Source organism: Micromonospora sp. NBC_00421 (assembly GCF_036017915.1).
GTDB lineage: Bacteria > Actinomycetota > Actinomycetes > Mycobacteriales > Micromonosporaceae > Micromonospora.
In genome coordinates, this window is record NZ_CP107929.1 from 684,700 (window position 1) to 735,477 (window position 50,778).

Here is a 50,778-nt window from a genome sequence, read left to right on the forward strand (position 1 = left end):
GCCGTAGATCGGGTTGTCGGTGGCTTCCCGACGCCGCAGGTTCGCGATGATCGGGTCAGACATGAGCAGCGCGTACTTGCTGGTGGACATGAGCAGCAGGTCCGGGTTGTAGCCCATGTTCAGGTCGGTGATCTTCGCCGCCGCGACCTCGACGTCACGGAAGATCGACGCCGAGGCGTTGTCCCACGTGGCGGTCGCGGCCTGGGTGGCGGTGATCGCCGACGACACTGCCGCCGTCGACAGTCCCTCGATCTTGTTGGCGACGGTGTTGACGGCCTTCGTCAGCTGCCGGTCCACCTCGTCACCGGCGTACACGGATCGCTTGATCCGTTCGTCGCTGATGAAGAACGCCTCACCCCACTTGGTGACCGCAGCCAGTGCGGCGACACCCTGCGCGGGGGTGTCACGCGGGTACTCGGAGCCGGGGGCGACGGCCTTCACCGGCCGGGTGTTCAGGAACGGCTCCGACACCTCGTACATGACGGCCCCACCGGACGAGCGGAACCGCTGGGTGAGGATCTGGTCGGAGATGAACCGCAGGTCGGTGAGGTCCCGCAGCCGCCGGCCGATGAGGGTCGGGGACTGGAGGAACCGGGAGATGGTGACGAGTTCACCGGAGATGGTGGGGGCGGCCGGCGGGTAGCTCGGTCCGGGCATGGGGGGTGTGTCCCTTCTGGGGGTGCCCGGTTTCCGGGCATGCAGTTCAGGCCCGCCACCGGGGGGTGGTCGGGCCTGCGAAGTTCGAGCGGGTTGGGTGACACCCGCCCAGCGGGGGCGGGTGTCTACCGGTGGAGGGTCAGATTTCCATCCACGTCACGGACGCACCGTCCGCAGCGGTGGTCAGCGCCACGCCGATGTTGGTGACCCCGGCCGTCGCCGATGCGACCGTGCCGGCGGCACCAGCGTCAACGCGGGCAGCGGCGGTGATCGCACCCGACGCGGTGGAGATGTGAGTGATGCCCCGAGCGAACACCGTGACCGAGCCGTTGGTGGCAGCATCGAAGGCTGCCACCCCGACGACCGCCGGGCTTGCGGCACCGGCGGGGGCGACGGTGCCGGAGCCGGAGACGGCAACGACCTGCCCACCGGTGATCGTCGCGGACGCTTGGAGGGTGATCTCGTGACCGGGAACGTAATCCGGGGTGTAGTCGCCCATGGTTACGCCTCCTTGCTGAACGGGGTGGAGAACAGGCCGGCGATGTCGTCGGGCACGTCCACGGGGTTGGTGGTGTCGTCGCCGCCGGTGTAGCCGGACGCGGCCACCGGAACAGCGGTGTTGGGGGCGATCGACGCCAGGATCTCCGTGATGACCTCGGGGGCCCGGTCGTAGCGGGCCTCCCAGCCCTCACGGTCGGCCGGCTTCAGCTTCCCGGCCGCGACGGCACCGTCGAACAGGTTCTTCTTGGTGTCGGCGGCAGCGGAGGCGTTGATGCGGGCCAGCTCACCGGACAGGCGGGCGATCTCGGCCTTCATCTCGTCGTCGCGGGCCGCCGACGCGGCGACCTGCTCCGGGTTGGGCTGCTCGTCGGCCTTCGTCTTGAGGGCGTCGAGCGCCGCCAGGATGGCGGTGTCGTCGGCGTCCTCGGTGAGGCCGAGCCGCGAGCGCACGTCGGTGCTCAGAGTGGACACAGGGTCCTCTCCCTTCGGGTCGGTGGATGGTGCGGTTTCCGGCTCGGCGGCCGGGGGTTCGGGGGCCGGTGCAGCGGCCGGTTCCGGGGGCGGTACCGGGTTCGGTTCACCGGCGGTCACCTCCGGGGTGTTGTCTCGCCCGGCGGGCAGGCTGTGCAGCGGCGTTACCGGCGGCGGGGCGGGGCGGGACTCGTCCCGGGACGCGTACACCGCCACCGACGCGGCGACCTGCTCTGCCGGCACGTAGTCGAGGGCCACCTTGCGGGGCTCCCCGAACGTCACCGTGTCCCCGTCGACCGTGACGGGCACTGCGAGGGTGGTCCGGTCGGTGTCGTCCATAACGATCACGTCGGAGGCGCGCACCTGCACGATGTACTGCTGCACGGGTGCGGTTGCGTTCCAGGCGGCCTTGATCCGGTCCGCCGCGTCGGGCTGCGGGTTGGGCATGTCGGCTCCTTGTCCGGCGGAGGCGGTCTTCTTCTGGTTCGGCATGTGACCGAACACGTCGCGGTACCAAGCGGAGGTGACCCGCTTCGCCTTGACCGGGTCCATGAACTTCTTGAGGTAGGAGAAGAGGGCTCGCCACGGGTGCGGCTTGTCGCGCCACTTGGCCAGCCCTTCCGGGTCTTTCGTCCAGTACCGCTTGAGCCGGTTCTCGTCGCTGCCGTCTGCCGCCGCCACCATGCCGTCGTCGCGGGCGAAGGGGATGGAGTCGTACTGGTAGCTGTCATCGGTCGACGTGAGGGGAATGTCGGTGCGGTCACCGCCGAACACCACCCGCACCCGGTCGAATCGGATCGGCCCCACCCGGTCGGTAAGGGCTGCCAGCTTGGTGAGGTCATCGGTGTAGGCGAGCGTCAGATGCGCCACCCACGGCTCGTGCTGCGCCGGTAGTTCCAGCAGGGTCTCGGCCTGCACATCACGGACGGTGGTCCGACACAGGTACTGCGCGTCGGCGACATATTCACCCGACACGCCCAGGACAACGCAGGTGTCCCGGTCGGCGCGGCCAGGGTTGAACACGCTCAACGCGAACCCGTCCGCGTCCACCGGAGGGAAACCGGTGGTGGCGCGGCTGATGGCGTCGACCAGCCGGTTGCGTGCCTTGTCGGGAATCTGGGATGCCTCACCCAGGTACATGAGGGTGACGTGCAGTTCGTCGGCTGCTTCGCCGCCGTCAACGGCCAGCCGCGCGGCGTCGGCTTCGGTGGGAATGAGCGCCACCATCGCGCCCGTGTGCTGCGCGGGTTCGGCGGCGGTGATCCGGATGGAGATACGCACCTCCCCTTCCGGCGCGTCAGCGGAGGCGGCCAGCCCGTACAGGGCGCGCACGTCGGCGAGGGATTGCAGGCTGGTGAGGGTGCCGACACCGGGTCGGGTCACCCCGAGTAGGGCGACACCGTCCAGCACGAATGGGTGGGTGTGCCCGAGCTGGCAGCGCCGGTTGTACGCGCCCTCCACGGACCGGTCCGGGTAGGCGGACGCCATCACCTGATCCAGCCAGGCAGGCACCCCAACGTAGTCGCCGATGAGGGTGTGACCGCCGTCGACCAGACGCAGGTTCTCCACCCAGCCGATCGCAGGCTCACCGTCCCCGCCGTCGGTGGAGGCGCGGGGGGTGAACCGGCTGTCGGTGTGCCCGATCCACAGCACAGGCCGGCGGATCGCCGGGCACTGCTGGGCGGCAACAGCGGCGGCCAGGTCGGCGGGGGAGGCATCCCACCGCCCGGATGACAGCGCCCACGATCCAGCGCGCACCAGTTCCACACCGTCGCGGCGCACCAGTTTCACGGTGTCGGACATCAGCCCTCCCGCCTGCTGGTCGGTAAGTGCAGTCAGGAGCGCCACGCCCCGCGCTCGCGGAGGATGGCGCGGGCCTGCGGTGCCCAGTCCTGCGGGCGCGTGGCGATTGGCGAGTTGAGCGCAGGCCGGCGGAACAGGCTGAGGTCCAACGGCGCGGGCTGTCGGATGGTGGGTAGCGGCGGAAGGCATCCGCTGCACGATCCGAGGCAGGCCGGGTAGTGCAGGCTGTTGCCGTACTGCTGCGGTTCCATGTCGATGGGGTCGTCCATCAGACCCGCTCCGGCCAGTGCCAGGAACCGCCAGCCTGCTCGTTTTCCTGGTTGTGGCAGCCACCAGCGGCCAGCGAGTGGAAGAACATGCCGGTCGGGTTCAGGACGCACAGGCCGACGATGTTGTTCTCCCCGACCTCGGTGACGATGGCGGACCGGCACTCCGAGGTGAACGCCTGGCTGCCGTCGCTGCGCGGCGGGGTGCCGTGGCTGACGTAGTGCACGATGCGGCCAACGGTCGGCTTCATTCCGCCACCGTCCTTTCAGTCAGTCGATGGGGTGGAAGAAACCCCGGCACCTGTCGCGCCCGAGGCATGCCCGGTAGCGGCCGGTGGGGTAGTCGGCGAGGGCGTCGGCGATGCTGTCGTATTCGGTGCCGTCCACGGCGGTGCACGGTTCGCAGCGGTGCCGGTCGTTGACCTCCGTCGCCCGGAACCGGGTGCCCGCTGGTAGTTGGTAGAACACGACCTCGCGGCCGATGCCCTGCGCCGTGGTGGCCGCAGCAGCCAGGTTGCCGGCGACCAGGCCCGACGGTTTCGCCTGTGCAAGGTCGGTGAGCGCCGCGCGTACCGCACCTGCCACCTGCTCCGGGTTGGCATCGGCCCCTGTCTGCCCGAGAGCAGTACGGGCGGCAGCCGACGCGAACCCGGCCACGATCAGATCGGTGACGGCCTGCGCCTGCTGGCCGATCCGCTCCCGCGCCTCATCGGGCAGGTTCGCCGACAAACCGGGGCGGCCCGCCTCCCGAACCGCACCCGCCGCAGCAGACTCGGCCAGGGCGAGCATTCCCGCCGTCACCACCCCGGCTAGGGCGGCAGCCACAGCAGGCGGCACCACCAAAGCACCAAGGCCAACAATCATCCCCGCAGCCAGCTCAGCGGACACCGCGTCGGCCATCGCGTCCACCAGCGGCGGGGATTCCTGCTCCCACCCTGCGGTCATGTCCTGCACCGCCTGCGCGTGCGCCGCATCCAGACCGGCAGCATCAGGTGCGGCGGCGGCAACCGTCGCCGGGCGCGGCGTGCCACCCCGTGCCGTCGGAGCCGGGGTCGGTGCACCCGTGCGCTCCGGCAGCCGGTACTCCCGCCGCACCCACGCCTCAAGCCCCGGATCAGCCGACAGGGCACCCGAGTTGAGCAGTAGTTGCAGTGATTCGGCGGTCACCTCACGGCGCGACCCGATCCCCGACACCACCACGCGGGGGACCGGTTCGTCCTCACCCCAGTTCCAGTCGACGATCCGCGCGGCAGCCTGCCGGGTGGCGGTGTCGGCGATGAACTCGCCTTCCGCCTCCAACGCCAGCGTCCACGAGTCGATGAACGCGGTGCCCAGCGCCCGCGATCCGGTCTCGCTGGTACCCAAGTCGAGGTGCCCCATCAGCACACTGGTGGCGATTTCCTGGTTGAGGAACCGGATGAAACCGAGGGTGTCCGGAACCGACCCCGACAGGCCGACGATCTTCACCGTGAACCCGGGGGGTGCGGCAACACCAGCTTGGTCACCGGCGCGCGCCGCCGACATCATCTGCTGCGCCGCCTGCAACTGCGCCTGCGTCGGGTTCGTGCCCGGGGCGGCCTCCGCTACCGGAACCCCTGCACCCCACCGGCGGTTGGAGATCGCGGCAACCCGCATCATTTCCCGCTTCAACAGCCACGGGGCGTACGCCGGTCGGATCAGGGACGTGCCCTGCCAGGACGCACCCTCCCGGTTTCGGGAGTAGAAGACGAGCCGGTCGGCGGGGATCTGCGGCGACCGCTGCCGGGTCGTCAACTGCTGATCAATGCCGAGCAGGGCACCCGTCTTCGGGTCGGCGTGAATCGCGGAGATCGTGGCCGGGATCCGCTCGGCTAGGGCCGTCAACCGGGCGCGACCATCCGCGCCGATCTCCGCCTGCATCTCGAACACGTAATGCCCGAACACCTCACTGAGCAGCGCCGACCGCAGGTGGTCGTTCCACGACACACCCCGACGGCGGGCACCCGACGGTCGGTCCACCCCGACGACGTTGAGGCCGAGGCAGTCGGCAACCAGTTGGGTGACCTCCGGCCGGCACCCCGAGCCGTCCAACTGCCACTGGGCACGCCGCAGTTGCAGCCCATACCCGTCGATGATCGCCGCCAGGCGCGAGTCCCGGCGCATCTCCGAGAACACTTGAACAGACGTCGGGTACCAAAGATCCGGAATATGCTCATAGACGTCGTTGACGATCGTCCCGTACTGGGTGTCATCGACCATGCCGAGCATGCGGGTGGGGGCAGTCACGACTCACCCCCGGCGTCTGCTATTTCTCGTTCGCAGTTGCAGGGGAGCGCCAATCAAACGGACTGCTCAGGTAAGCCGATGCTCTACTCAGCCATCCCGGGCGTTCTATATGCCCTAGCCCGGTGTTGCAGGGTATGCAGAGCCAGCCACGAACCTTCCCAGACTCGTGGCAATGATCGATGCATTGACCTTGATTCGTCCGGCAAACCCAGCACAGGCCACCATAGCGACCGACCATCTGCCGGAACTGGGGCTCGGTAATTCCGTATACGTCATACCGGACCCCGGCCCGCCGATCGGGAACACAAGTGTCGCAACGCTTCTGAACCCTGCTGCGCGGGGTGAAGGCGGCGCTACAATGCGTGCATGTCCAGGTCTTCGGCTTCGGGCGGCATTCAGCGCAGAGGCGCTGATTCCCGGACGCCGGAGTGTAGCCAACGCCGCACTTCTTGCAAGACCTGCGGCGGTACTGCCCAGCCGAGCAGCCATGCACCTTCACGCTGCATGCCCTTGAGCAGGTGCCTTGGTTCGGATTCTTCCGGCTCGGGCGGAACATCCGCCCGCAGGCCGGACACTCGCGCTCCGGCGGGAGGCACGCCGATGAGCAGTAAGCGGCGGTGTGATGCTCGGCGATGAATGACCTACCGCACTGCCGGCACGTCCGGTCGTAGGTGAACCCGGTCGACAAACGCCGCTGGCGGGGCGTGCCTCGTCGGGTAAGGTCTTCCATGTTGGCGCTCCCTGAAGCGTCGGCCGCAGCCCGGGGGTGTTCCAGCACCCGCCGGGCCTTTTCTTTATTGTCGCACTCACGCCAAGTCAACGCGAATGCAATATTCGCCTACAGTGGCACGGTTTCCAGGTTTATACCTTCGGAGTAAGAGGCGGTCGGATTGGGCAACGCCGGGGCGGGCTTAGTTATAGCTACCCGCACCGCATATGCGAGCGTATCCACTTGGTCATCGTGTGCACCGTTCGGGAAAGCCGCCGCTTCGTCCACGAAGACCTTCGTCCACCACGCCCCAGCTGGCAGCCACACCCGCCCGTTCGACGCCCACGCCGACGCCGGCAAAGCCCGCGACAACTTGTCCGTGTCCGCCGTCAACGGGCTGATGGGGATACCGGCGTTCGCAGCCTCCCGCACCAGCGTCATGCCGTGCTGGGTTGCCTCCACGAACACGGTGTCCAGCTTCCACCGCTCCACCAGGGGGCGGGCGTGCGTGAAGTGGTCCTGTTCGCCGATGCGCGCCCGCACCCGCTCCAATAGCACCAGGTCGCCGGAGATGGTGCGCGCCCACGCCGAGATGACCGTGTAGTCGGCGCTCGTCTTCGTGGACGCGGCGAGGTCGACGGTGGCGAACCGCCAGCAGTCCCGCAGGTCGTAGGCGTGCGGGCCGAGGGCGATCCGTTCCCCACCGGAAGGCGTCCAGTACCGCCACCAGATGCGTTTGAACAGGTTTCCCTCGGCGGGGGCGGGACGCTGCTGGTACATGGCGGCGAACACGTACTCGCCGACGTCCTTGCGGACTTGGCCCCAGTCCCGGTCACCCCGGGCGGAGATCATGCCTTCGCCGCGCTGCCGGCCGAGGATGTCGTTGTCTTCTTCGGCGACGGCGGGGATGCGTAGCACCCGCCACCGGCCACCACTGTTCTGGTCGCCTTCGTTGGCGATGATCCGTTGGATGGGCTCCGACTCGTGCCACAGGGTTTGAATCCACGCCATGCGCGCTTTGGGGCTACCCATGCGGGGCACTAGCACCGACTGGTAGACGCTCATCGCCTTGTCGCGGATCTTCTCCGACTGGGCTTCGCTCATGTTCTTGAGGGGGTCATCCACCAGGATCACATCACCCGGCTTACCGGTGATCGATCCGTTGATGCCGGCGCAGTACACCTGCCCCCTGTGCCCGGCAATGTTCCACCGGCCGGCGGCCCGGGAGTCCTTGCGGAGCCGGATGCCGAGGTCGATGCCGCCTTCTTCACCCGACCACCGGTCGATGGCGTTCTTCAGTTCGCTGCCCCACCGGCGGGCCATCTCATCGCTGTAGGAGACGATCAGAATCCGCAGGTCCGGGTTGACGCAGGCGATCAGCCACAGCGGAAACCAGTAGGAGACGGTCGTCGACTTGCCTTCCTGGGGGCTGACGAACGCGGCGAGTTTCTTCTGCCGGCCGTCGGCCATGTCCACCAGGGCGGCGTTGATCAGGTCGAGGGCGGGGGTGCGCCACACCCCCATGCGTTCCCCGTCGTCACCGACGCGTGGCGGGTCCAGTTCGGCACCCATGTCCAACGGCGACGGCCACCGCTCCCGGTTCCGGGTGATCTTCCGCCGGGCCTCGGCGTGCTGCCGGTGCTCCTTCTCGGCCCGCAACGCCCGCAGGGTCCGCAGCCGATCCAGTTTGAGTTGTTTCAGGCTGGGCGGGTTCGCCGTGATCGTCACCGGCACCCCCGCAGGTTCTACTCGACGGGCACCGGGCTGTCCGCTTCGGCATCCAGCTCGGCGGACAGCTTGGCGATCTCCGCATCCAGCGCGTCGGTGGTGATTGCCTCCACCCGAGTCGGTGCGTCGAGCCCGAGGAACTTGGCACGCCGCTCCTGAATCTTCAACACCCGGTCGATCGCCGCCAACACCGGCCCGTCGTCGAGCAGCGGCTGATCGGTTTCCTCGTCGCGGATGATCCGACCGTGTGAGACGGTGACGTGCTGCCGGCGGAGCACCCGCCACGCTTCGGCCATGAGCAGGTCGAGTCTTTGCAACTCTTCCTCGCGGTACACCTCGACGGCCCGGTTCTGTTCGGCGATGTTCGCCTCAAGTGCCCGGGTGACGTCTTGGCATGCGGCACCACGCGAGTTGTAGTCAAGCTTGTCGGCGATGTCTTGGTAGCTGGCTCCGGCCATGCGCATGGCGACGGCTTCGGCACGGCGTTTGGCGACGTCGGCTCGTTTGGCGCGGGATGCGGGCACGTTCACACATCCTTCTTGATCACGGGTGACGGGTTGGCGACAGTTGCTTGGCCCGCTCCGGGGATGCGCGGTCCGGGGCGGCTGGGCAGTCTGTGCGGATGCGTTTACTTACCGCCACAGTTGCTGTCGTTGTTGTGCTGGCTGGGCTGGCCGCGTGTTCGTCGGGGTCGGAGCCTGCGGCACCGCCGTCGTCTGCGCCGCCTGCTGGTTCTTCGGGGGATGCCGTTGAGCCGCCGTCGTCGCCTGCCGCGTTGGAGGGTCCGGTATCGGCGGGTGCCCGCTGGCCGGACGGCCTGTCGGCGCGGTTGAGGACGGTGGAGCGGGTGCCGTCGTCGTGGGGTGTGGATGTGCCGAAGTCGCTGGTGATCGTCCGCATGACGTTGGAGGTGTCGAACGGAACCTCGGCGGTGTTGCCGGTGGAGCCGATGTCGCGGGAGATGGATCTGCTGTACGGCCCGAACCGCGAGGAGGCGTCCCCGGTGACCGGGTATTCCTACCCTGATCCGGCGGAGGGTCGACGGAAGGGCTTGTCGCGGGATGGTGGCACCCGCATTCCGGTGGATGGGAGGGCCACGTTTGTGGAGTCGGCGTTGGTGCCGGCCGGGTCGGTATCGGATTTGACGGTGGTGGTGTCGCTGCCGTCGGCGGACGGTATCCGCGATCCGTTCACCCTGACCGGTGTGGGGGTGGTGGTGAAGACGGTGAAGTGAGGGCGGGGGCTGCCCGGCCGACCCGTGGGTGTGGCCGGGCAGCCGCCCTCACCGGAGGAGGCAGGTCAGCGGAAGGTGTCGGTGCTCGGGTCGGTGGGCTCGGTGGGGGTGTCGGAGCCGTCGGCGTCGCCGATCCGGTCGTCGGCGCTGGCGACGGCAGCCTTGAGGTCGTCGAACACGGCCTGGGCGTCCGGGTCGAGGTTCTTCTGCGCGGCGAGAAGCTGGTCGAGCTTGGCGTCCACGTCGGCGGTGAAGTCGGTGAACGCGGTCTTGAGGTCGTTGAGCTGTTCGGCGGCGGTGGCCATCTGGCTCTCCATTCGTTCGTGCTGTTGGTAGAGGGTGTCGTCTCGCAGGTTGGAGCGCACCCAGTCCCAGAGGGTGAGGCGTTCGGGGGCTGCCATGGGGGTCTCCCGACGTGGGCGGGCCGGGGGCGACTGTCCCGGGAATGCCGAAAGCCCGCCGAGAGCGGGGCTCTGGCGGGCTGCGGAGACAGTGGTCCTGGCTGGAATTATGCACGAAGCACGAATCGGCGCAAGATCCGGGCTCAGGTGTGTCGTGCCCGTTGTACGGCGACAGCTGCTTCGAGGACTTTGCCGGCGATGAAGGTGCGTTCCCTGCCGCGTTTCCCGAAGCGGGGTAGGAGGGGCTGGTCGGGGTGGTCGGGGTGGTTCATGGCCGCCCATTTGTGGAGGGTGTTGGGGGGGACGTTGATGAGGGCGGCGGCTTCGGCGGCGGTGAGTTCTTGGTCGGGGTTGATGGTGTCTGCCTGTTCGAGCATCCATGTTTCGCCGAACTGTCGGGCGGTGGTGTCGGCTTGGTCGCAGAGGTCGGGGCGGGCAGTGTGGAGGAGTGCCCGGTACATGCGGGCGACGGCCCGGGATCGGTCGGTGGGCCCGTCGGTCCAGTTTGGCCAGCGGGGGTTGGTTTGTTTGTCGTAGTCGGGGTTCATGCTGCGGCTCCGGCGCGGGTGGGCCACACGAGTTGGGTGACGTATTGCTGGTAGTCGGTGTGGGGCCAGGTGGTGTGGCATGCGGCGCACCACACGTCGCAGGGGTCGTCGGGGTGGCGGGGGTCGTCGCGGCGGAGTTCGTTGAGGCCGCAGCCGGAGCAGGTGCCGGGGAGTTGGGTGGTGCGGTGGGTGCGGCCGAGCATGCCCCGGGCGCGTTGGTGGAGGTGTTGCATGTGGTGGATGGCTTCCCATCCGGCGAGGGTGGCGGGGGTGTCTTCGCAGCCGGTGGGGTAGACGTCGGCGGCTTCGATGCCGGCCAACTGGCGCAGGCGGGGCAGCAGGATGCGGATGGCATCGTCGAGTTGCCGGCCGGGCCTGCGGGGTGACGTGTCGCGGGGGCTGAGCCGCGCGTGGTCGCGGATGACGTCTTCCCACGTGACGGCGACGTGCGCGATCTCAGCTTGCAACGCTTCGGCGTGGCCGTTGAGCGGCATGGGGGGTGCGGCTTTGCCGGCCGGCTGCATGTTGAGGGCCTGCGACAGGGTCGGGGCCTGTAGCTGTTCCAGGTCGACGAAGTCGTAGATGAGGCTGCGCACGTCGCGTTCGGCGGCGGCCAAGCACTCTTCGCAGAGGGGACAGGTGGTGACGGGGGCGGCGGCCGGCGGTTTGGCCAGCCGGTTGTATGCGCGGCAGCGGGTGTCGGAGACGCAAAGCCGTCCGGTGTCGGTGGTGTGGTGCATGGTGGGGGTCTCCGATCTTGGCGCGGGTACGCTGTCGGGGACTCCACGGGGCGTGTGGGGGTGGCTGGTGGGCGGCGGTTCGGATGGCAGTCCGGGCCGCCGTTGTTTATCTGCGCCGTCGGCCGTCCAACCTCGGCGGCGGCGGACCGGCGTTACGGCGCTTCTTTGCCTCGATTGCCCTCAACATCGAATCAGCCAGCGGTTCGTCCTGCTCCAGCGCGTCGGGGTAGGTCAGGAAATCCACTCCTTCCGTAAGCCCAGACTGCGCGAGGATGGTTGCGTTGCGAGCGTTGACCAATGGCCGGAAGCCGATGGTGTTGTCGATGAGGTCGAGGATGGTCATCGCGGCTCCGTTCGGTTGTGCTGGGTAGGGTGCGTGGTGGCGGCGGTCCGACCTGGGGAGGGCGGGCCGTCGTCGTCGTCGTGTCAGGGCCGGGTTGCCGGCTTGTGTGGGCGGTCGCCGCCGCAGGTGGCCCAGAGTTGCGGGTCGACCCAGCGACCCCACAGGTCCGTGTGAATGCGTCTCTCGCAGCGGGTGCAGGTGGTCATGACGCCTCCATGATCCGTCGGTAGGTGGTGTGCCCGGCTGCGGTCAGTTGGTCGGGGGTGGGTGGGGTGACGGCGTGCGGGTGGTCGCCGGGCGGCCATTCGGTGGCGAGTACCGCGATCGGTTCGGCCGCTTCGGGGGTGCAGAGTTCGGCGGTTTCGGTGGGCTTCACGCCGCACTGCCAGCAGCGAAGGTCGGTCATGGCGTGGCCTTCCGATCCTGCATCCTGACCACGCCCGGTTTGCCGCACAGGTCACAGGAGTCGTCGTCGGGGTTGTAGTCGGGGGTTGGGGCGGAGCAGATGACACCCATTGCCTCCCCGCAACTGCACGTCAGGGTTCCGGCCCGAGCGTGCGTGTGATGTCCGTAATGCGGGTTTAGTGGTCCGGCGACGCCGCGCATGCCGCAGAGTTCACATGCCCGCTGGCTCAGATCCTCGTCGGGGTCGATGACCACACAGGTGACCCCCTGGTATTCGCCGCAGCTGCACACGGTGGAGGTGCCGATCAGGTGGGTGTGGTGGGTTCGGTGCGGATCGGCAGCGGCCTTTTCGGCGAGGCGTGCCGCTTCCCGCCGTTCGGCCCGTTGGCGGGCGCGGGCGGCCATGCGGGCTTCCCAACCGTCGTCGGTCACTGCTTCCCCCACAACTCGTGATAGCCGGGACGGTTGTCGTACACGGCGGCGAGGGCACGCCGCTCCGGGCAGTCTTTGACATGCTCCACGACCGGGTCGTCGCAGATGCCTTCGTAGCCGCATCCGTCGCAGCAGTCGTCGAACATGCTGCCCATCTCCCCGTTGACGTCGGCGCGTCGGCGGTGGATGGCGAGGATGCGCCGCTTGAATGCGACCTCACGCAGTTCTCGGTACGGGTCGTGGCGAATGATGTGACCGGCGGCGGACGAGTCCATCTCCACGATCTCGGTGGAGTAGACGCGCGGCATCTGCCGGCCTTTCGACGGCCACTGTTCGACGGTGGCGAGGTTGCACGGCTGGCCGGGTTCCGCCACGAACTCGTTGACGACCGGGTTGGGGGTGGTGGTTTCCCAGTTCGGGCCGTGCACCCACCGCCAGTGGACGCCTGCCGTCGGCGGGGTTGCACCGTCGTCGGCGTACTCGTATGGGCGGTTGCAGGCGAGCGCCCACCGTTCGTCGTCGTCGATCTGCTTGTGGAGCCAGGCTGCCTGTTCGTCGGTCAAGGTCGCCACCCTTTCTGCCAGTTGCGTAGGGCGTATGCGAGCAGCATGCGGATCATCTCGGACCGGTTGGGTTCGCCGTCCTCATCGACGATGCCTTCGTCTCTGGCGCGCTGTTCGATGGCGTCGACTGCGGCCCATGAGGCGAGGAAGTGCACGGAGCGTCGGCCTTGTTTGCGGGCACTGGACACACGTCACCTCCGGTTGCCATTCTACCTGTTCAGGCCATGCGGCGCACGATCATTCACGTCCGCATTCCGATCGGTTTCCGTCGTCGTCTTCACTGTGCAGGGCGGGCGAAAACTCGGCGGAAACTCCGGCGGCGTCGAACAGGTCCGGCCCTTCCTGCCCGTCGTTGCGCGGGTGTGGTGCGGCCGGCGGGATGAGGCCGAGCCGCCGGGCGCACGTCTCCCCGTACCCTGCCCCGTACACCCGACCCGTGGGGATCGGGTGGTGGCAGCAGATGCAACGGCGTGCGGGTGCGCCCGGCAGCAGCGGCAGTGTCATCGGCTCGGCTGGTTGGGTCCGCGCTGCATGAGATGCCAAACGAGCCGCCCGTCAGCGGTGATGGTGCTTCCCCGGTGGTGGATGTCGGATGCGGCCGGGTAGGGCTGGCCGGTGCCGTAGACGCGCAGGTCGGCGTGGTAGGGGCCGAAGCTGTCGGTGGTCGCCCACACTTCGACCGTGCCCGGGTTGCGGGAGGCGATGTGAACGATTGGGCCGGGCAGGTGGGTGAGGTTCCAGCGGTCGTTGACGGGCACCTCGTAGCGGAGGATGCGGGCGGTGTCGGTGGGGGCGGTCATCGGTTCTCCTCGGTGGCGTGTTGTTCCGTCGTGGTGGCTTCTGCGGGGTTGGGGGTGGACGCGGATACCGCCGCGCCACGTTCGGCCGCTGTGGTGGCGCTCAGCGGGCCTGTGGCGTCTTCGAAACCGGCGTCTCGCCGCCAAGGTTGCGGCCAGCGGCACGCGTGTTGGGCGATGAACCGAAGATGCTCGGCCACCCAGTGCGCGGACACCATGCCGCCGGACTGTTCGAGGGCGTCAGCCTCGGCGGTGAGCGCCGCCCGCATGCCGGCGATGTTGTTGTGGTCGGCGGCGATCCGCTCGGCGACCTCCCAGGACCACACCATGTCGGCGGGCATCGGACCCCCGTTGAGCGGACCCATGCCGTTGTGCGAGACGGTCCAGCCGCCGATCTCGTTGTTGGGAACGGCAGTCCAGGGGGCGGCCAGCATGGCGGTGGTGCGGTCGTCTCCGGTCTGAGCGTCGGCGCTGGGCTGCCCGGTCACAGCTTCACCTCCACGTCCGCCCACGCCCCCACCAGTTGCGACCCGTCCGAAAACCAGGTGGTCGCGCGGCGGCGTATCCGTATCGGCAGCCGATGGAACCGCTCGGCGGCCCGCAGTTCGGTAGCTAGGTTGATGTCGGCTTTGCCGGCAGGCCACCGGTAGCCCATGGAGGCGACGGTTCGGCCGTCCGTGCACCGGTCGTCGGTCCATTCGACGTCATACTCGATGATCGTTTCAGCTCCGTCGAGCAGGCAGCTGTCCCCGTTGAGGGGCAGGCAGATGGCGTGCGAGCACGGGACGGACGGGGTGTCGGTCACGGCGTCTCCTCGGTGGTCTGCTGGCCTTCCCGATGCGCCCGGTCGTAGGCGGTGGTCAGGCAGGCGTAGTAGTCGCACAGGTACGCGCCGACGATGCCGTCAGAGGTCGTCGCGTCCCGCCCGCACACGTCGCACAGGCGAACCACCTCAACCCGGGTGGCGGTGCCGTTGCGACGCCCGTGGGGGTTGGTCTGCCACAGCATCGTGTGGCGAAGATTGCCGATGTACACGAAGTGGTCGACGCCCGGCTCGTGGTGGGCTACCAGTCCTTCGGCGGTGATGCTGGTGCCGTCGGCGTAGGTTTCGGTGATGCGGACCCGCGCGCCGACGGGCGGCTTCCGGGTGGTCGTGTCGGTCATGTGCGTCTCCTCAGGGTCGGGTTTGGTCAGGGTTTGGGGCAGGTGACAGCCGGTCGGACACCCCAAAGGCGGGGTCACCGTGCACGGGGCACGCCACCTGCGCGGCCCTCACAGGGCCACCAATGGCGGCAACCATCACGCACACCCCGCAGTCGTCGAGCGCGTCCCACGGGGCAATGAACCGGCCGGACGGGGCGGTGTCGGGGATGGGGTGCGAGTCCCAACCGCAGCGGGGGCATGCACCGCCGTCGGCTCCGTGCCATTCGTGTCCGCAGTCGGGGTGCGGGTCGGTGGGGTCGGGGTGGGTGCCCCACGGCGGGGCGGTCACAGCACCCCACCACCCTGCCGCCTGCGTTCCTCCCACAGCAGGTCACCGGCGATCGGGGAGATGGACGTGCCGCCACCCGACAGGTCACCGCCGAGACAGCCACCCCCACGACCCCGGTAGCCGCAGTCGAAGCTGGGTCGGGCGTAGGCACCCTCGTTGCCAGCCAAGTCCACCCGGTCCCAGCACGGCGCGTCCTGCCGATAGCCGGCGGGACCATGCAGGCCAGTGCAGAACGGGCCAGCAGTGCACTCGATGCGCTGCTCGGTGGGCATGCCGTGCCGCTCGTGGATGAACCGGATGCCGGGGCACGAGGCGAGACGGGCAACATCCGGGTTGTCGGACAGCCGACCGCCGCGCTCGTACTTCTCGGCCGCACCCCAGCATTCGGCCCGCCCGGCATGAAACGTGGGACCGGGCGCACCCGGAACCAGCCGCGACTCCTCGGGGAACGTCACCGCCTTCTGCCGGGTGCTGATCGGCTCCAAGCAGTTGGCGCACACCCCCGGCTGCGCGGTCGCCATCAGCCGGTCCATCTTCCGCAACTGGTGCTGGGTGAGCACCTGCCGGTCCCGTTCCTGGCACGGCCACGGATGCCCGTGACACGAGCACGTCTGGTACGGGTCGGGCAGCCGGTGCCACTTGTAGCGGCCCGGCCATGACGTGAAGCTGACCTCGCGGGTCCCGTCGTGGAGCCGCTTGAACCCTTTCTCCTCGCCCGGCTTGATGATCACCGGTCCGGCCTGGTGCCGCAGCACGATGTGGAAGGGCCGGTTTCGGATGAGGGCGATCGACCGTTGCTCGCCGGACAGGCGGGCGACGGAGGCGTCGAGTTTCGCCTGCTGCTTGTCGGTCATGTCGACGTCGAGGTAGGGGCGGATTTCGTGGACCAGCCACGCCCCGTACCGCCATGCCACGAGGTCGCCAGCTTCGGGGTGGGCGCAGCCGAGCGATTCGCGGCGGTTGCCGTTCGACGGCTTCCACTGGTCGGGGTCTTGTGCGCCGTTGTTGTACAGGGACGGCAGGGGCAGTTCCTCCATCACGGCGTTACCTCCATCTGGTGCAGGTCCAGGGCCAGTCGGGCAGCCTCACCACGGCGGGCAGCCGCCAGCAGTTGCGTCTTCACCAACGCCAGCAGTTCGGCGAACTCCTCGGGGGCGGTGTCATCGGTGGGCACCCTCAGCGACCCGTGCGGCCACTCCGTGCCGGGCCAGCCCATGCGCACGTAGCCGCGCCCTTGGCCCGCAGTCGTGAACCCGGCAGCGGTCAGAGCAGCCACCATGCGGGTGCCGTCGTTCTCCCGGCCGGTCACGCTGCCACCCCCAACGGTCGGGCCGGCACCAGCGGCGGGCAGTCCACCAGGTCATGCCCGCACACCCCCGGCAGCAGACACGTCACACCATCCCGGGACGCAGTCACCCGACCATCCGGGCGGACCGTCACCAGCCATCCGTTGCGGGCCAGGAAGTCAGCCGACAACCACACCTCACACACCATCATCAAGACCACCTCGAAGGACCAGTCGGTTTGATTACTCCCGGCGTCACAGGCTCAGCAGACGGACCCAACGCCACCTTCCACGGCCAGTCACCCGGATCACCCCACGTCAGATAGCCGGGCCAGTTCCGCTGATCCCGCATCCCACGCCAATGCCGGATCTCCACATCCATCACCGGCTGACCAGGCTTCGGATCCTTCGACGGAGCGATACCGAAACCGAACTCCGGCCACCGCATCAGCAGACTCGACCCCACCGGACGCACCGACCTGCTCTTGCCTGCCTCCCCGTGGCCGGCGTGCGCCTCAATGAACAGGGCACAGTCGGCGGCGGTCCGAACCTTGTCGAGCACGGCGACGGTCTTCCGGGCCGCCATCTCGTCCTTGATGTCCGCGTTATGAAGCCGGTAGAACGGGCCAACGAAGAGCATGTCTGGCCTATGAGCGGTCACCCGCTCCATCAGCCACTCCTCGGAGTCAGCCCGAGTCAGGTCGATGCCTTCCGGCTTGTGAATGAGCCGCAACATGCCCGGAGCCGGCCGGCAGTTCTGCTTGATCGTCACCTCGGCGATCTGCCGGTACTTGCGTCGCCCCTGCCGCTCGGAGTTCTCGCAGTCGATGACCAGCACCCGCACCGGGTCGATGCGACGGTGGTGCAGGAACGGATGAACACCGGCGGCCATCGCCACAGCCATCTGCCGGGCGACCATGCTCTTTCCCAGACCCTCAAAGCCGGTGAACAGCACGCGGTCGCCGCGTTCCAGAAGCTCCGGGATCAGCCACTTGTACGGTTCGTCCTCAACAGCCAGGAACTCCCACAGGTCCGGAGCCAGGTCGGGCTTGGGGGGTTGCGCTGACCGCCAGGTGACTTCCATGTCGGCGAGGCTGTGTCCGCTGTTGACGTGGTCGGTGGCGTCCTTGCCCTCTTTCGCCTCCCAGATTTCGATCTCTGCGGCGATACCGATCAGGCTGTCGCGCACCTGCCGGGCATGGGCCTGTCCGGGTTCATCACGGTCCGCGATGATCATGACTACGGCATCACGGAAGAACTCGCTGAACTCAGGCTTCCACTTCCCCGCACCACCCGGATTGCAGGTCGCCACCAGGCCGTGCTGTTCAAGGGTGTGAACGTCCTTCTCACCCTCGCAGATGAACACCAGCTTCCCGGCGGCTACCGCCTCAATGACCTGCGGCAGCCGATACGGAACGCGGCGGGTGTTGCCCAGCTTCCACGACCAGCCGTCTTTGCCAGTCGGATCCCGTCGACGCTGCAAGAACTTCTTGTCAGGTGACCGGCACACCTGGAACAGCAACTTGCCGGTCTCATCCACGTATTCGTAGGTCGCGGCCCAGCGGGCGGCACCGGGCTGCATGAGAGGACCGGACCGACGACCCTGCCAGTTGTCCCGCTCGGTCCTCTCGCGCGGCTTGGACAGGTCTTCCCATCCAAGGTCGAGCTTGGCGAGGATGTCCTCAGGGGCGCAACCGGCGTGGCAGTGGAAGACGACGGGGTGTTCTTTGCCAACCCCGACAGACAGGCTGGCAGAGCCGTCGTCGTGGGCGGGGCAGCGGGCCATGTAGTTTCCGCCGGACTTCCTGATGCCGTCCAGCTTCGGCAGAACCACCTCGTACAGGGCGTCCACGGTGTCGGCCGACATCAGTTCTCCCACCACGGGCGCGGGCCAGCGGTGGCGGCGTCAGCCAGTTCGAGGTAGTCGTTGAAGCGCTCCCCGTTAAGCCACGTAGTGGGGTGGGGGACGTACTTGATGTCGCGTGGCGTCTTGGGGTGGTTGCGGAAGTTCAGAGCGGCGCTGGTCAGCATCTCGGGGTCAACACCGCTGCGGAGCACCTTCAACCACGCCTTGCGGGCATGCCCCTTGTCGGTCTTGCGGGGGTACGCCTCCCAGAACGCCACCCAGTGCGGGTCGGCGTCGACCTGCTCGCTGGTCCACGACTTCTTGGGTGCGGTTGACGGACTCAGATCCGGTTCGGGGTCGGCGGGCACGGGGTTGGGCGTGGCGAACAGCCCGTCAGGGTCAGTCTCCGTCGGCGCAGCCGATGAGGGAGATACATGCTCCATGCTCCCTGCTACATAAAGAAGCGACGACTCGTCGAGGTGCCGCGCAAACTCATCCGTGCCGCGCGCAGACAGATCGTTTTCCGGCTCCGACTTGGGCGTGAGCAGCACAGACCCTTCGTCGTTAGGTCCAGGCAGTTTGGTTGGCACCTTGTCCGGCTCCAACCGCTGATGGTTCGCCAGCTTCGGCAGGTAGATGAACGTCCCGGCGTGGGTTCGGAACTGCACAACCTTGCCCGCGAGTGCCAGCGAGCTGATGAGCCCGGCGATCGTGTCCGGCGTCAGGTCGTCGTCGTAGGGGAACAGTTGACCCTTGATGTAGCGGGGGTCGCCACGCAGGCGGCTGTGCTCGTCGGCCAGATTCCACAGGCCGATGTACAGCAGGCGGGCATCCCGAGAAACCTGCTCGGCGAGATCCTGGTCTGCCCAATACTCCGGCTTGACGGACCTGATTCGTGCCACGGCTGCTCCTATGGGGTGGTGCGTGAGGATGTCGGGTGTCTGCACTGCTAGGCGGCGCGCTGCTGGCCGTGCTCGCCGTGCTCGAAGCGGGCCGAGCGGGCGGCACGGTAGGCGGCGAGGATGCGCGGGTGGTTGCCGGTGAAGTACCGGTCGTCGGTGATGCGCGGGCAGCCGCAGAGGATTCGGCCGCCACGCGCCTCGAACTGGATGTCGAAGTGCTCTCCGGCGGGGCAGACACACCAGGCGTAGTGCCAGTCGCCGAGGATGACGATCCCTTCCTCGTACCAGGTGCCGGCCCTTGGTGGACCCTTCCGGTCGACCTGCGCGGGGTTGGGTGGAGGGCCACAGAACATGGCCGTCTTGTCGTGGTCCCACTTGGTGGCGACCATGCCGGCGAAGTTCTCCCACAGGAGAACCCCGTCGGGGTCGGCTACGTCAGCCATGGCCGGCTTCACCTCGACGTGCAGGCCAAGCTTCGGCAGGTAGAAGTCGGGCAGGTATCGCTTTGCGGGCTTCCCGACCTCGAAACCCTGCGACTCGTGCTGCCAGGCCAGGCCGATGTTGTCGAAGAAGACAGCCCATCGGGCCTCGGTGCGGGAGCGGAACAGGCACCCCGCGTAGCTGGTCTCGATGGCGCGAATGTCGGTCATGCCGCCTCCTCGCCGGGCCATTCGTCGCCGGGTATCTCTTCGAGCACTTGTCGGCGGCGGGCCCACGTCTTCACGTTGTCGGGCTCGGCCGTCGGGGTGGGTGGCGGGGAAGGGCGGGGGCCGAATCGTTCGGCGGTGAGCTGCTGGATCAGGTCGTCCACGCGAAGCCTCCTCGCGTTAGGGATGCGGGTCTGTTGATGACCTCGCCTAAGATAGCGTACGCTATGTACAGCACGTACGCCAGTTACCTTATGGACATGAAGGGCGTTGAGATCATGGGGATCATGCAGCTGCGGAAGGCGCTCGGGCAGCGAATCGACGCCGCCTTCTTCCACGGCGAACCGACCATCATCAAGAACGAGAAGAAGGATGAGCCTCGCGCCGCACTTGTCCCGTACGGCTGGTTGATGGAGCTGTACGAGCGCAGAGCCAAGGATCAAGGCGCGGTCGACCCTCCGGCCTGACTCTCGACGAACCCAGCTCAGCCCGTCACCCGTGTGGTGTCGGGCTTTCGTGCCGCCCCCCATCACGCCACCACCTGCCACCCGGCCACATCCCAGCCGTCCAGCCAGCACCCCACCCCAGGGTCACCGGTCGGCGATTCGACCACCCTCCACACCCGGTCCGTCGGGGAACACGGCTGCCGCCCATCCCAGGTGGGTTCGCACACCACCACCGCCCCACCGGGAGACTGTCGGCGAACCCCCACCACCGGTGCAGGTTGCGGCCCCACCTGGCAGCGGGCGCACCGCCGTTGTTCTGCGGCGTCCGGGTTGATGAGGTCGGTGGGCACACGCTGGCCGGGCTGGTGGCAGGCGAGCACCGTCCAAACAGCGTCGGTGGTGACGACTTGGTGTTGGGCACCCCACCCGGTGGGAGTCCAGCAGCCGGGGGTCACGCCGCCACCGCCAGCGCAGCCTGCCGCTTCGCCCTACGCGCCCGGTCGGCTTCACGCTCAGCAGGCATACACAGGTCGCATGGCTTCTCACCCCGGGTCCTGTGCCGGCGGGCCGCCGCCGGGGTGCCGCACGGCTTGAACGTTCGACCGTCGTTGCGCTTGTCCGGGTGCCGCATCTGCACGTGGTGTGGGGTTTCGTGTTCCAGCCACAGTCGCAGGCAGATGCGGCGGGCCACCTGAAGTCGCCGGTTGAACGCGGGCCGGTTCAGTCCGAGGGAACAGGTGGCGGCATCCCGGTCGGTGTGATCCGCCCACGGTTGGTGGCAGTGGGCGCAGTCGTGGGCGGTCAGGGCGCGAACATGCCCGTTACCAAGGTGGGCAGCAAGTGCGACCACAGCCGCCCGGTATGGTTCGCCGAGCTGTTCGAGGAGCCGGGGCAGGGCGTGGCGTTCGATGATGGGTTCTTCGGGGCTGGGTGTGGTTTGCCGGTGGTCGAGCCAGTAGGCGCAGAAGCGTGGGGCGGAGGCGAGGCCGGCGTCCCATTCCCGGTTTCGGTAGCCGTAGGTGGTGCGGTGGGATTTGACGATGCCCCAGATGGCGGCCCGGCCGACGGCGAGTAGGTCGTGTTCGTTGGGCCAGTGTTCGGCGGTGTAGATGTGTTCGGCGATGGCGGACCATGCGGTGTCGTACAGGTCGCGTTGGTCGGCGGCCATGGTGCGGTTGGTGCCGGCGGATTGGCGGGCGAGGCGGGCAATGTGGGAGAGACGCCAGCCGTGGGCGAGTTCTTGGTCTGCTGCGTACATCAGGCGACCTCCGGGAGGTGCACGGTGACGATGGGGCGGCGGGGGCGCGGCAGCTTGGTCGGGGGTGCGGGCGAGGGCTCGGGGGCGGGCGACGGCGTGTACGCCGGTAGGCCGTTGAGCCGCCGGTAGTCGGCGTCCAACGCCTCAAGCTGGGCGTTGATGCCGGCGAGGCTGAGGGTCGGTTCGGGGCGTGGCGGATGGCAGCGTGCGCAGTCGGGGCGCAAGCACCAGTGGAGGCCGGCAAAGTCCACGCCGGGCGGGTGGAGCACGACGAGGGCGGCAAGTCCCCGGGCTAACTGTTCGAACGTGTTGGCGACCTTGAGCCGTTTGGCTTCGGTGCGTCCGAGGTCGACGAACTGGAGCAGGTCGCCGCGTTCGCCGACGGCGCTGGCACCAGTGGCACGCCACCGTTGGGCAACAGCGGCCCGGTCAGCGGCGGGCCGGGTAAGCAGGTCGGCGAGGTAGAGGGGTACGGCGAGGCGCAGCGACTCAACAAGGGTGGTGTCGTCGGCGAGGCGCATCACGCCACCTCCGGCAGATGCACGTCTTTGATGGGGCGACCCTGATAGGTGGGGCCGGACGGCCGGTCAGCGTCGGGGTCACGGTCGAGTAGCGACGGAGCTTCGGCGGCCTGTCTGTCGGCGTCCATGCACTCTTGGTGGTTGACGCACCAGTGGATGCCGCAGAACGTGATCCCGCCCGGCTGGAAAGCCCCGGCAGCCAGCGCGCGGGCGAGGGCGTTGAACGCCTGCGCTGCCTCACCGCGTTTCTTGCTGCCGTACTGCAAGGTGTCACCCCGGTAGGAGATCTCGTCGACACCGTCGGCCGCCCACCGTGTTCGGAGCCGTTCGCTGGTGCTGGGGTGGAGTTGGTGAAGGTTGAAGATGTGAAGGGGCACGGCGGCTTCGAGGGCGGTGAGGAGCAGCGGGTTCTCGTCCAACTTCATTTGCTGATCTCCGTCTATGGCTGGGTTGGAAAGGGGTGGGGCGCGGCCCGCCAAACGGCAGGTCCGCGCCCCGTATCCGCAGGTCAGAGATCAGGCAAGATCAAAACGGAGGCTCTTCGTCGAAGTTGCCGCCACCGGTGCGGGTCGGCGCAGCGCCACCAGACGCCCACGGGTCATTCCCGCCGCCCGGCTGCCCACCGTTCGACCGGGCCAGCTTCTGCGGCTTCGCCGTGGCGAACTTCAACGACGGACCGATGCCGTCGATCATCAGCTTCGTTGCCGACCGCTTCTCACCCTCACGGGTCGTGTACTGCTCCGTCTTGAGTCGGCCGTACACGACGACCTCCGTGCCCCGGGTCAGGGACTCGGCGACGTTCTCCGCTTCCTGCTTGAAGACGGTGCCGTCCACGAACAAGGTGTCGGCGTCCTCCCACTGGCCGGTGGCGTCGTTCTTCTTCCGGCTGTTGAAGGCGAGCCGCACCCGGCACACGGCAACACCGGATGGGGCGAATCTCAACTCCGGGTCGTCGAGAAGTCGGGCGGTTCCGAAGATCGGGGGAAGGCTCATGTCAGGCCACCTTTCGGTTGTGGTTGGTGTCGTTCTGGTCGGCTCGACGGGCGATCTGCCGCGCATGCCACGCGGTCAGGTGGAAGGCGCGGGCGAACGGTTTGATGCCGGCCCGGCGGCCCTGCTGCTGCTCGCGCTCACACCACGCCGTGTACATCAGCGCCTGCTCGGTGTCGGTGAGTGCCGTCACCGGCAGCAGACCGCTTGCCGCCCAGCGCATGTGCCGTTGCGATGGGGGTCGCTCCCTGACCGGCTGTGGGGTGCTTCCTTCAACAGGTCGGGCGTCTGGGGCGTCAATGTCGTCCCATGCGGCCATCGGCACCCAGCCGAGCCGTTCGGCGTAGGCGCGTGCCCTGGAGGATGGGCCGGGGATTCCGTCGAGGCGGCCGGCAAGCTGCTTCACCGCATTGTGGGTGTGCCGGGTGACGGTTGCGGTGTGTGGGGTTCGCCATTTCGTGATGGTGCTGTCGGTGACGCCAAGGTGTTCGGCGAGGATGTCAGCCCCGTAGCCGAGTGCGGTGAGCCCTTGGAGTCTTCGGGCGGTTCCGGCGGCGGGAATGTAGTGGGTGGGGAGGGTGCCGAGGATGGTTGCTTTGTGGCGGGCTGCTTGCCGGCGTCGGTTGCGGCGTTGGCATTCGGGGCAGCCTGCGGTGGTGCGGGGATGCTGGTCGCATTTGCTGATGCAGGGGCGCTTGGTGCGCCGCTCGGTGTCGCCTTGGAGGGTGTCCATCAGCGGCTGACCCTGATCGGCATGATGAGGTACCGGTAGCCGGGGATGACCTCGCCGTCGGAGCCGGCGGGGTGGATGACGGCCGGTTTGAACGCGTCCACGAAGCGGAGTTCGGCGTGCGTGCTGCCGAGGTTGGTGAGCCCGTCGATCAGGTAGGCAGGGTTGAAGCCGATGGTGAGCGGGTCGCCGATGAACGTGGCGTCCGTGGCCTCAGATGCGCGGGCTTCCTCAGTGCCGCCGGCCTCAACGATCAGCCCGTCGGCGTTGAAGCTGAGCAGTACGGGGGTCGTGCGTTCGGCGACGAGAGCAACCCGCTTGACCACCTCGATGAGGGCGGCGACCGGCACCACGGCGTTGGCGGCGAACGTCGCCGGGAACAGGGATCGGACGGGCGGGTAGTTGGCCCCGTCGAGCAGCCGGGAGGTGGTGCGGCGGGTGTCCCGGGCGAACCCGATCATGCCTTCCCCTGCAGTCTGCTGCGCCAGTGCGATGGTGACGTGGCCGCCGAGCGGGCCGAGTGCTTTGGCCGTGTCGTGGAGGGTGCGCGCGGGGATGAGGGCGTTGATGGCGGCGTCCGGTTTGGTGGGCTGCCACTCCATCTCCCGCACGGCGAGCCGGTACCGGTCGGTTGCCAGCAGCGCCATCGTGGCCCCGGACAGCTCCATGCGGACGCCGGTCATCATGGGCAGGCTTTCGTCCCGGCCGGCGGCGATGGCCACCTGGGCGACGGCGGCGGCGAACGCCGCCGCGTCCACGGTCCCGGCGCTCTCCGGCATCTCCGGCAGGGCCGGGTAGTCCTCCACCGGCATGGTCGGCAGGGTGAACCGGGCGCTGCCGCAGACCAACTCCAGGTGCGCACCGGTGGTGGCCAGGCTGACCGGCTTATTGGGCAACGCCTTGGTGATCTCGGCGAGCAGGCGGGCGGACACGAGGGTGCTGCCCGGTTCGGTGACGGTGCCGCGCACGTGCAGCTCTTGCGACACCTCGTAGTCGAAGCCCTGCACGGTGAGGGTGCTGTCGGCGGCGGTGAGCTTCGCCCCGGCCAGCACCGGCACGTGAGCCTTGGCGGGCAGGGACTTGGCGACGGCTGCGGCAGCCTCGGCGAGCGCGTCACGCTCCAGGGTCAACTTCATCGGCGGGCTCCTCTGGCTCGGTTGGCGCGGCGGCGGTCGGCGCGGTTGGGGACAGTGGCCGGCGGGTCGGGTTGGTTGGTCCAGGGGCGGACACCGAACCTGCGGCCGAGACGTTGCAGGGCGAGGTAGTCGGCGATGGTCATGTCGGGGTCACCTCCGTGGTGGTGGGCCAAGTGCGCCAGCCGAGGTGGGAGCGGGACGCGACAGGGCCACGGGGCTGCTGCTGGTAGTGGGACGACAGCGCGGCCGACCCGTACGGCCAGCGGGCAGGCCCAGACAGTTGGAACAGGCACAGTTGCCCGATGCGCATCCCGACGTGCAGAAGGAACGGGCGCGGGGCGTGGTTCACCAGCTCCAAGGTGATATGGCCGGAGAAGCCGGGATCGATGAAACCAGCGGTCACATGGGTTGCAAGGCCGAGGCGACCCATGCTGGAGCGGCCTTCCACCCGGGCGGCGAGCGTCGCGTCGAGGGTGACGTGTTCGACGGTGGATGCGAGCACCATCTGGCCGGGCTGGAGCGGGTAGGTGCCGCCCATGGTGAACATGTCCACGGGGATCATTGGGTTGTCGACGGCCGGGTCGATGAACCCGCCTTGCTCAGGCCACACGAGCAGGTGCCGGTCGAGGCGCACGTCGATGCTGGACGGCTGGAGCAGTCGCGGTTCGAAGGGTTCGATGATGATCCGGCGCTGCGCCTCGGCGCGGGCGATGTCTTCGTCGCAGAGCAGCATCAGGAGAAATCCCCGTCGTAGAAGCGGAACCCCTCGCCGTCACGCCACTCGCGCGGGTCCGACCCGAGCGGCCGACCGAACGGGCCCTGCCACTCAGGTGAATCCTCTTTGCGCTGCTGCTCGGCCGAGGGTGCGATGAGCTGGTCTAGCCATGCGATTGGGTCGGCGATGTGTTCGCGGTACTCGTCGACCAGACGGCCGGGCCGGTCGGTGAGCACCTTCCGCCAATGGTCGCGGGACAGCACGGGCACCCCGAACGGCGACTGCGGGTCGTGTCCCCACTCCGGGTGGGCGGGGTTCATCAGTGCGTGTCGGTAGCCACGGAATCCGAACGACCAGCCGGCGAAACGCTTGCCGACGTGGATGACCTCGAACCGGCCGCACGATCCGCACGGCTGGTCATGCCAGTAGAAGTTGGTTCCCATCAGGCAGCCACCGCCTCAAACTGCGGCACCGTCTCCACGCCCAGCCACAGGAACCCGCCGAGCACACGGCAGTAACGCTGGACCGTGGCAACCATCAGTCCGTGGCGGGTGCGTTCGAACTCACCGACCGCGTTCTCCGTCGACCCCAACCGCGCGGCCATCTGTGCCTGCGTCAACCCGGCTGCCCGGCGGGCCGAACCTAGCGATGCCACCAACTGCTTCTGATCCCAGGCGTTCGCTGCCGCGAAGTCGGAGGCGGGCCGGAACAGCAGCAGATCCGGGTCGTCGTATGGGCCGCCCGGCAGCCCGTCGGGGTAGGCAAGCACGCGCAGGCCGAGGTGGTGGGCGATCAGCCGGTACTTGTTGAGGTGTTGGGTGTCCCGGGTTTCGAACGAGGCGATGGCCGACTGGGCGATGCCGGCGCGGGCGGCAAGGCGTGCCTGGCTGATTCCTTCCACCCGGCGGGCGTCCACGATCAGGTCGCGTAGGCCGAGACGGTGCGCGTGGTCGTCGGGGTGAAGGTCGTCGGGGGCGCGCATCAGGCCACCGCCGGTGGCTGGAACACGACCGCACACGGGGCCGGGGTGTCACTGGTGTCGCCGGTGAGCCACTGCCGGCCGGTCCGGGTGGTGGTGATGCTGCCGTCGGTGTGCAGCTCGATGAACTTCCGCCGTTCGGCCTCGTAGACGGCGTCGTCGATGACGGTTCGGGTGAGCCGGTCGGCGTACCGCCAGTCGGGGTTGATTTCGATGCGGCGTTTACGGATGAGTTCGAACAGGTGCCGCAGGTCGGTGTCGGTGACGGTCATGGTGTGGTCCTGGGGGTCGGGGCCCGCCCCGGTGGTGGGGCGGGCCGTGATGCTGGCGGTCATGCGGCGTCGGCCCGCAGTACGCGAAGCCCGCCACGGCGCTTCACAGCGCGGCGTTCGTCCTCGGACATGCCGCCCCACACGCCGTGGTCCTGCCCGCTGTCGAGAGCCCACGAGAGGCATTCGTCCTTGACGGGGCAGCGGCGGCAGTTGGCCTTGGCCTGCTCGGTTTGGATGAGGGCGGGGCCGCTGGTGCCGACCGGGAAATGCAACTCCGGGTCCTTGTCGCGGCAGTAGGCGGCGTCGCGCCAGTCGCGGGGCCGTTCGGCGGTCTGGTGGTTGGCGACGTTCCGGAACGAATGGCGGCTCACGCGGTCACCACCTTCGCCGCGAGGCCGGCAGCCCGCCGGATCAGGGAGTCTCCGTGGCAGGCGTTACCCGGGGCGCACGGGCACGCCAGATCCTTGCCGGCGAGCAGGTGCAGGTCGGTGAGGATTCGCGCCCGCCGCTCCGGTTCGACGCTGGCGTACTCGGGTTCACCGTCGAGCCACCCGTCGTACGCCTCAACGCACACCTTGCGGGCGTCGTCCTCGTTGTCGGCGAATCCGTTGGCGATGCAGTCGTCAGCACGGAACGGGTTCCCCCACCGGCTGGTCCGGTCGACGATGACGGTGTTGTCGGGCTTGCGCCAGTTCTTGACCCGCTTGCGCTGGATGCGCTTCGGCGGACTCGTCGTGGCGGTCACGCGGTCACCGCCGCACGCTCGGTCGGGTAGTCACGCACCAGCAGATCCGACGGCCAGTTCTCCCAATGCCCGCCCTTCGGATCGGTGCGGGCCACCAGCTCACCGCCGACGGACGTCTCCCGCGCCCACACCGAACCGAGCTGCTTGATGAACAGGGCGGCACCGGAGTCCTGCGCCTTCGCGGCCAGTTCACGCACCCAGCCGAGGTCCAGGGGGCGGGAGCTGGGGCCGGACTCACCGCCAACGATCAGCCAGTCGATGCCGGTCAGGTCGAGCGACGGGAGCGGCCCGAGCAGCGGCTCGGCGGAGATGAACCGGACAGCGGCCGGGGTGGCCGCGAGGGCATCGGCGCGGCCGGCGTGCCCGTCGGACTCGATCGACGTGCCCAACCAGACGTTCGGAAGGGGCCAGCCGCCCCGCCACAGCCCGCTCAGCGCGTCGGATCGCAGGCCGGGCACGTAGATCGGACTGTGCGACGTGGCAGCCCACGCCATGTCGGACCGGAGGTGCACGCCGGGGGTGTGCCCGGCACCGCAGGTGCACTCGTCGGTGAGCATCCGGGCCATGCGCTCGGGCCGCTTGGTGAGCACCTGGTAGGTGTGCTGCGGCGTCGCGGCCATCACCGCGAAGACGCGGGCGACGAACTCGCGGGGCACTCGGGCGTGGAACAGGTCGGACATGGAGTTGACGAACACGGTGCGCGGCTTGCGCCACCGCAGCGGCGTGCTCAGCTCGTCCGGGTGGGTGGTGAGCGCGAATCCGGGGCCGGAGGTGACCGGGTGCCCGTCGTTTTGGTACTTCGCCTGCCCCATTGCCTTGAGTCTCTTGGCCATGGTCAGCGCGTAGCAGTTCGTGCACCCGTCGCTGATCTTGTCGCAGCCGGTGGTGGGGTTCCAGACGGCTCCGATGGTTCCGGGGCGCTGGGTCCATTCGATGTTGGTATCGGCCATGGTCAGGCTCCTTTGCTGTGGTTGGGGTTGGTGCGCTGCTCTGCGATGTCAGTGACAGCACGGCCGAGGGCGGCGCACAGGTCGAGGGCGTCCACCGGCGGCAGAACCGGGGCGGGCAGGTAGATGTGGATCAGGCCGTCGCGGACGGCGACCGTGTTGCCGTAGGCGTCCCGCCAGGGCAGGACCGCACGGCGGACGGCAAGCAGGGCAACGTCAGGCACCGGACACCGCCATGCGTGCGGCCGGGCGGCGAATGGCGTCCAGTTCGGCGGCGATGCGCCCCGACTCCCAATCGCGGGGCTTCCACACCGCCACGTCCTGACCGGCCTCCGCCAGCCACACCGCCCACTGCCGCTGCTCCGGCCTGTGGGAACCCGTCGCCGACTTGAGTTCGCGGAACAGGACACCGCCGGGGCCAACGATGGTGAGGTCCGGCCAACCTTTCCCGTCACCGCTGACGGGGGTAATCCACCGGCCGGCGGCGGTCATGGCGGGCCGGAAGTGGGCGGTGTGCAGGTGCAGCAGCTTGCACAGGTCGAGCACCTTGCGCTGGAAGTCGTCTTCCGGCCGGCGGCGAGCGGTCATCGGGGCACCGCCTGGTCGAGTTCTTCGTTGCGGGTCTGCCAACCCCAGCGGGACGCGTCCCGGGCGACAACCAGCAGCCCCCACCGGGCTTCCGGCACGAACCGCATCCCGTCGTCCAACCACCACACCCACCCGCCGGTCTGCCTCTGCAACCAGTCGAGCGACGGCATGAGTTCAGTGATGTTCTGCGGAAATTCGGTGCCCGGCGACCAGTAGGCGCGGCCGGTGGCACGCCAGTCGAGTAGCGCCTGCCACAGCACCCATTCGGTGCCGGACAGCCAGCCGGCGGCGTACACCTCTTCGGAGATGTGGGACATGTACTCGCCGAGGGCGTTGGCCCCCGGGTTGTCGGCGAGGGTGGCGGCCATCAGGGCTTCACCGCCGTGCGGGCTTCCCCGATGACGTCGGCCCACATGCCGTCGTACGCGACGCCCTTGCACGACTCTGCGAACTGTTCGAGCAAAGCCACGGCGGCCTCCACACCCGCGTTGAACGCGCCGGTGACGGCGGGGTCGTCGGCCCGGTACAGGCGCATCAGTTCGCGGCCCGACTCGGTGGCGATTCGCAGAACATCCGCCCACGACCATTCGCCGTCGTCGCCGAACCAGACAGGCTCGTCGCCCTCGTAGTTCTCGATCTCGGTGTCGTCGCGGCGGTAGGCGACGGGCACAGCGGCCGGGTCGGTGGGGTCGAACATGCCGACGATGGCGCGGTCGGGCGGCTCCGGCATCGTGGTGGTGCTCATGCGGTCACCGCCTGCGGCAGGGCATCCACGGCGGCGATCAGGGCGGCGCGGCGAGGGAAATTGATGACATCCCGCTTGTAGAACTGCGCCCGCCACACCTGCGCCGCCTCTACCACGGCATCCCGTGCGGCGTTCTCGGCTCGCATCCGCTCCAGGTCGGCCTTCAACCGGCCGATCTCGTTGGCGTAGGTGGCGGCCTGCTGGCGGGAGGCAGTCAGCCACGCCATCGGGTCGGTGTTCCGCCCGGCCAGGTACGCGGACACACTGACCGCGTCCACTTCGTCGAGCAGCACCGAATGCCCGTCGTTGCCTCCCGGCTCGGCGATCCACGCCGACATGCGGCCGTCGTCGTTGCGTTCCACGGTGAGGGTTGCCCGGTTGGTGTCGGTGATGGTGATGGCGGTGAAATCCCGGCCCTGCCCCAGGGTCGCGGTCACGCCGCCACCTCTGCCTTGGACAGGACCGCCCGGCAGATGGCCTCCAAGTCGCGGGCGTACAGCGGATGCCCGTCGAGCACGTCGTAGATGCCGTCACCGTTCGCCGTGATGTAGTCGCGGACACGCTCGGCGGCCTTCACCGGGTCGGGCAGGTCACTGTCGTCCTCGTAGTGCTCGTTGAGCCCGTCCGGCTGAGCCGGGATCACCGTGACATCGGCCAAGTCGACGGCGCGGTCGTCGCCGTCGAGCCACACGACAGCGCGCATGAACGGGCCGCTGTCGAGAATGATCGCCTTGCCGGTGGTCTGCCGATACTCGGTTCGGTGGCCGGACTTGTGGGCCACCCACCCGCCGGTGTTGTGGCGCTCGTTGAAGTCCTTCACCGCCTGCAACTTCTCGCGCTCGGCGTCGGTGTAGGGGTAAGTGCTCATGCGTGTGCCTCCTGTGCGGTCTGGTTGGGGGAGTGAGAGATCGTGAAACCGCCGTCGGGGGTGAGCAGCACCCAGCCGTGGCGGGTGAACACCGGCGTCGTCTCGGCGTTCTGGAACTCGCGCAGCACCCAGCCGGCATGCTCCGCATCCGCCCGCACCTCGCCGACCGCGTTGGTAACCCGCTCGTGATGGGGGCGGCAGGCTGCCAGCAGCCATGCGGCACCGTTGATGCGGGCAGCGGCGGCACCACGCCGGCCACCCGACTTCCGGTTCAGCCGGTGGTGCACATCCGTGTACAGGCGGGGGCAGACAGGCCACTCACAGCAGCCGCCGGAGCGGGCGGCAATGAGGGCGCGGACTTCGGCGGCGGGACCGGTGTCGCGGGGGCGGCGCTGCTTGGGGGCGGGGGCCGCCAGGCGCGGCGTCATGTCACGCCCGGCAGCACCGTTGTTGGTGAGAGTTGAGAACGGGTTGGCGACGCCGGCAGCGGCAAGCTTGGCCCGCCGCTTGCCGGACATCGCGTTGAGAGGCGAACGCTTCACGCCGAGGCGCTGCCGTTCGCTCCGGCGGGCTGCGCCGTCACCGGCCACTCACCGGCACCCGTCGGGGCACCCGACGTCGGCCGCTCCTCAACCTCCCCTTCGATGACCTCGGGGCGCTCCGTCACCTCGGCCGCGTCAACGGTCGGACGGAGGTCGACCCGAACACCCTCATCGGCGGCGATGGCGACGGCCATCTCAGTGTTCTTCGGCATCCACTTCGCGAGCTGACGCACGCAGGTCTTGTGCGCCATGCCCTCGAAGTTGTCGACCCACGGGCCGAACACCTCGCCGTCGCGGTTCTTCGCGGTCGCGTTGTCGTTGCGGTACTTCAACATGTCCTGGTGTGACATGACGAAGAAGGCGTACCCGCCGCCCTGAAACTTGACGATCGCGTAGTAGGCGATCGGGTTTCCCCGCTCACCGAACAGGTTCGGCTTGTGCACCAGGTTGTCGGCGATGCCGTAGTCGACGTCGAACTCGTCACCCTCGTAGGCGGTCCGGGCGATCAGAGACGCGATCTTGCCGGAGCGGTGCGCCAGCTCGATGTAGCCCTGATAGCCGATAACCAACTGAGCCTTGTAGCCGGCGATCCACCGACCGTTCTCGTCTTGGTGGTGCTTTTTCGTGTAGAACGGCAGCGGCCAGGCGTGACCGAGAACCCCCGGGCGGAGGCCAAGCTGCGCGCAGGTCATCAGCGAACCCAGCACCGAACTGGCGTCGCACTTGGCGAGGTTCTTCGTCATCCGTAGCGCGGTCAGGGCGTCGCGGATGAGCTGGGTGGCCTCGGCACCCTTCGGCATCGCGAGCTGGAATTCCTTCTCCATGGCCCGGATCTGGTCGGCGATCGTGTTGGTGGCAACCCCACCGTTCTCCCGCCGGGTGGCGAGGGCGGTCTTCGCGTCAGGCTGAGGCTTCGTCGTCATGCGGCGTCCTTCACGTTCAGGGAGCGGGTGGAGGGCTTGCGGTACTCGTCCGGGTTGGGTGCCGGAATGTGGTGCTGCTCGACCAGCGCGGCCACCAGGCGGGGCCAGTCGACCTGGCCTTTCTTGTTCGACCAGGTGGCGATCGGATGGCCGTCGACCTTCGCCACCTCGCGGTCACCGATCAGCTTCTTGAGGCCAGCACCGGCGGTTTCCTTCTCGGCTTTCGCCGCCGACTCGCGGTCGCGGGCATCCCGGTAGGCGTGCCACAGTTCGACCGCGTCGGTGTCGCCGGTGAGGTCAACTTCGGCGGCCGGGGTGTAGGTGGGGTACAGCTTCGCCATGGCCGCGTTGTCGACCTTGCCCATGGGCGGTTCGACCCCGGCGACGATGTGCTGCTGGTACCAGTCGGTGACCTGCCCGACCAGTTCGTGTTCGATGCTGATGTCACGGATGACGGTGCGGCGTTGGACGCCCATGCCGGCGATGAGGGCGATGACCTCGGCGGCGGGGGAGTCCATGACGTACAGGGACCAGCGGACCTGAAATTCGTAGCCCAACGGAATGCTGTTGTCGGCCCACCCGTGGGGGGTGCCGAACCCGGACTGCAACCCGGCGGTCTTGGCTTCCACGAGCCGGCCGTCTGCGGTGATGCCGTCGGGGGAGCACCGCTGCCACTGGTGGTGGGGGTGGGCGTAGGTGCGGTAGGCGGTGGTGGTGACGGGCACGTTGAGAATGCGGTTGGCCTGCCCGATCAGCCACGGCTCCAGGTCGCGGCCGAGGTCGGCGGCGGCCCCCGCGTCGTCTTGCCAGGTGCGGACGCCGGTCTTCTCGGCCCACACGTCCCAGGGGGTGCGGTAGTTGGAGAATCCGAGGACGGCGAGGATGTCGGACCCGCCGAGCCCGTGGCGACGGGCAGCAACCCACTCGTCTTCGGTGGCGTCCCAACCGGCGACGGGTACCGGCCCGGCGGTGAGGGTCTGCGTCACTGGTCGGAACCCCCGTCTTCTTTCGGGCTGTACCGGGTCTGGTCTTCCACGACGACCCATGCGGTGTGGCCGGTCTGCTGGACGTGCTGGCGGACCCGCTCACGGGTGGAGTCCGGGTGCAGTCGGGTGCAGTTCTCACATTCGGCCGTCCCCTTACTGACGCCCCGGCGAATGTCGACCTTGGCGATGTAGGCCATCAGTGGTCCCACCTCGCGTCTAGTGCGGCGTCGTAGTCGAGGTCAGCCCGGCGGCACGCCGGTTTTCCGCAGCCGGCCAGCAGTGATCCGGCCCGACCCCCGCAGGTGGGGCAGGACACCCGGCGGGTCTGCGCGGACGGCAGCACACCCTCTTGCGGGTCGTGGTAGGGAACGGGAAACACCGGCGGCAGCGGGTGCGGGGCGACGACGGGGGCGGTCACGCCGCCACTTCCGCTCGAACCCACGCCGCGTGGTCGGCCGGATCGAACGCGGCAGCCTCATCCCATACGCGTCGCGCCGCCGCCACGGCAGCGGATCGCCAGCCGCGCCGGAAGGGGCGCTCGTGCCGCTCCCCGTCCGTCCACGAGTCGCCGCATCCGCAGCACGTCCAGGTGGTGCCGTACCAGGCTGCGTCCCGGCCAGCGAAGCGGCGGCGCTTTTGCTCGGTGGGGCAGAAGGTGATGCGGCGGAGAAGGAACTGGTTGGGGCGGCAGACGACGGCGTTCATGCGGCCACCGCCTCGTCAGCGCAGCCGTCGCACTCCGGGCCGGTCGCACCCTCCGGCCCGCACAACCAGCACACCGACGCCAGATAGGCGGCCTGCCGTTCGCGGAACCCGGCCGGAAGCTGCTCCGCCCGCTGCCGTTCGTGGCCCGCCGACATCAGCCGCAGCGGGCCGCGAGTCTCCAACAGGTAGGAGGGCAGACAGCGGGCGTTACGCAGCATGTTGAGGAAGCCGGTGGTGTCGCTGTCGGTGAGGTAGGTGAGCCACTGGTCGCCGTCCCGGTCGGCCCACAGGTCACCGTCGAGCGGGGGCCAGTTGGGGGTGGTGCGGCGGGCGGCGACCAGGTCGAAGCCGATGGTGGGGGCGGTCACTTCGCCTCCTCGTACTTCTTCCAGAAGTTCTCCAACCGGACGTGCGCCAGTCGGGCGGCCTTGACCGCGACGTCGCTGTTCCACTCGCCGCCGGTGGAGCCGAGCACCTGAACCAGCACGCCGTCCTTGATGCGGCGGTACCGGCCAGGCTTGGGGATTTCGTAGGACATGCGCCATCGACTCCCGAGGTAGGAGGAAGAATCAATCCATCTTGCGTTGCAAGCGATCGTTGCAACCTGATGTTGCAATCCTACGGGGTGACTCGCGCCGATGCAACACCATGCGGCATACTCACCCGCATGACCGACGACGCGAAGGAAGCAGCGCGGGCGCGGCTGCGCCGAGCAGCAGCCCGCGTCAAGAAGCATGAAGACGAGCGGAAGGAACTCGCCGCCGCGATCATCGCCGCCCGGCAAGCCGACCTGAAACCGTCCGAGATCCAAGAAGACGTCCCGTACGACCGGAACCACGTCGGCCGAATCCTCAAAGCGGCGGGGCTCACCCACCCGAAGGGCAAGCGCGACGCCTGACGCGCTCACCGCGCCTCACCCCGCCAACGCCGGCCCCGCTCGGCACGTCGCAGGGCGGCAGCCTCGCGGCGCGTCACCCGCTCCGGGTCGACCGCATCCAGCTCGGCGTCAAGCCGCAACGCGGCTTCCACGATGTTGAGCAGGTGCCGGCGGGCCACCTCATCCAGGTCACCGGACACCCGCACCGACGCGACTACCTGGCCGTCGTCGTCGACCAGCGGCACACACCGCTCCCGATCAGCCACGGCCATCACCGGCCGGTTCGTGGTGCACACCCGAGCAGCCACCAGCGGTATGCACATCCAGCACGGCGCAGGCTGCCACCGCGAACGGCAGATGATCGGCGCAGGTGTTGAGCGCCACCCAGCCCCAGCCTTCCGACCGTCCGATGACGTGGTGGGTTACTTCCTGCCCGCAGGCCGGCTTGTCGATGTCGGGGGAGTAGGCGCATGCGGCGTCCTGGCCGCCGACGGTGGGGAGTCCCACGAACGTGCGGTCAGCCACGGCACACCGCCGCCGTTTTGACCCGCACCGCCGTCTTCGGCAGCCCGTGATCCTGCACCATGCTGGCGGCCAACCACTCCGCGTCGGCGCGGCTGTCACACACCACCTCGCAGACACCGCCGATGACGCACGCCGGCTTCGTGTCCACGATCCGACCCGTGCCCTTGAAGCGGACACGGAAGGCAATCCACCAGTCGACGCCCTGTCGGCTGGCCTCTACAACGCCCTCGTTGACCTCCACCACGTAGTCAGCCACGGCGCACCTCGGTTACCGGCCCCCACGCGTCCAGCAGATGCGGGGTCAGGTAGACGCCCCCACACTCCGGGGCATGGTTGTCCGGGTCGAAGCCGAGCATCTTCCACGAATCGCGGAGGGTGCTCGCTGGGTCGCAGGACTGCCGCACCCACACGTACCCGTCCAGGTCGTACACCCGGGCGATGTCCTGCGGAATTGACTCGCCAGGTGCCCACGTTCGGACACCGTTGGTTGCCCGCTCGCGGCGGACAATCGCCACAGCGATACGCGCATGCCGGTAGTGGTTGTTGGCACCTGCCTGCCGGAACTGGTCTGCGAGCAGAGCCCACAGCCGCCCGTCCTTCGGCCTAGCCACGGCGACCACCCAGCATGGCCGGCATGACCTGCGTGGCGTCCGGCGCATCCGACACCCGGGCCATCAACACCTGGGTTGGGGCCTCCGCCACCCCGATCTGATAGCGGGGACCATGCAGGGCACCGGTGCGCGGGCCACCCGCATGTCCGCGCGGCAACGGCATGGTGTCCACCGCCTCGGGCGGATCCACCGTCGGCACGTCCCGCTCCGGGCGCATCGCCCACACGCCCGCCAGGAACGCCGCCGCCACCAGCAGCATCAGCACGGCGAACCCGAGCAGGAAGTGCATGGCCGTCAACCGGATGTGGATTTCAGTGAGCACGACGCGACTCCTCAAGGGTGGGTGGCAGCAGCGTCGTCGGCTCGTCGTTCGCGGCAGCCCGAAGCGGCTCGTGGTAGGCAAGCGACTCCAACACCGAATTGCTGGCCACGAGCTGGTCCATGAAGTCCATGTCGACCGCCGCCGTGCCGGCCGCCCGGTACGGGGGCTGGTACACCGGCGGTGGGGCCTGAACATCGGCGGCGATACCAGGCGCGGGTGTCTCTGTTGGCTGTTCGGCGGGTGCCTGTTCGTGACGGTTGCCTGCCCGATGCTTCGGTGTCTCCCGGCTCGGGCTACGTGCCTCGATCAGTTCACGTCGACCCTTGGCCGCGTCGGCGCGGGATTCGACAATGAGGTCCCGGATGAGGGCACCCCCGATGCCCGACACGACCATGCCGAAGCTGACGAGCAGGATTGCCAGAAGGGTGCTCATCGGCTTGTCTCCTCAGCGTGGTCGCGGGTGATCTGGTGGCAGGTGTAGGTGACGTCGAACGCCTGGTCGGCGATGGCCGCGAACACGGCCTGCTCGTGACGCTCAGCCCGCCGGGACCGGCAGGTGATCCGGTCGACGGGCACACGCGGCAGCAGCGGCGGGAACGGCGGCCGACACCACCAGGCGGCCACACGCGGCCAGTCGACGAGCAGCACCGCCCACAGGCCGACGAGCAGGCCGGCAATCACAGACAGGGCAATCACGTCCGCGTCCCGGTACAACACCGTCAGATCAGCCAAGCGGCTCACAGCCCCACCGCCGACCGTGTCGACCCGCGACGCTGCGACGGGATCATGTTGCGGTTGACGGCCCGCACATCGGCGCGGAGCCCGTTGTAGCGGGACTGCACCGGCGGCAGACGGGTCGTGTCCTCATCGCTGGGCGGGATCGGCGGCGTGTTGGCCGGCACCCGGGCAACACCCCGCACCGGCGGGATGGTGGGGCCAGCATTCGGGGCGGTGTGCACGGTTGCGGGGTGCAATTTGCTGAACAGGCGGTCGAGCAGACGCATGAGAGGGGTGCTCCCTTCCGGGGACGGTCAGACGGGGGTGGTGTGCGACGGTGAGGCGTCGCGTGAGGCGGTGTTGCTGTTGCGGTTTCGGGCCGACCAGTCGGGGCGGCCGGCGGCAGGCGACGGGGGCCAGAAAGTCAGTTGGTCTTCCAGCCGATCGATGCGCGTCCTGCTGCGGTCCAGCTCGGCGTGTAGCACGGCAGCCTCAGCACGGGACGACCACCGGCCGGCAAGCCAACCCAGCGGCCACATCAACCCGGCGGCGGCCAGCCACCAGCCGGCGGCAGCCAACACCAGCGCCGACAGCAGCACCACCACGGCGACACGCCACACCACGCGGACAGAAACACTCACCACCGACCACCCCGCCGCAGTCGGGCGGAACGCAAATTCCGGGCCAGCAAGCCTCCGTCGACATGCGGCGAATCCGTCCGGGGCTCCGCCACCTCACCCGTCGGCTCCCGCGTCAGCTGGTTGAGGCAGCCGGCCCGCTCATCGGTGTGCAGCCAACGCAATCGGCCCCGCACATCACTGCTGCGGGTTTTCGGGCGCAGGATCACCTCGCCGCAGTGGGAGCACAGCCGCACGTCGAATGAGAGGAACGCCCGCTTCACGGTGCCGCCGCCTCGGCGACGTGCCGGGCAAGCATGTCCTGGTAGCTCTCCACGCCCGCGCACTCGTGGCCGATGCTGCGGTCGGCCACCTTCTGTGCGTTGCCCCGCCCCCGGCTGGTCCACCCGCAGTGCGAGCAGGTGACCCGGTGGCCGGTGGTGCCGGAGGTGAAGCTGAACCGGCGCTGCTTCTTGGCGTCCACGATCTTCACCGTGCGGTGACCGAACGCTGCGCTCTCCACCCGCCGCCGCAGCCACTCCTTCGCCTCCGCCATCTGGTCGGGGCTGATCGGCACCACCAGCGGCGGTCGGCTGGGGTCATCGCGGGTCAACAGCAGCACCGAGCCGGTCACGCCGCCACCTCGCTGTGCAGCGCAGCCCGCAGCCGCGAGCCAATCCACTCACCAACCTGCGGACTGACGGCATTCCCGAACCCGTCTACCTGGTCCCGGGCGGAACCCCACACCACGAAGCTGCCCCGATAGTCGGGAAAGTCGACGTCGAAGCCGCACCCACGGCCGACCTCGTGCGGGCCGAGCATCCGGAAGTAGCAGTCGTTAAGGGCCAGGCCGGCGAGCGCCGCCTGCCACCAGTCCGGGGCGGAAACCGAGCCCTGGTGCTGCTCGTGCCAGCCGGAGAACAACAACCCCTGATTGGCTCCGGACGCGACTACCGTGCCGAGCGGATTACTGACCGGGTGCGCCCGGTACGCAGCCTCGCCGATCGCGCCGTTGTTCTTGATGAACCCGGCTGCGGTCAACAGTCCAGGGATCTGCTCCGACGTCACCGTCGGCATCGCCTCGGTGTGCACGGTCGGCACGGTGTTCTTCCGGAACGGCACGATCCCAGCCGAGAACAGGCTGAGGGTTTCCGAGCCCGCCTGAGTCGGCAGCGGCTCGTCCGCGCCGCGAGGAACGCCCTTCTTCCGCAGCGGCACGACCCCTGCGGACAGCAACCCCAGAGTCTCCGAACCGCCCTGGGTTGGCAGAGACTCGTCCACCCCCCGGGGTGCACCCTGGAAGTTGTTCACTGCGGCGAGAAGAACCGGCCGCTCACCTGTGGGCACGCCGGCCGAAAGAACCGCCGTCTCCTGCTGACTGGTCTGGGTTGCCATCGGCTGCCACGGGTGCCGCTCCACACCCCGCACAGCTTTCGCGGGCATGAGCACCGCCGGGAACTCGGCGAACCGCTGCCGGCAACGCTCAGCGCGGGCCATCGTCGCGGGAGCGAGCGGCTTGGCCCGATCACCGATCCGGACACCAAGGTTGCTCAGGTCAAGCGCGCTCAACGACGGGCTCATCGGCGGCACAACCTCGCACCGGCAGCGCGGGCAGCGGTAGTTGTACTGCTTGCCATAGCTCACCGATCCGGTCAGGGGAATGCCGGTCTTCCAGGTCCATACGGCGGGCACGATCTCGCTGCACCTGCTACACCACGACGCCGGCCGGTGCTCCAGGTCCGGGACGGGCATGTTCTTGTCCCAGAACGCGCAGTAGTACCGGTTCCGCGACTGAGGCACCCCGAAGAACATCGAGTTCAGGTACAGCACCTTGTGCCGGTAGCCCAGGTTGTCGAACTGTTTGAGCCACCACCGGTACGTCGACCCGTCGCCGATCTTCGGCTTGCCCGGGATCGCCGGCCCCCACGACGTCAGCTCGGTCGTGCACTCGACGAGGATCATGCGCGGGTGGTGCTGTGCGGCGTAGTGGAGAACGCAGTTGGCGGTCGCCCGGTCCCGTTCGCTGCGGGTCACCCGCGCGTCGAAGTCGGGGTCGTCCAGGTCGAACAGGCTCATCCGCTGCTCGTATGCCTTCTGCGTGTTGGCCTGCGAGTGGTTCACGCAGCTCACGCCGGCCACGAGGATGTCGGCGGCCGGCAGGTCGCGGGCCGAGTGGTAGTCGGACGATTCGGGGTCGACCAGGTCGGCAATCCAGTGTTCGGCGTCCGGGTGGTTGGCCTCGTGAACCTGAACCTTGTAGGCGTTGTGGTTCGCCGCCATGATCGTGGTAAACCCGGCCTTCTCGATGCCACGGGTCAGGCCACCGAATCCGGAGAACAGGTCGACGGCGACCAGGTCGTCGTGGGCGAACCGGCGGCGGCGGGTGGCGGGCCGGTGCTCGGCGACGCGGCGTGCGCTTCGGAGCTTGCCCATCAGGCGGCCACCTCCCGCACGGTCGTCTCAGCGGCGGCGTACACCCGGGAGTGGTCGAACACGTCCGGGCAGCCGGCGACACCGCAGCGGCAGCCGACCGGCGGGCACAGGTCGCAGCCGGGCTGCGCAGCCGGGTGGATGGTGGGGTGCGCCAGGCGGAGCACGGTGTCCGGGTCATGCCAGCCGGCGTCATCCGACGGGCTGGGCCAAACAGGGGTGGTGTCATCCGTTCGGCTGATGGTGTGCTGTACTTGCGTCGTCGTCATAACCGTTTTCCTCTGCTGGGTCGGTTGTGGGGGCGGAGCAGCGAACGCCATCGGATTCCGGCCGGTGGCGTTCAGCTCGTTCAGGGATCGATGCGGGGCGTGCCAGTGCCGCCCAGGTGGCGGTGCAGTTCGGCGACACCCTTCGCGGTAACCCGCACCTGCGGCGGGTCCAACACCAGCTCGCCGGTGCGCGGGTGGTAGTGGGACGACGGCAGCTCAGACAGGCGCTTGGCGTCGATGTGCTGCTGGTACACCCGCCACCGGCCGTCGGCGCGCTGCCGGTACAGCCAGCCCAACTGAAACAGGACGGTGAACAGGCGACCCTGCCCGAGTTTGATGTTCGGGTCGCGGGACAGGATCTTCGCCGTGTCGGCGACGGAGAAGTCACCGTCAGCGGAAGCGAGAACATCCCAGTGCTCGGCCTTCGGGGCGGCGATCGCAAGCTTCGACTCGGCGACCTCAGCACGGGCCAGGGCGGCACGCTTGTCTTCGATCGCCTTCACGTAGCGGCGGGCAACCTCAAGCTCGTCTAGTTCCTCCCGGACCTCGGCCTGCCGGGTCTTCACCGCGAAGTAGGTCTGGGCGGCGGCGATCTCCGGCTTCCTGGGGTCGCCGTTCATGGCGGTCAGGTAGGCGGCGTAGCGGGTGAGCCGGAAGTCGGCGCGGGGGGCACCACCAGTGCCTTCTTGCCGGAGCCGGCAAAAAGCCTGCTCGGTGCGGTGCCCCGTATTGCGGGCGGCAAGCTCCGCCCGCTCGATAGCGTCCTCGAAGCGTCGCCACTGGTCGTAGCCGAGCAGCGGCATGAGGTCGCGGGCGGACCACCATTCGGTGCCGTCCACGTCGACCCGCCTGATGGCGTCGAACGGGGTACCAGCGGCGAGGATGTCGAGCTGGGTCATCGGCGTGCCACCTTCGCCGCAGCGTGGGCGTCAAGCTCCCGGCGGGCCGCATCCCGATCGGTGACGATCGTCGGGAACGTGCCGCCGCAGTCGACAGCCCAACCGCCGGACAGCAGCGGGCGGGCGGTGCCGGCGGGGTGGGTGATGACAGGGGCCGTCATGCGGCACGCCGTAACGGCTGGGCGGCGGAGGCGGGGCGACGGCTACGGGTGTTGGCGTTGAGTAGCCGGGCCAGGGTTGCCATCTGCTCGGCGTCGGGTTCCGGCCAGTTGGCGGTGTCCCGTTCGGCGATCTCGGCGAGGGCGGCGGCGAGGGCCGGGTCGTCGAGCTGGTAGCGGGCCATCAGGCGGCCTCGCTCAGGTTGTCGCAGCGCTCGAAGACGCGGCGGATGGGCCAGCCGATCAGGTTGGCCCATTGTTCGGCTTGGGCGAGGCTGATGCGGTAGTTGCCGTCGAAGAGGCGGAAGAGGCTGCTGCGGGAGATGCCGAGGTGTTCGGCGAGGTCTTCTTTGCGGCGGAGGCCGAGAACCCGGAGGGCGTGTTGCGCGGCGGCGGGGGTGAGTCGGTACCGGGTGTCGGTGTCGGCCTTGACCCCACGATGCAGGACCAGGGTGTCTGTCATGACACCATCATGAAGGTGTCAGCACTGACATGCAAGAGGTTGGGTGTCTACAGCTGCGAAAGGGGTTTATCGATGTAATCTGTGCGGGTAGTGCACACGTCCTCGCTCAGAGTGGCGAGGTTGGGGTTAAAGGCTGGGGAGCCCTCATGAGAAAAGTGTCAGCGCTGGCATCTGAACTGCGGCATGACCTGCACTATTGTGACCTCATGTCAGCCGAGGAGGTTGGGCCGGCGCGCCTGGGTCAACTCATCCGGGAAGCGCGCCGCGCCCGTCGCTGGACGCAACGTGACTTGGCCGAAGAGTCCGGTGTCAGCATCGAAACCATCAAGAGGTACGAGAACGGGAAGACCAACAGCCCCGAAGCCGACCTCATCCGCAACATCATCCGGGCGCTGAACATCCCCGTCGTCGAGATCCCCATCGCCCTCGGACTCGTCACCCGCGACGAACTTGACCCGCCGCCCGCACCACCCCGCCAGTTCGACCCGCTCGTCGAGGAAGCCATCGCCATCCTCCGAGACCCCGACATGTCCGAAACCGCAAGGCAAGGCGCGCTCACCTACCTGCAATTCCTGCAAAACCAGAACACCCCAGAAACGCGAAAGCCCGGAACCGGCGAAAGCCGACCCCGGGCATCCTGAAACGAATTCACCAGCCTCGCAGCCTCCACTGCGGCAGGGAAGGGCGCTCCGCACCCAGCGTTGAGTCCTTCCCATGCCCCGGATAGAACCAGGTCTCATCCGGTAGGCGACCAAAAACCTTCGCCTCTAAGTCGTCCATGACCTGCGCAAACGCCTCCGGAGTTGTTGTCCCCCCAGGCCCCCCGGGGAACAGCGAGTCCCCGGTGAACAGGTGCGGGGTGCCGGCCGGATCGCGGTAGAGCAGCGCCACCGAGCCGGGAGTGTGCCCCTTGACGTGGATCACCTCAAGCGTCTGGTCTCCCACTGCGACGGTGTCACCCTCGGTCAGGGTCTCTGCCGCGATCGGTAGTCCCTCGGCGTCGTCGGTGTGCACCAGGGCGCGGGCGCCGGTCTTGGCGACGACCTCCTCCAGGGCCACCCAGTGGTCCATGTGCCGGTGGGTGGTGACCACCGAGGCCAGCCCGGCGTCGCCGATCAGGTCGAGCAACCGGGGCGCCTCGTTCGCGGCGTCGATGAGCACCTGCGCCCCGGTGTCGTGGCAGCGCAGCAGGTAGGCGTTGTTGTCCATCGGGCCGACCGACAGCTTGGTGACGGTGAGGCGGTCCAGCTCCCGGACGGCGGGCGGGCCGCCGTGGGTGACGTCTCCGGTGTAGCTCATGGGCGGTCTATATCCATTCCGGTGGGGTCGGCAGGGGACCGTCCGGGGTGACGGTCAACCCGTCGCCGCTACTGCGGCCGATCAACCAGGCGGCCAGCTCGGCGGCGGGGCCGGCGACCAGTGGGGGGTCCGCCGGGTCGCCCACCACCAGCTCCGGCCGGTTGCCGTCGGCGGGCCGCAGCACCATCGCCGGCGCGTCGGGCCGGTCGGCGAGCCCGCCGGCCACCTCGTGCAGCAGGTGCTGGGCGAACGCCGCCGGCCAGTCCGCCGGCCGGTAGCCGGCACCCAGGTCGACGTGGTGCACCTCCAGCTCGCGCAGCCGGCCCCAGACCAGCATGGCGGCCGGCCAGGGGCCGCGTCGGGTCTGCACGGTGGCGCGCCACGCCTCGACCGGCATGGCGGCCACCGCCTCGGCGAACCTGTCGGCGCTGCGGCGCAGGTCGGCCACCTGTTCGGCGGGTGGCCGACCGGCACCGGCGGCGATGTCGGCGTCCCGGGCGGTGGCGCTGGCGTACATCGGGATGTCCTCGCCGGTGCGGGCGGCGGTGAGCAGGTTGACGAACCCGTCGGCGTTGCGGGCCAGGTGGGTCAGCACGTGGCCGCGGGTCCAGCCGGGCAGCAGGCAGGGGGCCGCGACGGCCGCCGCGTCGAACCCGGCCGCGGTGTGCAGCAGCCGGTCGGTCGCGTCGTCCACCTCACCTGTCAACAGCAATGGATCCGTGGTCACGCCACGACCCTAGCGGTCCCGGGAGCGTTGCGCCGCCGGGGAATTCGCTTTCGGCGCGTCGGTGCGCGGCCTACCGTCGGCCTGGACGCGGTACCGGGACGACGGACGGGGGTGGTGATCATGCCGGTCGCAGTACGCGTGTTGCGCCATGACCAGCTCCGACCCCGATGAGGATGACATGACCATCGATCTGACAGCCCTCGGCCTGGACGCCGAGCGGGCGGCGTACGCGCGGCGGCGTCCGGACCGCCGGCCCGGCCGGGTGACCCGGGTCGACCGGGGGGCGTGCACCGTGCTCGGCGCGGACGGACCGGTCCGGGCCAGCCTGGGCCCGGCGGTGCTGGCCGCCGCCGCCCGTGACCTGACCGCGTTGCCGTGCGCCGGCGACTGGGTGCTGCTGGCCAGCTGGCCGGACGGCCCGGTGACCGTCGACGCGGTGCTGCCCCGGCGTACCGCGCTGATCCGCCGGACCGCCGGCAAGGACGCCAGCGGGCAGGTGCTCGCCGCCAACCTCGACACCGCGGCGGTGGTCGAACCGGTGCACCCGGAGCCGGACACCGCCCGGATCGAACGGCTGCTCGCGTTGGCCCACGAGTCGGGGGCCGAGCCGCTGGTGGTACTCACCAAGGTCGACCTGGCCGCCGATCCGCAGGCGGTGGCCCGGCAACTCGCCGCGGTGGCCCCTGGGGTGCCGGTGCTGCCGGTCAGCGCCGAGCGGGGAACCGGCCTGGAACCGCTGCGTCCACTTGTCGCGCCGGGTCGTACGCTGGCCCTGCTCGGCCCCTCCGGTGCGGGCAAGTCGAGCCTGGTCAACGCCCTGGTCGGGGCGGACGTCATGGCGACCCAGGCGATCCGACGCGTCGACGGCAAGGGCCGGCACACCACCACCTGGCGGGCACTGGTCCCGGTGCCCGGCGGCGGCGCGGTGCTGGACACCCCCGGGGTCCGGGCGGTCGGCCTGCTCGACGGGCACGCCGGGCTGGACCGGGCGTTCACCGACATCGTCGAGTTGGCCACCGGCTGCCGGTACGCCGACTGCGGGCACACCGCCGAGCCGGCCTGCGCGGTGCGGGAGGCGTTGGAGAGCGGGGAGCTGCCGGCCCGGCGCTGGGAGAGTTGGCGTCGTCTCCAGCGCGAGGTGGCGTACGAGAGCGGTCGTCGGCAGAGCCGGCTGGCCGCCGAGCGGCGGGGTGGCCGTCGGGGTGGCCGTCGGCGACCGGCCCGTCCGGCGACGCCGCCGCTGCCGGGCGGATTCTGACCGGCCCGACACGGGCCGCCGACCGGGTCGGGCCGGACGGCGGGTAACCCGGGCTGCCCGGGGCCGGGGCCGGGCGCGGGGTGGGTCGGGCGCGGGGTGGGTCGGGTCGGACGGCGGGTCGACCCGACCGGTGTGAGCTGGGGGAATGTGCGCGTGAGGGAAGTTGTCGTACCCCGGGGCTAGAGTTGCCGAGGCGTTCCTTCTGCGCCCGTAAAACCGCTCAGATCCCACTCGGAGCGGACAGATCCGCCTCACATTCTTCTTTCGGGAGCACACGTACCGTGGCCGACCGTCTGATCATCCGTGGCGCGCGCGAGCACAACCTGCGTGACGTCAGTCTCGACCTGCCCCGGGACGCGCTCATCGTCTTCACCGGGCTCTCCGGCTCCGGCAAGTCGAGCCTGGCCTTCGACACCATCTTCGCCGAGGGGCAGCGCCGCTACGTGGAGTCGCTGTCGTCGTACGCCAGGCAGTTCCTCGGCCAGATGGACAAGCCGGACGTCGACTTCATCGAGGGGCTGAGCCCAGCCGTCTCCATCGACCAGAAGTCGACCTCGCGCAACCCGCGCTCCACCGTCGGCACCATCACCGAGGTCTACGACTACCTGCGGCTGCTCTTCGCCCGCATCGGCGAACCGCACTGCCCGGTCTGCGGCGAGCGGATCTCCAAGCAGAGCCCGCAGCAGATCGTCGACCGGGTCCTGGCGATGGCCGAGGGGACCAGGTTCATGGTGCTCGCCCCGGTGGTCCGGGGCCGCAAGGGCGAGTACGTCGACCTCTTCGCCGAACTCCAGGCCAAGGGCTACGCCCGGGCCCGGGTCGACGGGGTGGTGCACCCGCTGACCGAGCCCCCGAAGCTCAAGAAGCAGGAGAAGCACACCATCGAGGTGGTGATCGACCGGCTCAGCGTCAAGTCGAGCGCCAAGCAGCGGCTCACCGACTCGGTGGAGGCCGCACTCGGCCTCTCCGACGGCCTGGTGCTGCTCGACTTCGTCGACCTGGCCGAGAACGACCCGGCCCGGGAGCGCCGCTACTCCGAGCATCTGGCCTGCCCGAACGACCACCCGTTGGCGATCGAGGACCTGGAACCCCGGGTCTTCTCGTTCAACGCGCCCTACGGGGCCTGCCCGGAGTGCACCGGCCTGGGCACCAAGAAGGAGGTCGACCCGGAGCTGGTCGTCCCCGACCCGGAGCGCACCCTGCGCGAGGGCGCGCTGCAACCCTGGGCCACCGGGCACAACCTGGAGTACTTCCTGCGGCTGCTGGAGGCGCTCGGCGAGAGCCAGCACTTCGACGTCGACACCCCGTGGCGGGCGCTGCCGGCGCGGGCGCAGAAGACGATCCTGCACGGCTCCGACGACCAGGTGCACGTGCGCTACCGCAACAAGTTCGGTCGGGAGCGGTCCTACTACACCGGCTTCGAGGGCGTGGTGCAGTGGATCGAGCGTCGGCACACCGACACCGAGAGCGAGTGGTCGCGGGACAAGTACGAGGGCTACATGCGCGACGTGCCCTGCGCGGCCTGCGGCGGCACCCGGCTCAAGCCCGAGGTGCTGGCGGTCACCCTGGCCGGCAAGAGCATCGCCGAGGTGTGCAACCTGTCGGTGGGTGAGGCGGCCGAGCTGCTCGCCGGCATCGAATTGACCGACCGGCAGAAGATGATCGCCGAGCGGGTGCTCAAGGAGATCAACGCCCGGCTGAAGTTCCTGCTCGACGTCGGCCTGGACTACCTCTCCCTGGACCGGGCGGCCGGCACCCTGTCCGGTGGCGAGGCGCAGCGCATCCGGCTGGCCACCCAGATCGGCTCCGGCCTGGTCGGCGTGCTCTACGTGCTCGACGAGCCGTCGATCGGCCTGCACCAGCGGGACAACCACCGGCTGATCGAGACCCTGCTGCGGCTGCGCGGCCTGGGCAACACGCTGATCGTGGTCGAGCACGACGAGGACACCATCCGGGTCGCCGACTGGATCGTCGACATCGGGCCCGGCGCGGGCGAGCACGGCGGCCGGATCGTGCACAGCGGGTCGGTGCCGGCGCTGCTCGACAACCCCGAGTCGGTGACCGGTGCGTACCTGTCGGGCCGGCGGGAGATCCCGACGCCGCAGAGCCGCCGGCCGCAGACGCCGGAGCGGGAGCTGGTGGTGCACGGGGCGCGTGAGCACAACCTGCGCAACCTGACCGTGCCGTTCCCGCTGGGCCAGCTGATCGCGGTCACCGGGGTCTCCGGCTCGGGCAAGTCGACCCTGGTCAACGACATCCTCTACGCGGTGCTGGCCAACCAGATCAACGGCGCCCGGCTGGTGCCGGGCCGGCACACCCGGGTCTCCGGGCTGGAGCACGTCGACAAGGTGGTGGGCGTCGACCAGTCGCCGATCGGCCGGACGCCGCGCTCCAACCCGGCCACCTACACCGGGGTCTGGGACCACGTCCGCAAGCTGTTCGCCGAGACCACCGAGGCGAAGGTCCGGGGGTACGGGCCGGGCCGGTTCTCGTTCAACGTCAAGGGTGGCCGCTGCGAGGCGTGCTCCGGCGACGGCACCATCAAGATCGAGATGAACTTCCTGCCGGACGTCTACGTCCCGTGCGAGGTCTGCAAGGGCGCCCGGTACAACCGGGAGACCCTGGAGGTGCACTACAAGGGCAGGACCGTCTCCGACGTGCTGGAGATGCCGATCGAGGAGGCGGCCGAGTTCTTCTCCGCCATCCCGGCCATCCACCGGCACCTGCGGACGCTCAACGACGTGGGCCTGGGCTACGTGCGGCTGGGCCAGCCGGCGCCGACGCTCTCCGGCGGCGAGGCACAGCGGGTCAAGCTCGCCTCCGAGCTGCAGAAGCGCTCCACCGGCCGGACGGTCTACGTGCTCGACGAGCCCACCACCGGCCTGCACTTCGAGGACATCCGCAAGCTGCTGATGGTGCTGGAGGGCCTGGTCGACAAGGGCAACACGGTGATCACCATCGAGCACAACCTCGACGTGATCAAGACGGCCGACTGGCTGATCGACATGGGTCCGGAGGGCGGTCACCGGGGCGGCATGGTGCTCGCCACCGGCACCCCGGAGGAGGTCGCCGAGGTCGCCGAGAGCCACACCGGCCAGTTCCTGCGGCCGATGCTCAAGCTCGACGGGGAGCCCCGGGGAGCGAAGGCGGCGGTCACCCGGGCGGCCAGGGCCAACGGCACCACGCCGAAGGCGCGTACCCGCAAGGTGCCGGCCGGGGCGCGCTGAGCCGACGGTACGCGCCGGTCCCCGGTCGGCTTCCCGACCCTCGCGGCGCGCGACCGTCCGATATGGTCAGCCGTCCGAATGCGTTGGTGGCGGGCCGGGGCGAACCGTCGGGCACCGCCGTGCGTGTGTCCAGCAGGGCTGCGAAGGTCGACGACTTTCGCTGCGGCAGCCGAGAGAAAGGCCGGAGATGAACGACGATCAGGCGGTGACCGGGGCCGGTACGCAGACCCGACGCGCCCTGCTGGCCGGGGCCGGCGCGGTGGGGGCGTCGGTCCTCCTGACCGCCTGCGGCGGTGACGATTCCGACGACGGGCCAGCCGCCCCGGCCAGCGGTGCCCCGGCGGCCACCACCGGTGGCGGGCCGGGCACCCCGATCGCCAAGACCGGCGACATCCCGGTCGGCGGTGGTCAGGTCTTCGCCGCACAGGGGGTGGTGATCACCCAGCCGACCGCGGGGCAGTTCAAGGCGTTCGACCCGATCTGCACCCACCAGGGCTGCCCGGTGTCGAACGTCGACGGCGGGACGATCAACTGCACCTGCCACAACAGCACGTTCGCCATCACCGACGGGGCGGCGAAGAGCGGGCCGGCGACCACCCCGCTCGCCGCCAAGGAGATCAAGGTCGTGGGCGACCAGATCTCGCTGGCCTGACCGACGCCGGCCGGCGCGGAGGACGCCCTCCGCGCCGGCCGGTCCCGTCGGGCTCAGTGCGCGTACACCGCCAGCTCCCAGAGCGAGTAGCCGTACGAGGTGGCCCGGGTCACGCCGTGCATCCGGACGTACCGGGCGGTCTCGGTGGGGAAGGCGACCACGTCGGTGCCGCCGTCGCCGGCCGTGGTCGACCAGGCCGTACGCCAGTTCGACCCGTCGCTGGACACCTCGATCCGGTACGACCGGGCATACGCAGACTCCCAGGCCAACGTCACCCGACCCACCTGGCGGGCCGACCCGAGGTCGACGGTGAGCCACTGGTCGTCGGCCCAACTGCTCGCCCAGCGGGTGCCGAGGTCCGAGTCGACGGCCTTGCCCGGCCCGAAGAACAGCTCGCTGCCGGACGCGGTGACCGGCTGGCCGGCGGCCAGGTTGGTCAGGTCGTCGCCCCGCCGGGACGGGAACGAGACCACCTGCTGGAAGGTGGGCCGGTTCTGCCAGGCGATGGTGGCGTGCTTGATCCCGCCCAGCGGCGACTGGATGATCGCGTCCGCGCACCACTGGTCACCTGCGGTGCAGCTCGCGTCGCCGGGGTAGACCTGGGCGGCCGGGGTGGCTGCCGCCGCGCGTAACGTGTCAAGCAGCACCTGCCGGCAGCCGGTGAGGCTCCCGCCGCCGCAGAAACCCCGGCCCGGCCCGCCGCGCACCGGATCGCCGAGCACCGCGCGCAGGTCCTTGTCGACATACCCCCACCAGCCGTACTGGAAGGACGAGCCCTTGTGCGCCTGGGCCTCGTTGGCCGAGCTGGGCAGGTTGGACACGTCGCCCTGCTGGTGCCCGGAGGGGGACTCGTTGACCTGGATCGCGTTGATCAGCGACTGGTAGAGGTCCGGGCCGAGCGGGTCGCGGAACATCCCCCGGACCAGCAGCGGCCACCATGCGTCGAAGGTGCGGATCGCCTCGGCGTGCCGGTAGACCTTCGACCCCTTGGCGGTCTCCACCCGCAGTGCGCCGTCCTGCCGCCACGCCTTGAGCCGGCTGATCTCGGCGGCCGACGCGGTGTCGGTGACGGGCTGGCTCTCCAGTACCCGGATCAGCTCGTCGAGCACCTCGGCCCCGCGCAGGTCGGTCAGGCCGGCCTGCTCGACCAGCGCGGTCAGCGAGCCCCGGTCGAACTTCCGGCCGGCGGCCAGGGCCGCCTTGAGCGGGCGGTCCAGCAGGTCGGCCCGGTGCACCGCGCCGAAGCTGTAGTTGCCGTCCGCGCCGCCGAAGTCCTTGGCCTGCTTGTTGTTCCAGCTGATGTAGTAGTCCTGGTTCACCGAGCGGGGGTGGGCGGCCAGCGGGGCGTAGTCGGCGGTGTTCGTCGCCGGGTCGAAGCCCTGCCACTCGTAGGCCGGTTCGGCCTTCATCGGCAGGTTCGGGTTGGACCCGACGGCGCGCACCGGGTTCAGCCCGGAGTTGTAGTACGCCGACTCGGTGGAGTTGACGTAGAACCAGTTGAACGCGTACTCGACGTTGTCGGCCGAGGCGACGAAGGCGTCCGCCGAGCCCATCTGCGCCGGGTCGTTGAACATCTGGAAGCCGATCGCCGAGTCG

81 protein-coding genes (2 of these 81 cut by a window edge) are annotated in these 50,778 nt (G+C 69.1%); 7 read left to right on the forward strand and 74 right to left on the reverse strand.

Annotated elements, in window-relative coordinates:
• The 9 genes from OHQ87_RS03325 to OHQ87_RS03360 all read right to left on the reverse strand — a co-directional run.
• Window positions 1-657, reverse strand: the 5' portion of a protein-coding gene (locus OHQ87_RS03325; protein ID WP_328344807.1) for a phage major capsid protein. 276 nt of this gene lie to the left of the window's left edge; only the first 657 of its 933 coding nucleotides appear in the window; its start codon is at window positions 655-657; its stop codon lies off the left edge, out of view.
• Window positions 658-796: 139 nt separating this feature from the next.
• Window positions 797-1,156: a capsid cement protein gene (locus tag OHQ87_RS03330; protein ID WP_328344809.1), complete on the reverse strand. Its 360-nt coding sequence runs from the start codon at window positions 1,154-1,156 to the stop codon at window positions 797-799.
• A 2-nt stretch (window positions 1,157-1,158) separates the two neighbouring features.
• Window positions 1,159-3,432: a 2'-5' RNA ligase family protein gene (locus OHQ87_RS03335; protein ID WP_328344812.1), complete on the reverse strand. Its 2,274-nt coding sequence runs from the start codon at window positions 3,430-3,432 to the stop codon at window positions 1,159-1,161.
• A 32-nt stretch (window positions 3,433-3,464) separates the two neighbouring features.
• The gene (locus OHQ87_RS03340; RefSeq protein ID WP_328344814.1) at window positions 3,465-3,701 is read right to left on the reverse strand and encodes a hypothetical protein; all 237 of its coding nucleotides are present in this window, start codon (window positions 3,699-3,701) and stop codon (window positions 3,465-3,467) included.
• Window positions 3,701-3,949, reverse strand: a complete 249-nt coding sequence (locus OHQ87_RS03345) for a hypothetical protein (RefSeq protein WP_328344816.1) — start codon at window positions 3,947-3,949, stop codon at window positions 3,701-3,703. The genes OHQ87_RS03340 and OHQ87_RS03345 overlap by 1 nt, the downstream gene beginning before the upstream one ends.
• 19 nt (window positions 3,950-3,968) lie before the next feature.
• Complete coding sequence (locus tag OHQ87_RS03350; protein WP_328344818.1) at window positions 3,969-5,963, reverse strand: phage portal protein family protein; 1,995 nt, start codon at window positions 5,961-5,963, stop codon at window positions 3,969-3,971.
• A gap of 19 nt (window positions 5,964-5,982) precedes the next feature.
• Complete coding sequence (locus tag OHQ87_RS31315; protein WP_442930669.1) at window positions 5,983-6,693, reverse strand: endonuclease domain-containing protein; 711 nt, start codon at window positions 6,691-6,693, stop codon at window positions 5,983-5,985.
• A 108-nt stretch (window positions 6,694-6,801) separates the two neighbouring features.
• Window positions 6,802-8,244, reverse strand: coding sequence for a phage terminase large subunit (terL, locus tag OHQ87_RS03355; RefSeq protein WP_328344820.1), 1,443 nt, complete (start codon window positions 8,242-8,244; stop codon window positions 6,802-6,804).
• A 173-nt stretch (window positions 8,245-8,417) separates the two neighbouring features.
• A complete protein-coding gene (locus OHQ87_RS03360) occupies window positions 8,418-8,930 on the reverse strand; it encodes a hypothetical protein (RefSeq protein ID WP_328344822.1) in 513 nt (170 codons plus the stop codon).
• A 308-nt stretch (window positions 8,931-9,238) separates the two neighbouring features.
• Between OHQ87_RS03360 and OHQ87_RS03365 the strand changes: the two genes are divergently transcribed.
• Window positions 9,239-9,634: a hypothetical protein gene (locus tag OHQ87_RS03365; protein WP_328344824.1), complete on the forward strand. Its 396-nt coding sequence runs from the start codon at window positions 9,239-9,241 to the stop codon at window positions 9,632-9,634.
• Window positions 9,635-9,699: 65 nt separating this feature from the next.
• Here OHQ87_RS03365 and OHQ87_RS03370 read toward each other — a convergent pair whose 3' ends face one another.
• The 19 genes from OHQ87_RS03370 to OHQ87_RS03460 all read right to left on the reverse strand — a co-directional run bounded on the left by OHQ87_RS03370 (window position 9,700) and on the right by OHQ87_RS03460 (window position 20,199).
• Window positions 9,700-10,035, reverse strand: a complete 336-nt coding sequence (locus OHQ87_RS03370) for a hypothetical protein (RefSeq protein ID WP_328344826.1) — start codon at window positions 10,033-10,035, stop codon at window positions 9,700-9,702.
• A gap of 143 nt (window positions 10,036-10,178) precedes the next feature.
• Window positions 10,179-10,583, reverse strand: a complete 405-nt coding sequence (locus OHQ87_RS03375; protein ID WP_328344828.1) for a hypothetical protein — start codon at window positions 10,581-10,583, stop codon at window positions 10,179-10,181.
• Window positions 10,580-11,323, reverse strand: coding sequence for a hypothetical protein (locus OHQ87_RS03380; RefSeq protein WP_328344830.1), 744 nt, complete (start codon window positions 11,321-11,323; stop codon window positions 10,580-10,582). Before OHQ87_RS03380 ends, OHQ87_RS03375 begins: the two co-directional genes overlap by 4 nt.
• A gap of 106 nt (window positions 11,324-11,429) precedes the next feature.
• On the reverse strand, window positions 11,430-11,666 hold the full coding sequence (locus OHQ87_RS03385) for a hypothetical protein (RefSeq protein ID WP_328344832.1): 237 nt from the start codon (window positions 11,664-11,666) through the stop codon (window positions 11,430-11,432).
• Window positions 11,667-11,868: 202 nt separating this feature from the next.
• Window positions 11,869-12,072 carry a hypothetical protein gene (locus OHQ87_RS03390; RefSeq protein WP_328344834.1) on the reverse strand — a complete coding sequence of 68 codons (204 nt, stop codon included), beginning with the start codon at window positions 12,070-12,072 and terminating at the stop codon, window positions 11,869-11,871.
• Window positions 12,069-12,503, reverse strand: a complete 435-nt coding sequence (locus tag OHQ87_RS03395) for a hypothetical protein (RefSeq protein WP_328344836.1) — start codon at window positions 12,501-12,503, stop codon at window positions 12,069-12,071. The genes OHQ87_RS03390 and OHQ87_RS03395 overlap by 4 nt, the downstream gene beginning before the upstream one ends.
• Complete coding sequence (locus tag OHQ87_RS03400; RefSeq protein WP_328344838.1) at window positions 12,500-13,066, reverse strand: DUF6221 family protein; 567 nt, start codon at window positions 13,064-13,066, stop codon at window positions 12,500-12,502. Before OHQ87_RS03400 ends, OHQ87_RS03395 begins: the two co-directional genes overlap by 4 nt.
• Window positions 13,063-13,254, reverse strand: coding sequence for a hypothetical protein (locus OHQ87_RS03405; protein WP_328344839.1), 192 nt, complete (start codon window positions 13,252-13,254; stop codon window positions 13,063-13,065). Before OHQ87_RS03405 ends, OHQ87_RS03400 begins: the two co-directional genes overlap by 4 nt.
• Window positions 13,255-13,566: 312 nt before the next feature.
• On the reverse strand, window positions 13,567-13,866 hold the full coding sequence (locus OHQ87_RS03410; RefSeq protein WP_328344840.1) for a DUF7352 domain-containing protein: 300 nt from the start codon (window positions 13,864-13,866) through the stop codon (window positions 13,567-13,569).
• Window positions 13,863-14,351 carry a hypothetical protein gene (locus tag OHQ87_RS03415; protein ID WP_328344842.1) on the reverse strand — a complete coding sequence of 163 codons (489 nt, stop codon included), beginning with the start codon at window positions 14,349-14,351 and terminating at the stop codon, window positions 13,863-13,865. The genes OHQ87_RS03410 and OHQ87_RS03415 overlap by 4 nt, the downstream gene beginning before the upstream one ends.
• On the reverse strand, window positions 14,348-14,668 hold the full coding sequence (locus OHQ87_RS03420) for a hypothetical protein (protein ID WP_328344844.1): 321 nt from the start codon (window positions 14,666-14,668) through the stop codon (window positions 14,348-14,350). Before OHQ87_RS03420 ends, OHQ87_RS03415 begins: the two co-directional genes overlap by 4 nt.
• Window positions 14,665-15,027, reverse strand: a complete 363-nt coding sequence (locus OHQ87_RS03425) for a hypothetical protein (RefSeq protein WP_328344846.1) — start codon at window positions 15,025-15,027, stop codon at window positions 14,665-14,667. The genes OHQ87_RS03420 and OHQ87_RS03425 overlap by 4 nt, the downstream gene beginning before the upstream one ends.
• Window positions 15,028-15,351: 324 nt before the next feature.
• Window positions 15,352-16,392: a hypothetical protein gene (locus OHQ87_RS03430; RefSeq protein WP_328344848.1), complete on the reverse strand. Its 1,041-nt coding sequence runs from the start codon at window positions 16,390-16,392 to the stop codon at window positions 15,352-15,354.
• The gene (locus OHQ87_RS03435; RefSeq protein WP_328344849.1) at window positions 16,392-16,664 is read right to left on the reverse strand and encodes a hypothetical protein; all 273 of its coding nucleotides are present in this window, start codon (window positions 16,662-16,664) and stop codon (window positions 16,392-16,394) included. Before OHQ87_RS03435 ends, OHQ87_RS03430 begins: the two co-directional genes overlap by 1 nt.
• Entirely contained in the window at window positions 16,661-16,852 is a 192-nt protein-coding gene (locus OHQ87_RS03440; protein ID WP_328344850.1) for a hypothetical protein, read from the reverse strand. The genes OHQ87_RS03435 and OHQ87_RS03440 overlap by 4 nt, the downstream gene beginning before the upstream one ends.
• Window positions 16,852-18,507 (reverse strand): AAA family ATPase, encoded by a 1,656-nt coding sequence (locus OHQ87_RS03445; RefSeq protein WP_328344851.1) that lies wholly within the window; start codon window positions 18,505-18,507, stop codon window positions 16,852-16,854. Before OHQ87_RS03445 ends, OHQ87_RS03440 begins: the two co-directional genes overlap by 1 nt.
• The gene (locus OHQ87_RS03450; RefSeq protein WP_328344853.1) at window positions 18,507-19,388 is read right to left on the reverse strand and encodes a hypothetical protein; all 882 of its coding nucleotides are present in this window, start codon (window positions 19,386-19,388) and stop codon (window positions 18,507-18,509) included. The genes OHQ87_RS03445 and OHQ87_RS03450 overlap by 1 nt, the downstream gene beginning before the upstream one ends.
• Window positions 19,389-19,435: 47 nt before the next feature.
• Window positions 19,436-20,038 carry a hypothetical protein gene (locus OHQ87_RS03455; protein ID WP_328344855.1) on the reverse strand — a complete coding sequence of 201 codons (603 nt, stop codon included), beginning with the start codon at window positions 20,036-20,038 and terminating at the stop codon, window positions 19,436-19,438.
• Window positions 20,035-20,199 (reverse strand): hypothetical protein, encoded by a 165-nt coding sequence (locus OHQ87_RS03460; RefSeq protein WP_328344857.1) that lies wholly within the window; start codon window positions 20,197-20,199, stop codon window positions 20,035-20,037. Before OHQ87_RS03460 ends, OHQ87_RS03455 begins: the two co-directional genes overlap by 4 nt.
• Window positions 20,200-20,295: 96 nt before the next feature.
• Here OHQ87_RS03460 and OHQ87_RS03465 point away from each other — a divergent pair, with 96 nt between their 5' ends.
• On the forward strand, window positions 20,296-20,502 hold the full coding sequence (locus tag OHQ87_RS03465; RefSeq protein WP_328344859.1) for a hypothetical protein: 207 nt from the start codon (window positions 20,296-20,298) through the stop codon (window positions 20,500-20,502).
• A gap of 430 nt (window positions 20,503-20,932) precedes the next feature.
• Here OHQ87_RS03465 and OHQ87_RS03470 read toward each other — a convergent pair whose 3' ends face one another.
• The 27 genes from OHQ87_RS03470 to OHQ87_RS03600 form a co-directional block, all read right to left on the reverse strand.
• Window positions 20,933-21,739 (reverse strand): hypothetical protein, encoded by an 807-nt coding sequence (locus tag OHQ87_RS03470; protein WP_328344860.1) that lies wholly within the window; start codon window positions 21,737-21,739, stop codon window positions 20,933-20,935.
• Entirely contained in the window at window positions 21,739-22,263 is a 525-nt protein-coding gene (locus OHQ87_RS03475) for a hypothetical protein (RefSeq protein ID WP_328344861.1), read from the reverse strand. Before OHQ87_RS03475 ends, OHQ87_RS03470 begins: the two co-directional genes overlap by 1 nt.
• Window positions 22,260-22,685 (reverse strand): hypothetical protein, encoded by a 426-nt coding sequence (locus OHQ87_RS03480; RefSeq protein WP_328344863.1) that lies wholly within the window; start codon window positions 22,683-22,685, stop codon window positions 22,260-22,262. The genes OHQ87_RS03475 and OHQ87_RS03480 overlap by 4 nt, the downstream gene beginning before the upstream one ends.
• 100 nt (window positions 22,686-22,785) lie before the next feature.
• Complete coding sequence (ssb, locus tag OHQ87_RS03485; RefSeq protein WP_328344865.1) at window positions 22,786-23,253, reverse strand: single-stranded DNA-binding protein; 468 nt, start codon at window positions 23,251-23,253, stop codon at window positions 22,786-22,788.
• A 1-nt stretch (window position 23,254) separates the two neighbouring features.
• A complete protein-coding gene (locus tag OHQ87_RS03490) occupies window positions 23,255-23,983 on the reverse strand; it encodes a hypothetical protein (RefSeq protein WP_328344867.1) in 729 nt (242 codons plus the stop codon).
• On the reverse strand, window positions 23,983-25,116 hold the full coding sequence (dnaN, locus tag OHQ87_RS03495) for a DNA polymerase III subunit beta (RefSeq protein ID WP_328344869.1): 1,134 nt from the start codon (window positions 25,114-25,116) through the stop codon (window positions 23,983-23,985). The genes OHQ87_RS03490 and dnaN overlap by 1 nt, the downstream gene beginning before the upstream one ends.
• Before the next feature lie 139 nt (window positions 25,117-25,255).
• Entirely contained in the window at window positions 25,256-25,849 is a 594-nt protein-coding gene (gene dcd / locus OHQ87_RS03500) for a dCTP deaminase (RefSeq protein ID WP_328344870.1), read from the reverse strand.
• Window positions 25,849-26,274 carry a hypothetical protein gene (locus OHQ87_RS03505; RefSeq protein ID WP_328344871.1) on the reverse strand — a complete coding sequence of 142 codons (426 nt, stop codon included), beginning with the start codon at window positions 26,272-26,274 and terminating at the stop codon, window positions 25,849-25,851. The genes dcd and OHQ87_RS03505 overlap by 1 nt, the downstream gene beginning before the upstream one ends.
• Window positions 26,274-26,813: a helix-turn-helix transcriptional regulator gene (locus OHQ87_RS03510; RefSeq protein ID WP_328344873.1), complete on the reverse strand. Its 540-nt coding sequence runs from the start codon at window positions 26,811-26,813 to the stop codon at window positions 26,274-26,276. Before OHQ87_RS03510 ends, OHQ87_RS03505 begins: the two co-directional genes overlap by 1 nt.
• Entirely contained in the window at window positions 26,813-27,145 is a 333-nt protein-coding gene (locus OHQ87_RS03515; protein WP_328344875.1) for a hypothetical protein, read from the reverse strand. The genes OHQ87_RS03510 and OHQ87_RS03515 overlap by 1 nt, the downstream gene beginning before the upstream one ends.
• Entirely contained in the window at window positions 27,142-27,453 is a 312-nt protein-coding gene (locus OHQ87_RS03520) for a WhiB family transcriptional regulator (protein ID WP_328344877.1), read from the reverse strand. The genes OHQ87_RS03515 and OHQ87_RS03520 overlap by 4 nt, the downstream gene beginning before the upstream one ends.
• Window positions 27,450-27,827, reverse strand: coding sequence for a DUF4326 domain-containing protein (locus OHQ87_RS03525; protein WP_328344879.1), 378 nt, complete (start codon window positions 27,825-27,827; stop codon window positions 27,450-27,452). Before OHQ87_RS03525 ends, OHQ87_RS03520 begins: the two co-directional genes overlap by 4 nt.
• Complete coding sequence (locus OHQ87_RS03530; protein WP_328344881.1) at window positions 27,824-28,777, reverse strand: DUF5131 family protein; 954 nt, start codon at window positions 28,775-28,777, stop codon at window positions 27,824-27,826. Before OHQ87_RS03530 ends, OHQ87_RS03525 begins: the two co-directional genes overlap by 4 nt.
• Window positions 28,778-28,779: 2 nt before the next feature.
• Window positions 28,780-28,998, reverse strand: coding sequence for a hypothetical protein (locus OHQ87_RS03535; protein ID WP_328344883.1), 219 nt, complete (start codon window positions 28,996-28,998; stop codon window positions 28,780-28,782).
• The gene (locus OHQ87_RS03540) at window positions 28,991-29,362 is read right to left on the reverse strand and encodes a VRR-NUC domain-containing protein (RefSeq protein ID WP_328344885.1); all 372 of its coding nucleotides are present in this window, start codon (window positions 29,360-29,362) and stop codon (window positions 28,991-28,993) included. The genes OHQ87_RS03535 and OHQ87_RS03540 overlap by 8 nt, the downstream gene beginning before the upstream one ends.
• Window positions 29,359-29,730, reverse strand: coding sequence for a hypothetical protein (locus OHQ87_RS03545; RefSeq protein ID WP_328344887.1), 372 nt, complete (start codon window positions 29,728-29,730; stop codon window positions 29,359-29,361). Before OHQ87_RS03545 ends, OHQ87_RS03540 begins: the two co-directional genes overlap by 4 nt.
• Window positions 29,730-30,107, reverse strand: a complete 378-nt coding sequence (locus OHQ87_RS03550) for a hypothetical protein (RefSeq protein ID WP_328344889.1) — start codon at window positions 30,105-30,107, stop codon at window positions 29,730-29,732. Before OHQ87_RS03550 ends, OHQ87_RS03545 begins: the two co-directional genes overlap by 1 nt.
• Window positions 30,104-30,544 carry a hypothetical protein gene (locus tag OHQ87_RS03555; RefSeq protein ID WP_328344890.1) on the reverse strand — a complete coding sequence of 147 codons (441 nt, stop codon included), beginning with the start codon at window positions 30,542-30,544 and terminating at the stop codon, window positions 30,104-30,106. Before OHQ87_RS03555 ends, OHQ87_RS03550 begins: the two co-directional genes overlap by 4 nt.
• Window positions 30,541-30,975 carry a hypothetical protein gene (locus OHQ87_RS03560; protein ID WP_328344891.1) on the reverse strand — a complete coding sequence of 145 codons (435 nt, stop codon included), beginning with the start codon at window positions 30,973-30,975 and terminating at the stop codon, window positions 30,541-30,543. The genes OHQ87_RS03555 and OHQ87_RS03560 overlap by 4 nt, the downstream gene beginning before the upstream one ends.
• A complete protein-coding gene (locus tag OHQ87_RS03565) occupies window positions 30,972-31,517 on the reverse strand; it encodes a hypothetical protein (RefSeq protein ID WP_328344893.1) in 546 nt (181 codons plus the stop codon). The genes OHQ87_RS03560 and OHQ87_RS03565 overlap by 4 nt, the downstream gene beginning before the upstream one ends.
• Entirely contained in the window at window positions 31,514-32,440 is a 927-nt protein-coding gene (recT, locus tag OHQ87_RS03570) for a recombination protein RecT (RefSeq protein WP_328344895.1), read from the reverse strand. Before recT ends, OHQ87_RS03565 begins: the two co-directional genes overlap by 4 nt.
• The gene (locus OHQ87_RS03575) at window positions 32,437-33,426 is read right to left on the reverse strand and encodes a lambda-exonuclease family protein (protein WP_328344897.1); all 990 of its coding nucleotides are present in this window, start codon (window positions 33,424-33,426) and stop codon (window positions 32,437-32,439) included. The genes recT and OHQ87_RS03575 overlap by 4 nt, the downstream gene beginning before the upstream one ends.
• Window positions 33,423-33,623 (reverse strand): hypothetical protein, encoded by a 201-nt coding sequence (locus OHQ87_RS03580; protein WP_328344899.1) that lies wholly within the window; start codon window positions 33,621-33,623, stop codon window positions 33,423-33,425. Before OHQ87_RS03580 ends, OHQ87_RS03575 begins: the two co-directional genes overlap by 4 nt.
• Window positions 33,623-33,844: a hypothetical protein gene (locus tag OHQ87_RS03585; protein WP_328344901.1), complete on the reverse strand. Its 222-nt coding sequence runs from the start codon at window positions 33,842-33,844 to the stop codon at window positions 33,623-33,625. The genes OHQ87_RS03580 and OHQ87_RS03585 overlap by 1 nt, the downstream gene beginning before the upstream one ends.
• On the reverse strand, window positions 33,841-34,131 hold the full coding sequence (locus OHQ87_RS03590; RefSeq protein ID WP_328344903.1) for a hypothetical protein: 291 nt from the start codon (window positions 34,129-34,131) through the stop codon (window positions 33,841-33,843). Before OHQ87_RS03590 ends, OHQ87_RS03585 begins: the two co-directional genes overlap by 4 nt.
• Complete coding sequence (locus OHQ87_RS03595; protein ID WP_328344905.1) at window positions 34,128-34,499, reverse strand: hypothetical protein; 372 nt, start codon at window positions 34,497-34,499, stop codon at window positions 34,128-34,130. The genes OHQ87_RS03590 and OHQ87_RS03595 overlap by 4 nt, the downstream gene beginning before the upstream one ends.
• A complete protein-coding gene (locus OHQ87_RS03600; protein WP_328344907.1) occupies window positions 34,496-34,669 on the reverse strand; it encodes a hypothetical protein in 174 nt (57 codons plus the stop codon). The genes OHQ87_RS03595 and OHQ87_RS03600 overlap by 4 nt, the downstream gene beginning before the upstream one ends.
• A 129-nt stretch (window positions 34,670-34,798) precedes the next feature.
• Between OHQ87_RS03600 and OHQ87_RS03605 the strand changes: the two genes are divergently transcribed.
• The gene (locus OHQ87_RS03605) at window positions 34,799-35,029 is read left to right on the forward strand and encodes a hypothetical protein (RefSeq protein ID WP_328344909.1); all 231 of its coding nucleotides are present in this window, start codon (window positions 34,799-34,801) and stop codon (window positions 35,027-35,029) included.
• Between the two features lie 5 nt (window positions 35,030-35,034).
• Here OHQ87_RS03605 and OHQ87_RS03610 read toward each other — a convergent pair whose 3' ends face one another.
• The 16 genes from OHQ87_RS03610 to OHQ87_RS03685 all read right to left on the reverse strand — a co-directional run bounded on the left by OHQ87_RS03610 (window position 35,035) and on the right by OHQ87_RS03685 (window position 42,019).
• The gene (locus OHQ87_RS03610; protein WP_328344911.1) at window positions 35,035-35,274 is read right to left on the reverse strand and encodes a hypothetical protein; all 240 of its coding nucleotides are present in this window, start codon (window positions 35,272-35,274) and stop codon (window positions 35,035-35,037) included.
• The gene (locus tag OHQ87_RS03615; protein ID WP_328344913.1) at window positions 35,267-35,533 is read right to left on the reverse strand and encodes a hypothetical protein; all 267 of its coding nucleotides are present in this window, start codon (window positions 35,531-35,533) and stop codon (window positions 35,267-35,269) included. Before OHQ87_RS03615 ends, OHQ87_RS03610 begins: the two co-directional genes overlap by 8 nt.
• Window positions 35,526-35,789, reverse strand: coding sequence for a hypothetical protein (locus OHQ87_RS03620; RefSeq protein ID WP_328344915.1), 264 nt, complete (start codon window positions 35,787-35,789; stop codon window positions 35,526-35,528). Before OHQ87_RS03620 ends, OHQ87_RS03615 begins: the two co-directional genes overlap by 8 nt.
• Window positions 35,782-35,964 (reverse strand): hypothetical protein, encoded by a 183-nt coding sequence (locus tag OHQ87_RS03625; protein ID WP_328344916.1) that lies wholly within the window; start codon window positions 35,962-35,964, stop codon window positions 35,782-35,784. Before OHQ87_RS03625 ends, OHQ87_RS03620 begins: the two co-directional genes overlap by 8 nt.
• Window positions 35,965-36,136: 172 nt before the next feature.
• A complete protein-coding gene (locus OHQ87_RS03630; protein WP_328344918.1) occupies window positions 36,137-36,466 on the reverse strand; it encodes a hypothetical protein in 330 nt (109 codons plus the stop codon).
• Window positions 36,456-36,899 (reverse strand): hypothetical protein, encoded by a 444-nt coding sequence (locus OHQ87_RS03635; RefSeq protein WP_328344920.1) that lies wholly within the window; start codon window positions 36,897-36,899, stop codon window positions 36,456-36,458. Before OHQ87_RS03635 ends, OHQ87_RS03630 begins: the two co-directional genes overlap by 11 nt.
• Entirely contained in the window at window positions 36,896-37,162 is a 267-nt protein-coding gene (locus OHQ87_RS03640; protein WP_328344922.1) for a hypothetical protein, read from the reverse strand. Before OHQ87_RS03640 ends, OHQ87_RS03635 begins: the two co-directional genes overlap by 4 nt.
• 41 nt (window positions 37,163-37,203) lie before the next feature.
• Window positions 37,204-37,470 (reverse strand): hypothetical protein, encoded by a 267-nt coding sequence (locus OHQ87_RS03645; RefSeq protein ID WP_328344923.1) that lies wholly within the window; start codon window positions 37,468-37,470, stop codon window positions 37,204-37,206.
• 27 nt (window positions 37,471-37,497) lie between these two features.
• Window positions 37,498-37,824, reverse strand: a complete 327-nt coding sequence (locus OHQ87_RS03650) for a hypothetical protein (protein WP_328344924.1) — start codon at window positions 37,822-37,824, stop codon at window positions 37,498-37,500.
• Window positions 37,825-38,080: 256 nt separating this feature from the next.
• A complete protein-coding gene (locus OHQ87_RS03655) occupies window positions 38,081-38,434 on the reverse strand; it encodes a hypothetical protein (protein WP_328344926.1) in 354 nt (117 codons plus the stop codon).
• Window positions 38,431-40,233: a DNA cytosine methyltransferase gene (locus tag OHQ87_RS03660; protein ID WP_328344928.1), complete on the reverse strand. Its 1,803-nt coding sequence runs from the start codon at window positions 40,231-40,233 to the stop codon at window positions 38,431-38,433. The genes OHQ87_RS03655 and OHQ87_RS03660 overlap by 4 nt, the downstream gene beginning before the upstream one ends.
• Window positions 40,233-40,397, reverse strand: a complete 165-nt coding sequence (locus tag OHQ87_RS03665) for a hypothetical protein (protein ID WP_328344930.1) — start codon at window positions 40,395-40,397, stop codon at window positions 40,233-40,235. The genes OHQ87_RS03660 and OHQ87_RS03665 overlap by 1 nt, the downstream gene beginning before the upstream one ends.
• 182 nt (window positions 40,398-40,579) lie before the next feature.
• On the reverse strand, window positions 40,580-41,398 hold the full coding sequence (locus tag OHQ87_RS03670) for a phage antirepressor KilAC domain-containing protein (protein WP_328344932.1): 819 nt from the start codon (window positions 41,396-41,398) through the stop codon (window positions 40,580-40,582).
• A complete protein-coding gene (locus tag OHQ87_RS03675; protein ID WP_328344933.1) occupies window positions 41,395-41,559 on the reverse strand; it encodes a hypothetical protein in 165 nt (54 codons plus the stop codon). Before OHQ87_RS03675 ends, OHQ87_RS03670 begins: the two co-directional genes overlap by 4 nt.
• Window positions 41,556-41,741 (reverse strand): hypothetical protein, encoded by a 186-nt coding sequence (locus OHQ87_RS03680; protein WP_328344934.1) that lies wholly within the window; start codon window positions 41,739-41,741, stop codon window positions 41,556-41,558. The genes OHQ87_RS03675 and OHQ87_RS03680 overlap by 4 nt, the downstream gene beginning before the upstream one ends.
• Window positions 41,741-42,019 (reverse strand): helix-turn-helix transcriptional regulator, encoded by a 279-nt coding sequence (locus tag OHQ87_RS03685; RefSeq protein ID WP_328344935.1) that lies wholly within the window; start codon window positions 42,017-42,019, stop codon window positions 41,741-41,743. The genes OHQ87_RS03680 and OHQ87_RS03685 overlap by 1 nt, the downstream gene beginning before the upstream one ends.
• A 206-nt stretch (window positions 42,020-42,225) precedes the next feature.
• Between OHQ87_RS03685 and OHQ87_RS03690 the strand changes: the two genes are divergently transcribed.
• Entirely contained in the window at window positions 42,226-42,660 is a 435-nt protein-coding gene (locus OHQ87_RS03690) for a helix-turn-helix domain-containing protein (RefSeq protein WP_328344937.1), read from the forward strand.
• Window positions 42,661-42,667: 7 nt separating this feature from the next.
• On the opposite strand, the gene OHQ87_RS03695 is transcribed toward OHQ87_RS03690, so the two are convergent.
• Both OHQ87_RS03695 and OHQ87_RS03700 read right to left on the reverse strand, forming a co-directional pair.
• Window positions 42,668-43,318 carry an MBL fold metallo-hydrolase gene (locus tag OHQ87_RS03695; RefSeq protein ID WP_328344939.1) on the reverse strand — a complete coding sequence of 217 codons (651 nt, stop codon included), beginning with the start codon at window positions 43,316-43,318 and terminating at the stop codon, window positions 42,668-42,670.
• A 7-nt stretch (window positions 43,319-43,325) separates the two neighbouring features.
• Window positions 43,326-44,045, reverse strand: a complete 720-nt coding sequence (locus OHQ87_RS03700; protein WP_328344941.1) for a maleylpyruvate isomerase family mycothiol-dependent enzyme — start codon at window positions 44,043-44,045, stop codon at window positions 43,326-43,328.
• 178 nt (window positions 44,046-44,223) lie between these two features.
• Here OHQ87_RS03700 and rsgA point away from each other — a divergent pair, with 178 nt between their 5' ends.
• The 3 genes from rsgA to OHQ87_RS03715 all read left to right on the forward strand — a co-directional run bounded on the left by rsgA (window position 44,224) and on the right by OHQ87_RS03715 (window position 49,182).
• The gene (gene rsgA, locus OHQ87_RS03705; RefSeq protein WP_328344943.1) at window positions 44,224-45,303 is read left to right on the forward strand and encodes a ribosome small subunit-dependent GTPase A; all 1,080 of its coding nucleotides are present in this window, start codon (window positions 44,224-44,226) and stop codon (window positions 45,301-45,303) included.
• 281 nt (window positions 45,304-45,584) lie between these two features.
• Entirely contained in the window at window positions 45,585-48,530 is a 2,946-nt protein-coding gene (gene uvrA / locus OHQ87_RS03710; protein ID WP_328344945.1) for an excinuclease ABC subunit UvrA, read from the forward strand.
• A 187-nt stretch (window positions 48,531-48,717) separates the two neighbouring features.
• A complete protein-coding gene (locus OHQ87_RS03715) occupies window positions 48,718-49,182 on the forward strand; it encodes a Rieske (2Fe-2S) protein (RefSeq protein WP_328344947.1) in 465 nt (154 codons plus the stop codon).
• Between the two features lie 53 nt (window positions 49,183-49,235).
• Here the strand turns inward: OHQ87_RS03715 and OHQ87_RS03720 are convergent, their stop codons facing one another.
• Window positions 49,236-50,778: the 3' end of a penicillin acylase family protein gene (locus OHQ87_RS03720; protein ID WP_328344949.1), read on the reverse strand. The gene runs 1,736 nt beyond the window's last position; 1,543 of the gene's 3,279 nt are visible here — the last part of the coding sequence; the start codon falls outside the window, past its right edge; it ends in the stop codon at window positions 49,236-49,238.

Excerpts from the sequence above, each read along its gene's own strand:
- OHQ87_RS03330 (WP_328344809.1), bottom strand. The coding sequence starts at position 1,156 with ATGGGCGACTACACCCCGGATTACGTTCCCGGTCACGAGATCACCCTC.
- OHQ87_RS03335 (WP_328344812.1), bottom strand. The coding sequence starts at position 3,432 with ATGTCCGACACCGTGAAACTGGTGCGCCGCGACGGTGTGGAACTGGTG.
- OHQ87_RS03340 (WP_328344814.1), bottom strand. The coding sequence starts at position 3,701 with ATGGACGACCCCATCGACATGGAACCGCAGCAGTACGGCAACAGCCTG.
- OHQ87_RS03345 (WP_328344816.1), bottom strand. The coding sequence starts at position 3,949 with ATGAAGCCGACCGTTGGCCGCATCGTGCACTACGTCAGCCACGGCACC.
- OHQ87_RS31315 (WP_442930669.1), bottom strand. The coding sequence starts at position 6,693 with ATGGAAGACCTTACCCGACGAGGCACGCCCCGCCAGCGGCGTTTGTCG.
- terL (WP_328344820.1), bottom strand. The coding sequence starts at position 8,244 with ATGGGTGCCGAACTGGACCCGCCACGCGTCGGTGACGACGGGGAACGC.
- OHQ87_RS03370 (WP_328344826.1), bottom strand. The coding sequence starts at position 10,035 with ATGGCAGCCCCCGAACGCCTCACCCTCTGGGACTGGGTGCGCTCCAAC.
- OHQ87_RS03375 (WP_328344828.1), bottom strand. The coding sequence starts at position 10,583 with ATGAACCCCGACTACGACAAACAAACCAACCCCCGCTGGCCAAACTGG.
- OHQ87_RS03380 (WP_328344830.1), bottom strand. The coding sequence starts at position 11,323 with ATGCACCACACCACCGACACCGGACGGCTTTGCGTCTCCGACACCCGC.
- OHQ87_RS03385 (WP_328344832.1), bottom strand. The coding sequence starts at position 11,666 with ATGACCATCCTCGACCTCATCGACAACACCATCGGCTTCCGGCCATTG.
- OHQ87_RS03390 (WP_328344834.1), bottom strand. The coding sequence starts at position 12,072 with ATGACCGACCTTCGCTGCTGGCAGTGCGGCGTGAAGCCCACCGAAACC.
- OHQ87_RS03410 (WP_328344840.1), bottom strand. The coding sequence starts at position 13,866 with ATGACCGCCCCCACCGACACCGCCCGCATCCTCCGCTACGAGGTGCCC.
- OHQ87_RS03425 (WP_328344846.1), bottom strand. The coding sequence starts at position 15,027 with ATGACCGACACGACCACCCGGAAGCCGCCCGTCGGCGCGCGGGTCCGC.
- OHQ87_RS03430 (WP_328344848.1), bottom strand. The coding sequence starts at position 16,392 with ATGGAGGAACTGCCCCTGCCGTCCCTGTACAACAACGGCGCACAAGAC.
- OHQ87_RS03440 (WP_328344850.1), bottom strand. The coding sequence starts at position 16,852 with ATGATGGTGTGTGAGGTGTGGTTGTCGGCTGACTTCCTGGCCCGCAAC.
- OHQ87_RS03445 (WP_328344851.1), bottom strand. The coding sequence starts at position 18,507 with ATGTCGGCCGACACCGTGGACGCCCTGTACGAGGTGGTTCTGCCGAAG.
- OHQ87_RS03455 (WP_328344855.1), bottom strand. The coding sequence starts at position 20,038 with ATGACCGACATTCGCGCCATCGAGACCAGCTACGCGGGGTGCCTGTTC.
- OHQ87_RS03465 (WP_328344859.1), top strand. The coding sequence starts at position 20,296 with ATGAAGGGCGTTGAGATCATGGGGATCATGCAGCTGCGGAAGGCGCTC.
- OHQ87_RS03470 (WP_328344860.1), bottom strand. The coding sequence starts at position 21,739 with ATGTACGCAGCAGACCAAGAACTCGCCCACGGCTGGCGTCTCTCCCAC.
- OHQ87_RS03480 (WP_328344863.1), bottom strand. The coding sequence starts at position 22,685 with ATGAAGTTGGACGAGAACCCGCTGCTCCTCACCGCCCTCGAAGCCGCC.
- ssb (WP_328344865.1), bottom strand. The coding sequence starts at position 23,253 with ATGAGCCTTCCCCCGATCTTCGGAACCGCCCGACTTCTCGACGACCCG.
- OHQ87_RS03490 (WP_328344867.1), bottom strand. The coding sequence starts at position 23,983 with ATGGACACCCTCCAAGGCGACACCGAGCGGCGCACCAAGCGCCCCTGC.
- dnaN (WP_328344869.1), bottom strand. The coding sequence starts at position 25,116 with ATGAAGTTGACCCTGGAGCGTGACGCGCTCGCCGAGGCTGCCGCAGCC.
- dcd (WP_328344870.1), bottom strand. The coding sequence starts at position 25,849 with ATGCTGCTCTGCGACGAAGACATCGCCCGCGCCGAGGCGCAGCGCCGG.
- OHQ87_RS03505 (WP_328344871.1), bottom strand. The coding sequence starts at position 26,274 with ATGGGAACCAACTTCTACTGGCATGACCAGCCGTGCGGATCGTGCGGC.
- OHQ87_RS03510 (WP_328344873.1), bottom strand. The coding sequence starts at position 26,813 with ATGCGCGCCCCCGACGACCTTCACCCCGACGACCACGCGCACCGTCTC.
- OHQ87_RS03515 (WP_328344875.1), bottom strand. The coding sequence starts at position 27,145 with ATGACCGCCAGCATCACGGCCCGCCCCACCACCGGGGCGGGCCCCGAC.
- OHQ87_RS03530 (WP_328344881.1), bottom strand. The coding sequence starts at position 28,777 with ATGGCCGATACCAACATCGAATGGACCCAGCGCCCCGGAACCATCGGA.
- OHQ87_RS03540 (WP_328344885.1), bottom strand. The coding sequence starts at position 29,362 with ATGACCGCTCGCCGCCGGCCGGAAGACGACTTCCAGCGCAAGGTGCTC.
- OHQ87_RS03545 (WP_328344887.1), bottom strand. The coding sequence starts at position 29,730 with ATGGCCGCCACCCTCGCCGACAACCCGGGGGCCAACGCCCTCGGCGAG.
- OHQ87_RS03550 (WP_328344889.1), bottom strand. The coding sequence starts at position 30,107 with ATGAGCACCACCACGATGCCGGAGCCGCCCGACCGCGCCATCGTCGGC.
- OHQ87_RS03560 (WP_328344891.1), bottom strand. The coding sequence starts at position 30,975 with ATGAGCACTTACCCCTACACCGACGCCGAGCGCGAGAAGTTGCAGGCG.
- recT (WP_328344895.1), bottom strand. The coding sequence starts at position 32,440 with ATGACGACGAAGCCTCAGCCTGACGCGAAGACCGCCCTCGCCACCCGG.
- OHQ87_RS03580 (WP_328344899.1), bottom strand. The coding sequence starts at position 33,623 with ATGGCCTACATCGCCAAGGTCGACATTCGCCGGGGCGTCAGTAAGGGG.
- OHQ87_RS03590 (WP_328344903.1), bottom strand. The coding sequence starts at position 34,131 with ATGAACGCCGTCGTCTGCCGCCCCAACCAGTTCCTTCTCCGCCGCATC.
- OHQ87_RS03600 (WP_328344907.1), bottom strand. The coding sequence starts at position 34,669 with ATGTCCTACGAAATCCCCAAGCCTGGCCGGTACCGCCGCATCAAGGAC.
- OHQ87_RS03605 (WP_328344909.1), top strand. The coding sequence starts at position 34,799 with ATGACCGACGACGCGAAGGAAGCAGCGCGGGCGCGGCTGCGCCGAGCA.
- OHQ87_RS03635 (WP_328344920.1), bottom strand. The coding sequence starts at position 36,899 with ATGAGCACCCTTCTGGCAATCCTGCTCGTCAGCTTCGGCATGGTCGTG.
- OHQ87_RS03645 (WP_328344923.1), bottom strand. The coding sequence starts at position 37,470 with ATGCGTCTGCTCGACCGCCTGTTCAGCAAATTGCACCCCGCAACCGTG.
- OHQ87_RS03660 (WP_328344928.1), bottom strand. The coding sequence starts at position 40,233 with ATGGGCAAGCTCCGAAGCGCACGCCGCGTCGCCGAGCACCGGCCCGCC.
- OHQ87_RS03670 (WP_328344932.1), bottom strand. The coding sequence starts at position 41,398 with ATGACCCAGCTCGACATCCTCGCCGCTGGTACCCCGTTCGACGCCATC.
- OHQ87_RS03675 (WP_328344933.1), bottom strand. The coding sequence starts at position 41,559 with ATGACGGCCCCTGTCATCACCCACCCCGCCGGCACCGCCCGCCCGCTG.
- OHQ87_RS03680 (WP_328344934.1), bottom strand. The coding sequence starts at position 41,741 with ATGGCCCGCTACCAGCTCGACGACCCGGCCCTCGCCGCCGCCCTCGCC.
- OHQ87_RS03685 (WP_328344935.1), bottom strand. The coding sequence starts at position 42,019 with ATGACAGACACCCTGGTCCTGCATCGTGGGGTCAAGGCCGACACCGAC.
- OHQ87_RS03690 (WP_328344937.1), top strand. The coding sequence starts at position 42,226 with ATGTCAGCCGAGGAGGTTGGGCCGGCGCGCCTGGGTCAACTCATCCGG.
- OHQ87_RS03695 (WP_328344939.1), bottom strand. The coding sequence starts at position 43,318 with ATGAGCTACACCGGAGACGTCACCCACGGCGGCCCGCCCGCCGTCCGG.
- rsgA (WP_328344943.1), top strand. The coding sequence starts at position 44,224 with ATGACCATCGATCTGACAGCCCTCGGCCTGGACGCCGAGCGGGCGGCG.
- OHQ87_RS03715 (WP_328344947.1), top strand. The coding sequence starts at position 48,718 with ATGAACGACGATCAGGCGGTGACCGGGGCCGGTACGCAGACCCGACGC.